Below are 56785 nucleotides of genomic sequence, written 5' to 3' on the forward strand. Positions count from 1 at the left end.
CTCGGGGTTCAGCAGGCGGTACCAGTACAGGTCGTCCCACGCCTTGCGCCGGCACGTCACGTTCACCGACGGAGACTCGTACGGCGACGGCCCCAGCTGCCCGATCGGCAGATGGTCCTCGTTGTAGACCGTGACGTGGCCGTTCGGATCGTTCATCGTCACCGCCGGGTACCTCGCATCCAGCCCCATGACCGCAGTATGGGGCTGGGATCAGGACGCGGCCAGGCCTCGGAGCTTGAGGTCGACGACGGTCGGGGCGTCGGCCTGCGAATGCTTGTCGCCGGCGGCCACCACGGTCGCGACCTCCTCGTCGATCTTGTCGAGGCGCTGGTCGATCTTGTCCAGCCGGCGCTGCATCAGGTCGACGAACTCCGCGTTCTCCACGACCCGGGCGCTGGTGATCCGCGAGTACTCCTGCGCGACCTGCGCGCGCTCGTCGGAGTGTGCCAGCCGCTCGACCAGCAACTGGTGGCGGAACAGGAAGGCAGCAGCGATCGCGACCAGTACAGCCCCACCGGCGGCGGCCCGGAGAATCCAGGCATTCTGCGAGAAGAGCGCGATACTCACGCCCAGGCAGACAACGATCAGCAGACCGTTGGCGACGGTGAGAACTGTGGTCCTGGTTCGACGGCGGCTACCCCTGGAACCCATGGACCGCATGTTAGGGGGTCTTGTCGGGGTCCTCGGGCACACGACACGCACGTTCGAGCAACAATCCGGCCGTGACGACCAGCACTGAGACCACAGCCGCGGCACCGGCCATGATCACACGGTTACGAGGCCCGGAGGAGCCCATCGCCTGCAGGAAGCTTAACGCGAACCCTGCGTAAACACCGGCGCACAACGCGCCGACAAAGGCGCTCGCCTTCCCGATCATCAACAGGAAGACGGCGCGCGACGGTTCGATCCGTTCCCGCCGTACCTGGACCCGCTGGTGGGTGTTGCGGGCCGCGGCGAACAGCAGCGCCGCCAGGAACGCCCAGGCGATCAACGTCAGCCAGGACACGGCCGGCGCGACACCGCCGCCGGCCTCGATCGCCTTGACCATCGTCACGCCGACAGCGACCCCGAGGACGGCGATCGCGACCAGCAGCCGCCGTGAGGTCGGCCGCACCGAGCCCGGTGGCGGCTCCGGTTTGTCGCCGTTGCGAGGCGCCCGATCGGGCTCGGTACCGCCGGACACCACTACTGCAGCTCGATGTCGAGCTTGGTCACACCGTCGGTCCCGACCTTGGCGAGCAGCTCCGCGACCGGGCCGTGGCCCGGCAGTACGGCGTCCCGCTCGATGTCGAGCCACGGCGCCAGCACGAACGCACGCTCGTGCGCCCGCGGATGGGGAATCGTCAGTTCGTCGGTCTCGATCGTCTTCTGCCCGTAGGTGATCAGGTCGACGTCGAGGGTCCGCGGCGCGCCCGGCACGCTGCGCTCCCGGCCGAACGCCTGCTCGACCGCGTGCGCCCGCTCGAGCAACAGGTCGACGCCCAGGGTGGAGTCGGCGAGCAGGACGACGTTCAGGTACGGACCGGACTCGTCGGGGCCGCCGATCGGTTCGGTCTCGTAGACCGGCGAGACATCGACCACCACGACGTCCGGGGTGTCCCGCAGTGCGTCGATCGCGCCCTGCAGGTTCGCCTCACGGTCGCCGAGATTGCTGCCGAGCGACAGGATCACCTGGCGGATCGGCTTCAGGCCGCCGCTCAGGGTGTCCGCGTCGATGACGTGGGGACTAGGGGTCTCAGTCACGAGGATTCTCCGGCTCTGCGCTGCACGGTCAGGACAACGTCGTCGAACGGCACCGAGATCGGCGCCGAGGGTTTGTGGATGGTCACGGCCGTCGCTGTCACCCGCTCGTCGGCGAGACAGAGATCGGCGATGCGCTGGGCGAGGGTCTCGATCAGGTCCACCGGGTCGGTCTCGATCGCCTGGTGCACCTGCTCGGCCACCACCCCGTAGTTCACGGTGTCGGCCAGGTCGTCGGAGGCCGCGGCGGCCCGGGTGTCCAGCTCCAGCCGGACGTCCACGACGAACTCCTGCCCGTCGGCCCGCTCGTGGTCGAACACCCCGTGGCGCCCGAAACCGCGGATGCCCCGGATCTCGATCACGTCAGGCGGAAGCAAGGGACCACTCATTCCGCCTCCTCCTGTTGGCCCCCAGACGACAGTACCGGTGAGGCATGGTGGATCCACAACCGCCAGCCGCCAGAAGTTCGGCGGAAAACGTTCGTGGCGAGCGCTTTTCCGCCCGCGAACCCGTCTTCCGGGGCGCCCTCGCCCGACGACAGGACATTCTCCGTACACGTGACGTAGGCCACGTCTTCATCCACCCGTACCTGCACGTCGGTGAGGAAGAACTGGATGTACGGCGTGTTCGCGAAGATCATCGCCCAGGCCCGCATCATCTCGGCGTACCCGTAGATCGCCGCGTTCCCCGGATGGATGCAGACCGGATCCGGTTCCGGCAGCCAGACCGCCGCCATCAGGTCCAGGTCACCGGCCTCGAACGCGTTGTAGAAGGCAGTGTTGGCATTCAGTACGACGTCCCGCACCGGGGCGCTCGGCGGCCGCTTGGGAGTACCGTCCTGCCGCGGTCCGTCCGTCATACAGTTCCCCATCTCTCAGCCACCCGGACCGCGTCCGCGTTCGGTGCCACCGCGTGCGCCCGGACACACCAGGCACCCGCGGCGGCGGCCAGGGCGGATACGGCCACGCTCGCGTCGTCTCGTCGTACGGCCGGTCTGGGTTCACCGGTCTGCTCGTCGGCGAGCAGCCTACCGAGGAACGTCTTCCGGGACGCACCGACCAGTAACGGTCTTTCCAGTACGGCGAATTCCCGCAACCGGCGCAGAATCTCCCAGTTGTGGTCCGCGGTCTTCGCGAAACCGAGGCCGGGATCGAGGGCGACCCGGTTCAGCGCGATCCCGGCCTTGCTGATCGCCTCGAGGCGTTCGCGCAGCTCGGCGATGACCTCGGCCACCACGTCGCCGTACTCCGCCTTGTTCTGCATGTCGACCGAGTGCCCGCGCCAGTGCATGCACAGGTACGGCGATCCGCGCTCGGCGATCAGCGGGAGCATGTCCGGATCGGCGAGCCCACCGGACACGTCGTTGATCATCGTGGCGCCGGCGTCGAGCACGAGTTCCGCGACCCGGGACCGCATGGTGTCGACGGAGATGATCGCGCCTTCCGCGGCCAGGGCCTCGACGACCGGGAGCACCCGGCGGATCTCCTCGTCCTGGGACGGTCGCACGGCCCGCGGGCGGGTCGATTCACCGCCCACGTCGAGCAGATCGGCACCCTGGGCCAGCAGTTCGCGGCCGTGCTTGATCGCGGCGCTCGGCTCGAACCATTCGCCGCCGTCCGAGAACGAGTCCGGCGTCACGTTCACGACACCCATGACGAGACACCGGTCCAGCACCGGCAACCCGTCCACGTGACCCCACGGCTCAGTTCTCACCCACACACCGTAGTAGCCCCCGCCCCCACCCCAACAACCCGCCGCCGATTTCCGGTGAGCGGGGAAGGGGTGATTGATCAGTTCGCGAGGATCAGGCGGGACTTGGTCGACTGGAGCGCCGGGGCGATGGGTTGGGCGTACGACTCGTTGGTCTGCCCGTACTTCTCCAGGCACTGCCCGTCGATCAGCGCGGCCCCGCTGGTGATGCCCTGGGCGTAGTTCCCGGTCATGCTGGCGCCGCCGGAGTCACCCGCCTCGACGCACGCGGTGTGCTGGAACAGGCCGCGGACCACGCGGTTGTTCCCGTAGTTGACCGTCACGTTGCGGGCGACGATCCGTCCGCAGGTCCACCCGGTGCTCTTGCCCGACTTGCAGAGCGTGGAGCCGACGGTGGCATCCGCGATCCCCTTGACCGCGACGTTCCCGTTGCCCCAGCCCTCGACGTACCCCTGCTGGTCCCAGCCCTCGATCACGCCGACCGACCCGAAGTCGTGCCCGGGGAAGCTCGAGGTCGACGTGTTGCCGAGGATGTACCCGTTACGGGAGAACGACGGCTTGCCGGCCGTGCAGTGCCCCGCGGTCAGGAAGATCCGGTTGCCCTTGCGGGTCCGGGCGTTGAAGCCGAGCGAGCACACGTACCCGGTGTTCTTGGTGACCTGTACGCCGCCGCGCAGGCTGAAATCGTCCGCGGTCGTCCGGACCGTCCCCGACACCTGGCGCAGGGTGACCCGCTCGCCGTTCGCGAGCGCGCGGGACAGGAACCGCTCGGTGATCGAGTCGTGTGCGCCTCGCGGCACCGAGACCACGACGGTCCCCGACACGGGGTCGACGTACCACGACCGCACCTTGCCGGCGCTCGACGTGACGGCCAGCCGGTTCAGTTCGCCCTGTACGGCGTTCAGCTGCTTGGCAGTGAACTTGACCAGCCGCGGGACCGCGCCGATCCGGCGGACGAGGGCGGCCGTCGACAGGTCGGAGACCGCGACGATCAGCTCGCCGGAGTCGTCGTAGTAGCTGCCCACGACACCCGAGTCGGAGCCGAGCTGCGAATCCAAGGTCTCGGCGACCAGGGGGTCCACGCCCGTCTTCGCGGCCTGCTTCTGGTGCGCGGTCTGAGGTCCGGTCTTGTTCCGCGTGTCCGCGGTGGCCCAGTTCGCAGCGGCCAGCCCGCCGGCCGTCAGGACGACGACCCCGGCAAGAGCGGCGCCGACCCGGAAACGCCCCGACATCCTGTCCTCCTCACACCGGCACCTGGTCCCCGTTGGCCAAGCACCACTACGGAAAGTAAACGCTCAGCCACAGAATGTCCATAGTGCCGGACTCTCAAACTTCAACGACCACAGCCTCGCCCGGGCTACGGGGTCCACCCCTAGCCAACGATGAGGCTCATTGCCTCGGCGCGGGTGACCGGGTTGCGGAGCTGGCCGCGGACGGCGGAGGTGATCGTCTTGGCGCCCGGTTTCCGGACGCCGCGCATGGTCATGCAGAGGTGCTCGCACTCGATCACCACGATCACGCCGCGCGGCTGGAGGATCTCCACCAGGGACTCGGCGATCTGGGTGGTCAGCCGTTCCTGGACCTGCAGCCGTTTCGAGTACACGTCGACCAGCCGGGCGAGCTTCGACAACCCGGTCACCCGACCGTCGCGGCTCGGGATGTAGCCGACGTGCGCGACGCCCGTGAACGGCACCAGATGGTGCTCGCACAGGCTCCAGACCTCGATGTCCTTCACCAGGATCATCTCGTCGTGCTCGAGCGCGAACGTGGTCGTCAGCACGTCCTCGGCCTGCTGACCGAGCCCGGCGGTGATCTCGGCGTACGAGCGGGCCACCCGGGCCGGGGTGTCCTGCAGCCCCTCGCGCTCCGGGTCCTCGCCGATCGCGTACAGCAGCTCGCGCACCGCCCGCTCGGCGCGCTCGTGGTCGAAATTCGGTGACGCCATCCCGGCTCTCCTCCTGCCAACGGAACTTCGCACGCTACCCCGCGCAAACGAGAACGCCGCCACCCCGGTCAGGGTGGCGGCGTTCGTCGAGCTGTCAGCTCACTGGTGGCTCGGCGGGGTCGGGCCGCTGCCGTAGTCCGGCGGACGGATCGCCTCGTCCGGGCCGACGGAACCGCCCGGCAGGACGTCGGACAGCGAACCGTTCTGCCCGTTCTGCCCGTTCTGCTCGGCGCGGCTGCCGACCGGCATCACCGGCGGCTGGTCGGACGGGACCCGGGTCGACGACCCGGTCCAGGCCGGCCGGCGCTCCTTCATGACGACCGGCTCGAAGATCCGGGCGATCTGGTGCTTGTCCAGGGTCTCCTTCTCGAGCAGCTCCTCGACCAGGTGGTCCAGGACCGCCCGGTTCTCCACCAGGATGTCGAAGGCCTCCTGGTGCGCGTTCAGGATCAGCTTGCCGACCTCCTCGTCGACCGCGGCCGCGATCTCCTCGGAGTAGTTCCGCTGGCTGCCGATGTCGCGGCCCAGGAACGGCTCGCCGTTGTCCTGGCCGAACTTGATCGCCCCGAGCCGCTCGGTCATGCCGTACTGCGTGACCATTGCGCGGGCCAGCGCCGTCGCCTTCTCGATGTCGTTGCTGGCACCGGTGGTCGGGTCGTGGAAGACCATCTCCTCGGCAGCGCGGCCGCCGAGCATGTAGGCCAGCTTGTCGAGCATCTCGGACCGGGTGGTCGAGTACTTGTCCTCGTCCGGCATCACCATCGTGTAGCCGAGCGCACGGCCACGCGGGAGGATCGTCACCTTCTGCACCGGGTCGGAGTGCGGCAGCGCCGCGGCGACCAGGGCGTGACCACCCTCGTGGTACGCGGTGAGCACCTTCTCCTTGTCCGACATCAGCCGGGTACGGCGCTGCGGGCCGGCGATGACCCGGTCGATGGCCTCGTCCAGCATGCTGTTGTCGATCATCTGCAGGTTGGACCGGGCGGTCAGCAGGGCCGCCTCGTTCAGCACGTTGGCCAGGTCGGCACCGGTCATGCCCGGCGTCCGGCGAGCAACGGCCGTGAGGTCCACGTCCTGGGCCATCGGCTTGCCGCGCGCGTGCACCTTGAGGATCTTTTGCCGGCCGGGCATGTCCGGCGCGTCGACGGCGATCTGCCGGTCGAAGCGGCCGGGCCGCAGCAGGGCCGGGTCGAGCACGTCGGGCCGGTTGGTGGCCGCGATCAGGATCACGCCGCCGCGGACGTCGAAGCCGTCCATCTCGACCAGCAACTGGTTCAGCGTCTGCTCGCGCTCGTCGTGACCGCCGCCGAGGCCCGCGCCGCGGTGCCGGCCGACGGCGTCGATCTCGTCGATGAACACGATCGCCGGCGCGTTCGTCTTGGCCTGCTCGAACAGGTCCCGGACCCGGGAGGCGCCGACACCGACGAACATCTCGACGAAGTCCGAACCGGAGATCGAGTAGAACGGCACCCCGGCCTCACCCGCGACCGCACGGGCCAGCAGGGTCTTGCCGGTACCGGGCTGGCCGTAGAGCAGCACGCCCTTCGGGATCTTGGCGCCGACCGCCTGGAACTTGCCCGGCTCCTGCAGGAACTCCTTGATCTCCTGCAGCTCCTCGATCGCCTCGTCGACCCCGGCGACGTCGGCGAACGTGGTCTTCGGGGTGTCCTTGGTGACCAGTTTGGCCTTCGACTTGGCGAAGCTCATCACCCGGGAGCCGCCGCCCTGCATGGAGTTCATCAAGAAGATGAACACCACGGCGATCAGCAGGAACGGGATCAGCGTGGAGAACACCTGACCGATGAAGCTCGGCTTCGGGTTCTCGACGTCGTACCGCTCGATCTTGCCGTCGGTGAACAGCGACTGCAGGTCGTTGCCGAGGTTCTCGGCCTGACCGTCCACCCAGTGCGCCCGGAGTTTGGTGCCGTCGGTCTTCTCGACCCGGATCTCTTGATCCGGATCGATCAGCGTCACCGTCTTGATCGTCTTGTCGCTCGACGACTTGGCCTGCTGGATCAGCTGGACTACCTGTCCGGTGGGCTCGGTCTTGTACCCGGTCGAGCCGGTCAGGAGCTGCCCGATCACCAGGACGCCCAAAAAGGCGACGACGATCCAGAACAGGGGTCCGCGGAAGATGCGCTTCACGTCCATGATCGAGGCCTAGGCCCCGTCCCTCCTAGCTCGGCAGGCCCGGGTGTGGCGGGCTTGTGACGGTAATACCAGTCCAAGTGTCTCGTGTCGCACAAGACAACACAGCACGAGGGTCACCAATGGACAGTACGACCCGTTGTACAGGCCGTCACCAAGTCTGCCCTGAAGCGCGGATCAGGAGTAGACGTGCGGGGCCAGTGTGGCGACGCAGCGCAGGTTCCGGTACTTCTCGGCGTAGTCCAGCCCGTACCCGACGACGAACTCGTCCGGCAGTTCCAGGCCGACGTACTTCACCGGCACCTGCATCTTGGCGGCGTCCGGCTTCACGAAGGCCGTGCACAGCTCCAGCGAGGCGGGCTTGCGTGACTCCAGGTTGCTGACCAGCCAGCTCAGCGTGAGGCCCGTGTCGATGATGTCCTCGACGATCAGCACGTGCCGGTTGGTGATGTCGGTGTCCAGGTCCTTCTGGATCCGCACCACGCCCGACGACTTGGTCCCGGAGCCGTACGACGAGATGGCCATCCAGTCCATCTCCACGTGCCGGCTGAACGACCTGGCCAGGTCGGCCATCACCATCACCGCGCCGCGCAGGACGCCGACCAGCAGCAGGTCCTTGCCCTCGTAGTCGGCCTCGATCCGCGCTGCCAGCTCCCGCAGCTTCGCGAGGATCTCGTCCTCGGTGTAATGGATCTTGTTCAGGTCCTTCTCGATGTCCGCCGCATCCACGCGACTCAGCCTGTCACATCAGGGCCGAGGATGATGAATCCGCCGGTGCGGACCGCTCGGATGCCCTGCGGGAGATCGATCCAGCGCTGCCCGCGCCAGTCGGTCACCAGCTCGTCGACCGACGCGACGTGGCCGGCAGTGAGGTCGGTGGCCCGGCAACCGGCTTCCAGCGCTGCCTGTCGCAGGACCCGCGTTCGGATCGCTGCAGGCTGCTCGACCAGTACGCCGATGTCGCTGCGGACCTGTCCCTCGGTGCGGCTCAGTGTGGTCTCCGCAACGTCCGCAGCGAGCTGATCGAGCGCGTCCGCGTCCGCTCGGAGAAGTCCCGCCGTACGAGCCAGCGCCTCGACGACACCAGGCCCGAGTGCCTCCTCCAGCACTGGCAGGAGCTCGTGCCGTACGCGGACCCGCGTGTACTGCGGATCCTCGTTGTGCGGGTCGTGCCACGGCCGCAACCCGGACGCGATGCACGCAGCAGCCGTAGTGGCCCGCGGCACCTCCAGGAACGGTCTGCGCAGCCGTCCGACGACCGGAGCCATCCCAGCCAGCGAACGCGCACCAGAGCCACGCCCCAGCCCCAGTAGGACAGTCTCGGCCTGATCATCACGGGTGTGAGCGAGCAGTACGACGTCTGCGCCCAGCTCATCGGCCGCGTCGCGAAGTGCGTCGTACCGCGCTGTGCGCGCAGCGCCCTCCGGACCGCCGTCTGTACCGACCTCGACCACGCGGACCTGGACAGGGTCCAGCCCAAGCGTTCGGCACTGCTCGGCAGCGGTCTCCGCGACGTGTGCCGAGTCCGCCTGGAGACCGTGGTCCACAACGACCGCACCGGCTCGGAGACCGAGCTTCGGCGCCTCGAAGGCGGTAGCGGCCGCCAGCGCGAGCGAGTCGGTTCCGCCGGAGCAGGCGACCAGGACGGTCGTGCCGTGCGGCAGCTCGGCCAATGTCGCGCGGACCGCCTCCCGTGCGCGAGCGACGGCGGGGTGCAGCTTTCCTCGCCGCTCCCCCACCAGGCGCTCAGCCGTGGAGTCGGGCGACCCAGGCATCGGGGTTCGCGATCTCGTTCTTGGTCGGCAACGTGTTCGGACCGGTCCAGACCCGGTTGAAGCCCTCCATACCGACCTGGTCGACCACCCTGCGGACGAACGCGGCACCGTCCTTGTACTGCCGCAGCTTGGCGTCCAGCCCGAGCAGCCGCTTCAGCAGTTGGTCTACCGGGTTGCCGCTCGCCCGCCGCGACGAGAACTTGGAGCGGATGGTGTCCACCGTCGGAATGACCGACGGCCCGACCCCGTCCATCACAAAGTCGGCATGGCCTTCCAGCAACGACATGACCGCGGTCAGGCGGTCCAGCACGGCACGCTGCTCCGGCGACTGCATCAGGTCCACCAGGCTCAGCTCGGACTCACCGCGCAGTGACCGTCCCAGCCGCTGCACGGCCTCCCGGAACATCGCGGCGTACGCCGAAGCATCCAGCTCCGCCTGGTCCAGGAAGAGGGCGATCTCCGACCGCAGGTGGTCCCGCAGCCACGGGACCGCGGTGAACTGCACCCGGTGCGTCTCCTCGTGCAGGCACACCCACAGCCGGAAGTCTCGCGGTACGACGCCCAGCTCGGACTCCACCTGCACGACGTTCGGCGCCACCAGCAGCAGACGGCCGGTCAGACCGGGACGGTCCGGGTCGGGCTGCGCCGGGAAGAACGGGTCGAACTGACCGAGCACCCGTGACGACAGGAAGGCCAGCAGCGCACCCGCCTCGATGCCGGTCACCCGGGAGCCGACCGCAGAGGACAGGCCGTTGGTCCGCTCCGCCTTCTCGCGCAGCTTTTCCGCCAGCGGCTGCAGCACGGTCCGGAAGCCGTCCGCGTTCGCCTGGACCCAGCCGGGCCGGTCCACGATCATCACCGGCGCGGTGGCCGACGTGGCCTTCAGCCCGGTGAACTCGCGCACGTGTCCCTCGGACTCGGCCGCGAACTGACGCAGCTCGGCGACCACCTGGTCCGCCTCCGCGCGACTGACCGCCGGGCCCGGGCGCAGCAGCTTCCGCGCCACACCGGTCGCCAGCTGCCAGTCGACCATCTCGGTCGTGGTCCCACCTTCAGCCGTGCTCATACAACGACCCTAGTGCCATGTCCCAACATTCAGCAGCCGCAGCTGGCGAGGGCGGCGGTCGCGCGGTCCAGCGCAGCGCGGGCGTCGAGCGTCTTCGGGACCGGCACGCTGTCACTGGCGATGGCGAACACGAGCAGCGTGCCGGAGCGGTCCCGCGCATAGCCGGCCAGGCTGTGGACGTTCGTCAGCGTTCCGGTCTTCGCACGCACCAGCCCGGTCCCCGTGCCGGTGCCGGCCGAGGTGAACCGCTCCCTGAGGCTCCCGTTGAAGCCCGCCACCGGCAGACCGCTCAGCAGGTGCCGCAGCTCCGGGTGGTCCTTCGACACTGCCACGCGGACCGCACCGGCGAGCAGGTCGAGCGGGACCTTGTTGGCGCGGGTCAGACCGCTGCCGTCATAGATGCGGGCCTTGCTGACGTCCAGGCCGAGCTTGGTCAGTGTGGCCCGGAGCCCCTTGACGCCGCCGGCGTACGAGCCGCCGTTGCCGGTCGCGATCCCGACATGCCGCAGGAGCACCTCGGCGCCGTCGTTGTCGCTGTGCAGGTTCACGTACTCGACGATCTGGCCGAGCGTCGGCGACTTGACCTGCGCCAGCGACGTGGCACCGGCAGGTGCCACAGCGGCCTTGGCAACGCCCACTTTGACGCCGTACTGCGTCAGGAGCCTCTGGAACGACGTAGCAGCGGCCAGTGCCGGAGAGGTCGCGCGCTTGGCCATGCCCGGCGACACCCGACCCTCGTTGACCCAGAGCGAGGAGGTGGGGGCGGCGATGCCTTCAGGGATGTAGTTCGCTTCCCAGTTCGCGTTGACAGCCGGGCCGCTGAACAGCGAGGCGTCGTACCCGAGGGTCACGGAGGCGACGCCCTGCGCCTTGAGCGCCTTCGCCGTACTCGCGGCCAGAGCCCGGAGCGTGGCCCGGGCCGGGAAGCCGTCTCTCGCGGACGCTTTGGCGGTCAGCAGCGGGTCGCCGCCGCCGACCAGGACGATCGACCCCTTGCCGGTGCTCACGACCTTGGTGGCGAACGTGTGGTCCGGCCCGAGCGTGGCAAGGGCGGAGACGGTGGTGAGCAGCTTCAAGGTGGAGGCAGGCGTGTACGGCGTCGCGGCGCCGAGCGAGAACACCGGCTTGCCGCGTGAGGCGTCGTACACGTAGATCCCGTGGTGCGGGCCGAGCGACGGGTCCTTGAGGATCGCTGCGAGCGCCGTACCGACGCCGGCCGCGGTCGGGGCGGCTCCCTCGGTGGTCGCCGGTGTCAGAACGGGCGGCGCCTGCTGTGTGGCCCGGTCAGCGGTCTGCACTGAACCGGGTACGGCGCGTGCGCTGCTCACCAGGCCGGCGCAGAGAGCCGTGGCGAGGAGCGTGACGAATGCCGCACGGGCAGGTCGGGCCACCGGGCTGCTCCTGTCAATCGGTCGGTCGGAACCGTGACAGTATCTGCCGTATGGAGTTCGACGTCTTCATCGAGATCCCCAAGGGCACTCGCAACAAGTACGAGCTGGACCACAAGACGAACCGTCTGCGGCTGGACCGGACGCTGTTCACGGCGACCCAGTATCCGTCCGACTACGGGTTCATCGAGGACACCCTGGGCCAGGACGGCGACCCGCTGGACGCGCTCGTTCTGCTGCCGGAGCCGACGTTCCCCGGCTGCCTGATCCGCGCTCGCGCGATCGGTATGTTCCGGATGACCGACGAGAAGGGGCCGGACGACAAGGTCCTGTGCGTCCCGGCCGGCGACCCGCGGCAGGAGCACCTGCGCGACATCCACCACGTGCCGGAGTTCGACCGGCTGGAGATCCAGCACTTCTTCGAGGTCTACAAGGACCTCGAGCCCGGCAAGTCCGTCGAGGGCGCCACCTGGGTCGGCCGCGCCGAGGCCGAGACCGAGATCACCGCCTCCTTCGCCCGCCTCAAGGCCGAAGGCCACTAGTCACCTGATACGCGGCGGAGCAGCACCAGCAGTGTCTTGCGCTCCGCCGCGGTCAGCGGCTCCAGCAGCTCCGCCTCCGCGGCGCGGATCAGCTCGTCCATCGCGTCGAGGTGCCGCTCACCCGCGGGGGTGATCGCGACGATCTTCCGTCGCCGGTCGGCGGGATCGACCCGCCGCGCCAGGAACTTCAGGTCCTCGAGCTCGTCCAGCAGCGTGACCAGATCGCTGCGGTCGAACCCGATCCGGTCCGCGAGCGTCGCCTGCACCGCCTCGCCGTCGTCGGACAGACTCGCGAGCACGTGATAGTGCTGCGTCCGGACGCCGCCGTCGGTCATGTGCTGCCGGACCAGCCGCTGGGCGTGCTGACTCGACCGCCCCAGCGCGAACAGCACGTGGTCGGACAGCCGGTGGTTCGGCGACTTCTTCACCGCACCAACTCTATTGGCAACGCCGACGCGTGGAGTTATCGTGGGAATCTCCCATTATTTATACACCCCACGAATATGGAGCAGCCCCATGCGCGCAGTGCGCTTCCACCGCCACGGCGGTCCCGACGTACTCCAGCTCGAAGAGGTCGCCGTCCCCGAACCGGCCGCCGGCCAGGTCCTGATCCAGGCCGAGGCGATCGGCGCGAACGCGATCGACACCGTTCTCCGCCGCGGCGGCTCCCCCTGGGACCGCGAGCTGCCCGGCACCCTGACCGGCGACGTCGTCGGCCGGATCGTCGAGCTCGGTCCCGGCACCCCGCCCGGCGTCGCCGTCGGCCAGCGCGTCTCCGCCCTCACCGTGGACGCCTTCGCCGAGTACACCGTGGCGGACACGGGCTTCCTCGCATCGATCCCGGACGACGCGGACGCGGGCGAGGCCACGATGATGTCGCTGGCCGCCCCGCTCGCCCTCCGCCTGCTCGAGTCCGGCCGGATCCCGGCCGGCGGCACGGTCCTGATCCAGTCCGCCGCCGGCACCATCGGCCACCTCGCCGTCCAGCTGGCCCGCTCCCACGCCCCGAAGACGATCATCGGTACGGCGTCCTCCGCGCACCGGCTCGACTTCATCCGCGAGCTCGGCGCCGAACCCGTCGACCTCACCGCCGCCGACTGGCCGGACCAGGTCCGCGCGATCGCCCCGGACGGTGTCGACACGGTCCTGGACGCGGTCGGCGGCACCGTCTTCACGCAGGGCCTCGACCTGGTCAAGCCACTCGGCACGATGGTCTCGTACGGCGCCATCACAACCGAGGTGCCGACGATCCCGGCGCTCGGCCTGCAGCTGCGAAACGTCACCGGCGTCTCCCTCTACGGCTGGCAGCAGGCCCGTCCCGACGAGGCCCGCGCCGACATCGCCGAGGTCACGCGCCGCTGGCAGTCCGGCGAGCTCCGCCCGATCGTCCACGCCACCTACCCGCTCGCAGAGGTTGCCCGCATCCACGAGACCCTCGACGCCCGCACCAGCCTCGGCCGCCTCGTCGCGACTGTCTGAATAGCCCTGGATAGCTCTGAATAGAATTGCCAGGTGGAGCTTCGGCAGCTGCGGTACTTCGTAGGTGTCGCCGAGGAGCTGCATTTCGGTAAGGCCGCCGAGCGCCTGTACATCTCCACTCCGACGCTCAGCCAGCAGATCAAGCAGCTCGAACGCGAGATCGGCACCGCCCTGCTGATCCGGCACAGCCGCGGCGTCGAGCTCACCCCGGCCGGGCAGGTCCTGCTCGCCCGCGCCCGGGAAACCCTCCAGGCGGCCGGCCTGGCGCTGAAGGACACGCGCCGGGCCGCCGGCCTGGACGAACCGGTGCTCCGCCTCGGCCTGCTGAACGGGATCCCCGGCCACCTCCCCGCCGCCCTCGAACAGCTCGCCACCGAACGCTTCCCGACCAGCACGGTCACCCTCGAAGCAGGCACCACCACCGACCAGCTCCGGATGCTCGACGCCGGCGAGATCGACCTCGGCCTGGTCCGCACCCCGCTGACGTTGCCTCCGACAATCACCTCCGAACAGCTCGCCGACGAGGAGCTCGGCGTACTCCTGACCGCGACTCACCCGCTCGCAGCTCAGCCGGAGCTCACGCTCGACGACCTGACCGGACTCGAGCTCATCTGGATCCCCCGCGCCGCGGCGCCCGAATTCTACGAGGACACGATCCGCCGGATCGGTACCGGCGTACGGCTGAGCGACATCAGCATGAGCCACTCACAACTCCGGTCGGCACTCCTCGTACGACGCTCCGCGTTCAGCCTCGGATCCCGCCGCGCCGCCACACCGGACATCGTCTGGCGACCGCTCGCGGGCCGACCGCTGGTCGCACAGTACGCCGCCGTATGGCGCACCGACTCGCACAACCCGGTGCTCCGGGCGATGACCGTTAGCCCCGGCCTAACGGTCATTAGGCAACAAGTCGTGGTGGACTGAGGCACCCGGTGGTTGGCTCGAAACGTCAACCGCCGAAGGAGAAACTCTTGCAGGAACACGTCGTGATCGTCGGCGGCAGCTCGGGAATGGGTCGCGCCCTCGCCGCCGAACTCGTTGCCCAAGGCAGCGAGGTCACCGTCGCCGGCCGGACCCCGGCCAAGCTCGACGCAGTACGCCGTGAACTCGGCGTACGCACCGTCGCGATGGACCTCGGAAGTGAGCAGGACATCGAACGTCTCTTCGCGACCACGGGCAAGGTCAGCCACATCGTCACCACGGCCGCCGACGTCGGCGGCGCCTACCAGCCGATCACCGAGTACGACGTGGCGGCGGCACGCTCCGCGGTCGACTCCAAGCTGATCGGCCCGTTGCTGCTCGCCAAGCACGGCGCACCGATGCTCGAACCCGGCGGCTCGATCGTGTTCACCTCGGGTATCGCGGCGTACCGGCCGGGACCGCGGGCATCGTTGCTCGCGGCACTCAACGGCGCACTCGCCTCGCTGGCCGCGGCGCTCGCGGTCGAACTGGCGCCACTGCGGGTCAACGTGGTCTCACCGGGCTGGGTCGACACCCCGATCTGGAAGGACGTCGCCGGCGACGCGGCGCCCGAGACGCTGTCCGCGATGGCGGCCCGCCTTCCGGTCGGCCGGATCGGCCGTCCCGAGGACATCGCCGCGGCGATCATCGCCCTGCTCCGCAACGGTTTCATCACCGGCACCGTTCTGCACGCCGACGGCGGACACCGGCTGGCCTAGAAGAGCAATGTCCCCGGCAACAGACCGTTGCCGGGGACAAACGCATCAGGGACGACCGAAGAAGTCCGGGGGCTCCCAGTAATAGACGCTGTCGATCTGCACCGGCTTGCCGGTCCGCGGCGCGTGGATCATCCGGCCGTTGCCGAGGTACATCGCGACGTGGTGGATGGTGCCCGGGTCGTTCGGGTCCAGCGACCAGAAGATCAGGTCGCCGGGCCGCAGCTCGTCCTCGTCGATGTGCTGGATCTGCTCGTACTGCGCGACGCTGTAGTGCGGCAGCTGCACACCGGCCTGCTCCCAGGCACCCTGGGTCAGCCCGGAGCAGTCCCATCGGCTCGGGCCGGTCGCGCCCCACAGGTACATGTCGCCGAGCTGTCGCATCGCGAACTCGATCGCCGCCGACGCGCCCTTCCGCGAGCTGTGGTTGCCGTTGCCGTTGTCGTGATTGTGGCGGCTCGGCGTGGACGGCTTGTGCCGCTTCGGCGGGTTCTTCTTGCCGTTGTTCTGCTCGCGCTCTTCCCTCTCCTCGCGAGCCTTCTCCGCTGCCTCGCGAGCCCGCTCGGCCGCCTCCGCGCGGCGCTCCGCGGCCTCCCGGGCGGCGATCCGGCGCTTCAGCTCGGCGGCCTTCTTCGCGGCGATCGCAGCGGCGCGCTGCCGCGCAAGCTCCTCGAGCCCCTGCTGCCGCTGGGCGGCCACCCGCACCGAGATGTTCTGCAAGGTGGCGAGCTGCGCGATCGACTGCTTGCGCTGGACGCCGATCGCGGTCACGGCGGCCGACTGCGCGGCCTCCGCGTCCTCGGCCGCCTTCTTCGCCTTGGCCGCCTCGTCGGCCGCCTTCTTCACCTTCACGACCGCCTGGTCGGCCTGCACCTTGAACAGGTTCGTCATCACCTGCGTCGCCGTGAACCGCAGGTACGAACCCTGCATCGCGGCCGACACCGAGTGCACCGCACCGGCCGAGTCGAGCAGCTGCTGCGGACCTTCGGCGGTGAACAGCGGCGCGATCTTCGCCACGTCGCCACCACCTTGGTACGACGCGGCAGCGAAGCGACCGATCTGCTGCCGCTGGGCGGTGAGCGTCTTCTGCGCCTCGGCGGCCCGGGCCGCGGCGGCTGCTGCCTCGGCCTTGGCCTGCTGGAGGCGGTAGACGGCGCCGTTGTAGGCCTCGTCGGCGATGCCGGACTGGACGCCGAGCTGCTCGAGCCGTGCGCCGGCGGCGGCGAGCTGACGCTCGATCGCGGCGACCTGCGAGGCCTTCGAGGCGGCGGCCTGCTTGGCGCGCTCGACCGCGGCCTTGGACGGAATCACCGGCGGCTTCGGCTTCGCAGCCTCTGCCGGAAGGGTGGGCACGGCCATCGCGCCGGCCAAGCAGATCGCGAGCACCCCGGAGAGCAAGGCCTTGCCTGCTCTGCCGGTCTTCCCAGCACTCGTGATCCGCCCGCCGGACGTGGCCCTGTGGGGCGTCCGCATCGGGATCGTTCCTTCCGCCGGTCACGAACCCCTTCCCCAGGGTTCGCGAACTTTTGGTCCTCCTGGACCACATACGTGACACTAGTTGCCCACAGCCCCAATGGGAACACCTTTCACACGAGTATCTTTGTTTCACCCGTGTGTCGGCTTGACAAACTACAAGCTTGTGATTCGGCGAATCCGCAGGTGGGCGCACGAAAACGCCCCTCCGGCCGGAGCCGGAGGGGCGTTTTCGCGAGTTCGGTGATTCAGCTGAGGACGAACGAGGCGACCACAGGCAGGTGGTCCGAGGCCGGCGTCACCGGTACGGCGGCCTTCGTCGGGCGCAGGCCCGCACTGTGCAGCTGGAAATCGATGCGCTTGGTCGGGTTGTCCGCCTCGATCGTGTAACCCGGACCCACACCGACCTCGGTCCAGGTGTCGTCGTACACCGCGGTCAGCGTCTTGATCTCCGGCTTCTCCGGCGTCGCGTTCAGGTCGCCGACGAGCAGCGTCGGCGTCCGCGATCCGCTGAGCAACTCGACCACCTTCTGCGCCTGCTCCAGCCGCTCGGCGTTGTTGTTGCTGGTCAGGTGCGTGTTCGCGAAGCGCAGTTCGGCGCCGCGGACCGTGAGGTCCGCCACCGCCAGGCCGCGCTGTTCACCGGTCGGGTACTTCGGCAGCAGCGTGTTGCTGAAGTCCTGGATCGGATACCTGGACAGGATGGCGGTCCCGTACTGCCGGCGCGGCTCTCCCGGGTTGACCGGGGGCAGATCGAGGTTCGCGGCGTACGCGTAGTGCATCTTCAGCCGCTGGGCGAACCAGGCCGGCTGGTCCACCCAGTTGCTCCGTACGTCCCAGTGCCGGTCGACTTCCTGCAGGCCGATCACGTCGGCCCCGGACTGCTCGATCAGGACGGCGATCCGCTCGAGATCGAGCACGCCGTCGATCCCCGCGCCGTGGTGGATGTTGTACGACATGACGGTCAGCGGCCGTCCCGGACGACCCGCGTCGGGCCGAGCCGCGGCAACGGTGGGAACCACCATCAGGCACCCCACGAGGATGGTCAGTAATTTACGCATGCATTCATCTTCCGGAAAACCGGCGACATCCGCACAACGAGCGAGTGTCGCCGGTTCGAACGTCAGTGCACGAGACGTCCGACGGCGCCCTTGGCTCCGGAGGCCCAGCACCCTGCTTGGATGCCGTGGCCGGCACATTCGACGCTGTCGAAACTGCCGTCGTAGAACTGCTTCCAACTGCGTCCGCCGTCGAAGCTGACATCACTCCCGGAGGGACCGACCGCGACGACAGTCGTGGGCGACCACGGGACGAAGTGCGACCCACTCCGGTAGCCCTTCGGCGCCTTGTCGGCCGGCACCAGCTTCCACGTGCGACCACCGTCGTCCGTGACCGACGCGGCGTTCACGGCCTCGTTCGGCTTGAGGAAGTCACCGCCGACCGCGACGCCGAACAACGTGTTCCGGAACGCCAGGCTGAAGATCCCGGCCGCCTCACCACTAGCCATCGGAGAGTCCGAGACCGTCCAGCGCCGTCCGCCGTCGACGGTCCGGAACACCCGCGGCCGATCGCCGCCACCGGTCGCGAACCACGCCGTACGACCGTGGCCGGCGACCAGGCAGGTGCCGCTCGCCGCGAACGCGAACTCGCCGGCGAGGGCGGCCGGCATTCCGTCGGTCGGCTGCACTTTCCAGGACTTTCCGCCGTCGGAGGTCGCCGCGATCCGGAACTTTCCGTCCACCGGATCGCTGAGCGCCAGGCCGTGCTTGTCGTCGTTGAAGGCGATGCAGTCGTAGAACGCGTTCGCGTCCGTGTTCCGGAACGTTTCCGACCAGGTTTTTCCGCCGTCGGCAGTTCGGTAGACCCGGGAGTCCTCGCCGTTCCCGATCGTCAGCGCGACCGCACGCCGCGCGTCGAAGGCCTCGACATCGCGGAACTGCAGCGCCTCCGCACCGGCCGGACTGACGTTCTCCCAGTGCTTCCCGCCGTCGGCGGTCCGCAGCACGGTCCCTCCGGTCCCGCCCACCCAGGCGACGTCCTTACTGACCGCCGCGAGCCCACGGAACTGCGCCGTCGTACCGGTCGGCGTCAGCTCCCACCGGTACGACGATCCGCCGTGAGCCTGGGCGGGCACGACCTGACCCATCAACAACAGACCTCCTGCCGCCAAAGCGGCCACACGCAGGATTCTCATGCGCCGCAATCTAACCTGCCGTCAGCTTGAAAGACTGTGCTGCGCTGCCGTTGCAGGTGAGTTGCACAAGTTGAGTGCTGTCAGCGATCGAGCCGTTCGGGACGGTCAGGCATTTGTTGCTGAGACGGCTGACGAAGTGGAAGTAGCCGCTGCCTTCGGAAACGGCCTGCCACTGCTGGTTGTTTCCGTTGCTGTACGTCCACAACTGGAGGCCGGCGTTGTCCGCGACGGACACACCGGTCACGTCGATCACCTTGGTGGCGTCGTTCCGGTTGTTGACCCGGGTGAACCCGCCGGACGTCGGCTGGAACTGGAACTGCTGCGCCTGCGTGCCGTTGCAGCTGTACTGCTCGATCACGGTCCCGTTGGCGGTCCCGGCCGCGCGGGCGTCGACGCACTTCCCGTTGGCCTTGTTCGCGATCGAATACCACGTCGTCGGCGACGGCTGGTCGACCGGCGGCGTCGTACCGGCGCCGCCGAGCCACTTCAGCGCGTCCATCATGAACTGGTTCTGCGCCGGGCTGTCGAAGGTCGACGAGAGCCGTGTGTTGGTCTCGTAGTTCATCGCGTTGTGGCCGAAGTTCGCGTAGATCATCTTGTAGTTCTTGTTGGTCCAGATGAGCGGGTAGTAGCCGCCGTACCAGGTCTGGTTCGGGTCTGTGCCGACCGGGAAGCTGGAGTTGTCGATCGATGCCAGGATCTGGATGTCGGGGTTGTTCCGCAGGTCGTTCTGCCAGCTGTACCACTCGCTGACCGACGACCGGAACGTCGCACCGGTATTCACCAAGGCCGGGTGCGAACGGTTCTCGGTCCGCAGGGTCACCGCGGTCGGACCCCAGGTGTTGGACTGGAACCGCCCCGTGCCGAGCAGCGTGTTGTTGAACCACGGCCAGCCACCACTGGCGTCGTTGTACGCCGCGACGTGAAAGCCGAAGAATGCGCCGCCGTTGTCCATGTAGTTCTTGAACCCGTTGCGCTGCGCGTCGGTATGCGGCGAGTCGTCGAGGAACATCACCACCTGGTACTGCGAGGCGCTCAGATTGTTGAGCTGGTCCCAGTTGTTCGTGGCCGTGTAGGTGAACCCGTTCTGCGCACCGAACTCCGGAAAGCGCTGGTTCGCCTCTTTCTCGAAGTCGATGTGGGCGGCGTCCCAGGTTCCGCTGTAGAACGCAAGGACCTTGAAGGTGGCTTGGACCTGGGCCGTCGCCGTGCTGGTCAGGCAACTGAGCAGAAGGGCAACGGCTAGCAGGAATGCGGGCAGGCGGAATCGATCGGAAAGCATGGGGGCGGACCTTTCCGTAAGAACGCTCTGTAAATTTCAGGGCTTAAATTAACTCCCGATCAAAGCCCTGTCCAGGGTTCATCGCCTGGCTGCCCAGAACGCTCAGCAACCGCAACTTCTCCGCACTCTCACTGCCCGGCTCCGCGGTGAAGACGATCAGGGTCTGCTGCTGATCGCGGTTGTCGATCAGCTCGCAGTACAGCTCCAGCTCGCCGACCACCGGATGCCGGTACCTCTTGGTCCGGCTGTGCGCGACCACCACCTCGTGCGCGTCCCAGACCTCGGCGAACTCAGGGCTCAGCTTCTGCAGTGCCCGCACGATCGAGGCGGCGTACGACTTCGGGCCGTCGACGGTCGCGGCCGTGCGCAGCATCGAGACGAGCAGCCGGCTGTGCGTCGACAGCTCCGGCTCCTGGTAGAGCGCCCGCTCCTCCGGATGCGCGAACCAGCGGTAGACCTCGCTGCGTTCCATCCCCTCGAAGTTGGTCAGCTCGCCGGCGAACGCGACGTGCGCCGGCGTCTGCGCGAGCACCTCGCCGCACCGGTTGAGCAGCATCGCGGGAGTGTCCTGCAGCCGGTCCAGGATGCGCAGCATGCCGGGGTCGACGTGGCAGGCCCGCGTCGTGCGCGGCGGCGTACCGTGACCGGCCAGCAGGAACAGGTGGTCGCGCTCCTCGAGCGTCAGCCGGAGTGCGCGGGCGATCGCACCGAGCATCTCGACCGATGGTTGCGGGCCGCGTCCACCCTCGAGCCGGCTGTAGTAGTCGGCCGACATCGACGCGAGCGCAGCCACCTCCTCACGGCGCAGTCCCGGCGTACGGCGTCGGCGGCCGCGGGGCATCCCGACGTCCTCGGGTTGCAGGGCCTCACGGCGTTTGCGCAGGAAGTCGGACAGGTCGGCGTACTCCATGACTCCAGTGTCCACGCGTCGCGCCGGTTAACCACTGCTTGCCGAGCAGTGGTTAAGTGCAGCCTGGTTGCCCGGAGCATCCGGTTCCACTCTGGAGCCATGAGAACAACAGGCAACACGATCTTCATGACCGGCGGTACGTCGGGTATCGGCCTCGAGCTCGCCCGGCGGTTCCGCGACCTCGGCAACACCGTGATCATCAGCGGCCGCCGCAAGGACCTGCTCGACATGATCGCCGCCGAGGACGGTATCGAAGGCATCCTCCTCGACGTCGCCGACCCGGCCTCGATCACTGCGGCGTTCGAGCAGGTGACCGGCACCCACGACGTCAACGTGCTGATCACGATGGCCGGCATCATGCAGGTCGAGGATCTCCGCGACCCCGCTCACCTGGACTCCGCCGAGCAGACCATCGACATCAACCTGCTCGGCACGATCCGCACCATCGCCACCTTCACGCCGTACCTGCTGAAGCAGACCGACCCGGTGATCCTGACGGTCTCGTCCGGCCTCGCCTCGGTGCCGCTGACGATCACGCCGACGTACAGCGCCACGAAGGCCGCGATCCACAGCTACACGCAGAGCCTGCGGATCCAGTTGGCGGACACCGGGATCCAGGTGATCGAGGTCGTCCCGCCCAAGGTCCGGACCGACCTGATGGACGGGGACGACGGCGCGGGGGCGATGCCGCTGGACGAGTACGCCGACGAGACCATCAGCCTGCTGCAGCAACAGCCGGATGCCGACGAGATCCTCGTCGACCGCGTCCGCTTCCTCCGCCACGCCGAACGCGAGAACCGCTACGACCAGGTCATCGGCGCCCTGAACTCACTCGCCTAACGCCTGTTCGATGCGCTCGACCTTCGCGGTCAGCTGGCCGGTGTACCCCGGCCGGATGTCTGCCTTGAGCACGAGGCTGACCCGCGGCGACGCCGCGGCAACCGCATCCACGGCCTGCTTCACCACCGCCATCACCTCGTCCCACTCGCCCTCGATGTTGGTGAACATCGCGTTGGTCTCGTTGGGAAGACCGGAGGCGCGGACGACGCGGACGGCCTCGGCCACCGCTTCGCTCACGCCCCCGGTCTCGTCACCGGCCGACGGGCTGATACTGAATGCGACGATCATGCATCTAGCGTCCCACTGGCGACGTCGTTTGCACGATGGCGGTGTCAGCGTGTAAAGGACGTTGCTAGTGGGGCGCTGAATTGTCAGGTCCCTCTTCGTTGGCGCGGCGTTCGGCGCCGGAGGTGGTGAGGAGGGCCTTCTCCTTGATGAAGAGGACGGCGACCAGGGCGAGGACCGCGAACGGGACCGACATCATGAACAGGTCCGCGGTCGCCGCGCCGTACGCGTTCTCGACGATCGTGCGTACCTCCGGAGACAGCTCCGCGATGTTCGGCACCGCGTTGCCGCTGCCGGACGACGCGCCGCCCGGGTTCAGCGTCTCGGCGACGTTGTTCGCCAGGATCGCGCCCAGCACACTGACGCCGATCGTGCCGCCCATGCTCCGGAAGAAGCTGACCGCGGACGTCGCCGCCCCCAGCTCCCGGGCCGGTACGTCGTTCTGCGCGGCGAGGACCAGGTTCTGCATGACCAGGCCGATGCCGACGCCGAGGACGATCATGAAGCTCCACAGCATGTACTTCGAGGTGTGCGCGTCGATCGTGCCGAACAGCGCCAGCCCGATCGGCAGCAGGACGCTGCCGACGACCAGGTAGATCTTCCAGCGGCCGTACTTCGTGATCAGCCCACCGGCGATCGTGGACGCGACCATCATGCCGAGGATCAGCGGCAGGCTCATCAGGCCGGCCTTGGTCGGCGTGTAGCCCTGCGCGATCTGGAAGTACTGCGCCAGGAACACCGAGCCACCGAACATCGCAACACCGACCAGTGCGCTGGCGATGACGGACAGCGTCACCGTGCGGTTGCGGAACAGGTCCATCGGAATGATCGGCTCGGGGTGCCGACGCTCGACCAGTACCGCGGCGATCAGCGCGACCACGGCGACCGCGACCAGTCCGAAGCTCCAGCCGGAGACCCACTCGAACTTGTTGCCGGCGAACGAGGACCAGACCAGCAGGGTGCTCACGCCGCCCATGATCAGGACCGCGCCCCACCAGTCGATCTTCACCTCGCGACGGACGGTCGGCAGCTTCAGCGTGCGCTGCAGCAGGACGATCGCCGCCAGCACGAACGGCACGCCGACCAGGAAGCAGGCGCGCCAGCCGAGCGGCGAGTCGACGAGGAAGCCGCCGAGCAGCGGTCCGCCGACGGTCGCCGACGCGAAGATCGCACCGAAAATGCCGGAGTACCGGCCGAGCTCGCGCGGCGGGATGATGGCCGCCATCACGATCTGCACGAGCGCGGTCAGACCGCCGGCGCCGAGGCCCTGCAGGACGCGGCTGCCCAGCAGCACCTCGATGTTCGGCGCGAAACCGGCGACCAGCGAGCCGATCACGAAGAAGCCCAGCGACAACTGGACCAGCAGTTTGTTGTTGTAGAGGTCGGCGAGCTTGCCCCACAGCGGCACGGTGGCCGTCATCGTCAGCAGCTCGAGGGTGACGACCCAGGTGTACGACGACTGACTCGCCCCCAGGTCGTGAATGATCCGCGGCAGCGCGGTGCTCACCACGGTGCCGGCGAGGATCGCCACGAACATGCCCATCATCAGGCCGGAGATGGCCTGGATGGTCTGCCGCGGCGTGAGTGTCGCCGTTTCGGTGGCGGTGACCTCACCCACGGGTTCCGGAGTGGGTGACGAGGTCGTCGTCATCAGGTGCCTCTCTTCTGGTGGTTCGGCCCGAAGGCGGCATCAATGCCTTGGGCAAGTAAATGGAAGGCTTCGTCGAGCAGGTCGCGGATCGGCCGGTCGGGAGCCGACTTGTGCAGCTCCATCACGACCCGGCAGGCGGCGCCGGCCGTGCTGACGATCAGGGCGGGACGGACCGATCCGGCCGGTTCGCCCATTCGCTCGGCGAGGGCGGCGGTCAGCTGCCGCTCGTCGTCGAGACTCGACAGCATCAGCTGGTACAGCAGGCTCGGGGAACTCATGATCAGCTCACCGCGGCGCGACAGCTGACCGTCGCTCTCCAGCTCCCGCAGTACGTCGTTGACGATGAGCCACATCGTGGTCAGCGGCGACTCCTCGGCCGGCGCCGTCCGCATCCGCTCCAGGGCCCGCTCGAGGTGCTCGGGGTTGCGCGCGAGGATCGCGTGCTCCTTGTGCGGGAAGTAGTTGAAGAAGGTCCGCACCGAGACGTCGGCCGCCTCGGCGATCTCCTCGACCGTGACCTGGTCGGGCCCCTTCTCCAGCGCCAGCCGCAACGCCGCATCAGCCAACGCCGCCCGCGTCTGCAGCTTCTTGCGCTCCCGCAACCCACCCTCTCCGTGACTCACACAGACCAGGGTACGGACAAACTTGCACCCACTGCAAACTATTAAACACTGCAACTTTGCAGCCGTGCAGCTTGACGCCTCGCAGCAGGACACGCTGACCCTGGGGCCGGTAGAATGTAGAGGCAGCCTCCGGCACGGTTCTCGTGTTCGGAGGCTTTTGTGTATGACGACTCTTCTCTACAAAGCCGCCGGTGACATCCGCGGTGACGACGTCCTGCCGCTCAACCAGCTCCGGGTGCGCTACCCGGACCTCTACGCGCGTGAGCTCGCGAAGTACGGCACCCGCCTGGAGACCCTGGACAACCCGGTCTACCCCCTCGACTGCTGCTGGGCCGACGTCGTGTTCCTCTCCCCCGTCCACCCGGCCCCGATCTTCGAGGCCATGCAAGAGTCCGGCCGGATCGGCCCGGTCGTGATCGACTACTGGACCCTCGACGCCGACCTCCTCGACCCGGCCCGCACCTGCATCCTCCTGAAGCGCCACGATCCCGAACTCCGCCCGCAACCGGCCGAGGACTTCATCCCCTACACCCCCGAGGCGGCCGCCGCACTGTCCACGCCCTCCGAGCGCGCCCTCCAACGGCTCCGCAACCTCAACGCCACCGAACCCCTCTACCCCTGGGCCGATATCCCCCACATCCTGCACCGCGGCCCGATCCCCCTCAGCGCGTTCCGCACGGCCGCCGGGAAGGTGGTCGGCCAGGGCGGGACCCTCCGTGGTGGTATCGATGCGCCATGAGTTTGTCGAGGCGTCGGATCGCCCTCCTGGCCGCGATCGTGGTCGCGATGGCGACAGCTTCGCTCGGTGGGGTCAACGGCTGGAACCGCTGGAAGTCGCGCTGCGCCGCGCAGGTGGCGGAGACGCCGGCGAAGGTCCTCCGGTCGATCCAGGCCGACCCGGCGGACCAGGTCGACCTCGGCCCGGTGGACAAGAGCCACCTGACCAACCCGAACGCCGCCCGCGGTGTCCTGGCCTCGGCCCGTACACCCGGTGGCGGGTTCCGGCCGGCGACCCACGTCCTCGTCGCCGGCGCCGACGGCCGGAGCCAGGACTCGGTGCAGCCGATCGGATCCGTCAACGGCGACCCGATCCTCGCGGCCGGTCCACCCGCATGGCTCGGCTCTGCTCTGCGGGGATCGGTCGTCGTACTCGACCGGAACACGGGTCAGGCCAAGTGGGGTCGCCAGTACTTCGGGGACGAGGTCCACGGGCAGCAGCGTCCCGGCCGGATGATGGTGCTGCAGTTGACCTCCCGCCCGATGGCAGCCTCCTTCGCCGACGCCGACGGGAGGCTCGAGTGGTGTACGTGGGTCGGCAAGGACCCGATCACGACGTACCGGGCGACTTTCACCTCCGACGTTTCCGAGGACGGTCAGCTGTACGTCGTCCACGAGCCGGCCGAGGAGGTCGGCGAAAGAAGTGTGCTGCTGTCCCGCATCGACTCCACATCCGGGAAGGTCGCCTGGGAGCAACCGGTCGGAGGCGTCGATCGGGTGAGCTCGCTGGACACCTTCGGCGATCAGGTCCTGCTCAGCCGCTGGGACCCGAAGATGTACGTCGACGATCGATGGAGGATCCTCAACGAGTCAAAGGATCCGGCGGCCGGCGCCCTTGTCGCCCGATCGGCAACGACCGGTGAGTCGACCTGGACGTACGCCGGACCGGACAGCTCCGGTTGGATCGTCAACGTCGTCGGGACCCAGGGTGACACCGCCGTCGTGGTTGCCCGCCGGTTGAAGGCGGACCCGAAGGGCGGCGGTCCGAGCGGCGACGCACTCAACCAGAGCTGGCTGATCGGACTCGACCGCTCCGGGAAGGAACGCTGGCGCCAGGACCTGGGCAGTGCTCTCGTCTACGACCTGGCCGCCGACTCCAAGCTCGCCGGTGACGTAGTCATCACCAAGGAGAGCAAGACGAGCGACCCGCAGCGTCTCGTGGCCCACGACCTCGCGACCGGCAAGGTCCGCTGGACCCGCGAGGCCAGCCGCTCGGTGCCCGAGATCAAACTCGACGTCTCCACCGTCGTCGGTGACCGCTTGGTGGCTGCCGGGACACGGCCCAGGGGCGGGCTGCGGAGCATCGACCTGGTCACGGGCAAGGAACAGGTCGTCCTCACCGATGGCGACGTACGGAACCTCGTCGGCGACGACACGTCGGTCACTTTCGTTGCGGACGGTCTCGTGTTCACCCTCGACCACGCCTAGACGCGACGAAGCCCAGGACACCGTGGCGTCCTGGGCTTCGTCGAACAACTGACGGCTGTTACTCGCCGACCAGCTGGTCGTAGTGCGTGGTGACCGATACGTGGCTCACACCGCCGTACACCTCGGGGATCTTGCCGTACGACGTGATCGCGGTCGCGGCCCCGTTCGCCTTGCTCATCGCGTACTGGTACCCGGACTGCGTGTCGTGGTCGACCGCCACGATCAGCGAACCGCCACGGGTACCGCAGCCCTGGACGACCAGGGACTCGTAGGCCGACCAGCCCGAGGAGCGGATCAGCTTCATCACCGGCTTGGCCCCGGCCGCGACCGGGATGTGGGCAGTCCACAGCGCACCGGCGTTGGTGGTCATCAGCAGGGTGTCGTACGTCGCGGTCTCGCTGATCACCGTCATCGTCTTGAAGCCACGGAAGCCCGGGATCGGGCCGAGCCCCCGGAAGCCGGTGCCGACCATCTGGTACCGGTACAGACTGCCGTTGGTGTTCAGGCCGTACAGGTACGCGTGCCGCGGGGTACCGACGCTGTAGTTGGACGTCGCGATCGACTTGAAGCTGGTCCAGCCCGGTCCGACCTTCTTGAAGGTCGGCACCCAGGCGCCGCTGTCACGCAGGTACGTCGTGTGCCGGTAGAGGTTCGCGCCCTGCAACAGCAGACCGTAGTAGTACACCTGAGTGCCGGTGGAGTTCACGGCGCCGTACCAGGTCGAGTCCGCGCGGGTGCCGACGAACTTGAACGGCGTGTCCGAGGCGGACTGGATGGGCCGCCCGGGCATGCTCAGGATCTCCTGCGCGGTGCCCGCGGCGGCCGGCGCCATCACGTCGCTGACACACGGCGCGTCGGCGGCGGCAGACTTGATCGTGTTCGGCGTGACGTTCTTGGCAAACGGGTGCTTCGGGTCGGTCTGCCCGGCGGCGACGGCCGGGACGGAACTGGCGGCCGCGGCGATCAGCCCGGCTCCGGCCAGTGCAAGCGCAAAGCGCTGCAGTTTCATACAGGTTCTCCTCTGGAAGCGCGTCGAAGAGTTCGAGCGCGCGTTGAACTGCGCCGAGCCCACCGATCAGGCGGCCGAGCCGGGCAGCAATGTGCACATCGTCGATGCCGCCCCTGCCGTTACAGGCTCGGTGATCTGCTTCACTTTCGGGCAACATGCATAGCTTTGCTATGTATATTGGTGGGTGTGATGGCAACTGATCTGACCGGCCTCGGAGTGGACATGGTCGTCGCGTCGACGCGGTTGGCGCGGCTGGCGACGCGGAACGTGAACACGCTGCCGCACGCCGCGATGCGCGTGCTGGGGCGACTGGACGAGCTCGGGCAGGCCCGGATCAGCGAGCTGGCCAAGGCCGACCGGTGTTCGCAGCCGACCATGTCCAACCTGGTCCAGCGCCTCGAGGAGCAGGGTTCGGTACGCCGCGTCCAGGACCCCGCGGACTCCCGCGCCAGTCTGATCAGCCTCACCGACGCAGGCCTCGCCGAGCTGCACAGCGCCCGCCACCAGGCCGGCGCCGCCTTGGCCGCGCACCTGAGTCAGCTCCCGGCGACCGACCTCACCACCCTCGAGGCCGCCGTCGCCATCGTCCACAAACTCCTCACCCTTGAACCCGTGGAGGACACAGCCCGGTGAGCACGTCGTCGTTCCTGAAGCAACCCAAGTCCGTCTGGGCGGTCGCGTTCGCCTGCGTGATCGCGTTCATGGGCATCGGCCTGGTGGATCCGATCCTCAAGCCGATCGCCGAACAACTGCACGCGAGCCCGTCCCAGGTCTCGCTGCTGTTCACCAGCTACATGGCGGTCATCGGTGTCGCGATGCTGATCACCGGCGCGGTCTCCAGCCGGATCGGCGCCAAGCGCACCCTGCTCATCGGCCTGGCCGTCATCGTCGTCTTCAGCGCGCTGGCCGGTTTGTCCAACAGCATCGGCATGATCGTCGCCTTCCGGGCCGGTTGGGGCCTGGGGAACGCACTGTTCATCGCGACCGCGCTCGCCACGATCGTGAACTCGGCCGCCGGTTCGGTCGCGGAGGCGATCATCCTCTACGAGGCCGCCCTCGGTGTCGGGATCGCGGCCGGCCCGCTGGTCGGCGGCGAACTCGGCACGATCTCCTGGCGCGGCCCGTTCTTCGGCGTCGCCGTCCTGATGACGATCGCCCTCGCCGCCACCGCGTTCCTGCTGCCCGCATCGCCGCCGGCAGGACGCCGTACGTCGGTCCTCGAGCCGTTGAAGGCACTACGGCACCGGTCGCTCGCGACCGTGGCGGTCACCGCGTTGCTGTACAACTTCGGGTTCTTCACGCTGCTCGCGTTCACCCCGTTCCCGCTGGCGATGTCGGCGCGGCAGATCGGGCTGATCTTCTTCGGCTGGGGCATCTGTCTCGCGTTCACCTCGGTGTTCGTGGCGCCGCGACTGCAGCGCCGGTTCGGCACCCTCCCGGTGGCGATGACCGTGCTGCTGCTGTTCGGCGCGGACCTCGCGGTGATGGGTGTCTACGCGCACCACAAGCCGGTGCTCGCGGCCGGTGTCATCGTGGCCGGCCTGTTCCTGGGCATCAACAACACGCTGATCACCGAGGCTGTGATGGCAGCCGCTCCGGTCGAACGCGGTACGGCGTCCGCGGCGTACTCCTTCGTCCGCTTCTCCGGCGGCGCGGTCGCACCGTGGCTGGCCGGCAAGCTCGGCGAAGAGTTCAACATCCAGCTCCCCTTCTACGTCGGCGCCTTCGCGGTCCTCCTCGCGGTCGGCGTCCTCGCCAGCGGCTGGCGGCCCCTCGCTCACCTCCGGGTCCCCACCGCCCACTCCGAGTCGGAAGCCGAAGCCCTCACCGCCGCCGACGCCTGACCCCTCACCCCACCCGATCCCTAGACGTTCAGCACACCGGAGTCCGAGGAGCGCGGTCAGGCGAGCCGGGGTTATCCCCAATGCCGTTCAGTCAACGCGTGGAGAGGCCGCTAATCCCTTAGTGGGAAAGAAATCGTCGGCATGTGCACATTTGTTTCCCAAGAGGCAGCCTCCACGATTCGGATATGAGACTCGCCCCACCCGATCCCGACCCGCCGGCCCCCTCTCCGGCGGGTCGTTCGCGTCTACGGACCGCCGACCATACCAAACGGTATGGTATGGTTTGGCCGTGGTCAGTCGGACGGAGTGGTTGGACGCAGGGCTCGAGTTGCTCGCGGCGGAAGGCGCGCCGGCGGTGACGATCGAGCGGTTGACCGGCGCCCTGGGGGTGACGAAGGGGTCGTACTACCACCACTTCAACGGGGCTTCGGGCTACAAGGCGGCCTTGCTGGAGTACTTCGAGGCGCGCAACACGACCCGGCTGATCGACGCCGTTGAGGACGGTCGTGACGCGAACGTGAAGCTCCAGCATCTGTTGCGGTTGGTGCTGGCCGACCCGGACAGCGCGGCCTTGGAGATCGCCGTACGCGCTTGGGCCTTGCAGGACAGCGAGGTGCGGGCAGCGCAGGAGCGGGTGGACAAGGCGCGAACGGCGTACCTGAAGAAGCTGTGCCGCGGCCTGGGTGCGGACGTGGACCCGGATCGGTTCGCGCAGTTGCTGTACCTGATTCTGATCGGCGCCGAGCAGGTGGTGCCGCCGATCGGCAAGCGGGACGTGCGGGAGATCTACGACCTGGTTCTCCGGCTGATCGACCAGAGGCTGATCGACCAGAGCTGATCGACTAGAGGAGCGCACATGCCGACCACATTGCACGAGCTCGACGATCTGGTGCCGGTTGTGGACGAGATCGATGTGAAGACGGGCCGGGGCGACGTCACGCTGCGCGAGTTCGTGGCGGGGGCGCTGGGGCACAGTCCGTTGTGGGTCAAGGGATTGTTCGCGGTGCGGATGGCGGTGGCCGCGGTCCTTCGCCTCGAGACCGCCGGCGTACCGGACTCGCGGCGCCTGCGGCCCGAGACGGTGAGCTTCACGCCGGGCGAGAAGAACGCGTTCTTCACCGTCGTGCGCGGCGAGGAGGACCATTACCTGCTGCTGAAGGTCTCCGACAACCACCTCGACGCGTGGCTGGCGTTCATCACGGACAACGAGCGGCCGGCGACGTTCAAGGTCGTGACGCTGGTGCAGTTCCTGCGGCCCGCCGGGAGGTTCTACTACAACCTGATCCGGCCGTTCCATCACGTCATTCTGCTCGGTATGTGCCGAGCCGGTGAGACGTGGCGCGACCGGCAGTGAGCGCCGCGGCGACCCCGACGACCACCAGCGCCGACGCGAAGATCAGTCCGAGGAGCCGCCACGGAATCGCCAACGCGGCCAGGCCGTAAGGCCCCGCCGCGATGCCCGCGAGCGCGGCCGCGGCGACCAACGATCCCAGCAGTACGCCGACCACCACAACGGTCCCGGACTCCACCAGCGCGACCATCACGACCTGCGCCCGCGTCAGACCGGCCAACCGTGACAGGTGGAACTCCTGCCGCCGGTCTGCGGTCGACATCACGACCGCGTTGACAACCGCGACCGCGGTGAAGATCCCGGCCAATCCCAGGAGCGCTGCGAACAGTCCCGAATTGCTGCGCTGCTGCGCCTCACCACGCGCCTCCGCCCACTGCTCGACCGACTGACCGTCCAGCGTCGCACCAGGCGCCAGCTTCACCAGCGTCTCGGTCCGGCCACCAGCCGGGAGCAGACTCCTCGGAACGAAGAAGTTCTCGCTCACATCGAGCGTCTCCGGCATGATCGCGACCACCATCACGGCGATCGATCTGTTGCCTAATGCAACCTTGAGGGTCGATCCGAGCCTGTAACCCTCGGCCGCCATCCCCGGCCCGATCGCGATCGTCCGCCCGGTCAGCCGATCCAGCGAACCTTTCCGCGGCCGCAGCTTGTGGGTCTGCTGGTACGCGGCCGGATCGATCCCGATCGCCTCCGAGTACAGCGTTTTCCGTCCGCGCGTCACCGCGATCGGTACGGCGGTCTGCGCCGAGGCCGCCAGGATCCCCGGTCCCGGACGAACGACGTGATCGACCACGACATCTGCCGTGATCAACTGTTCCTGCTCGACCCCGACCGCCTTCGCCAGCGATCCGAACGTGCCCCACAGCCCGATGACCAGCCCGACGAGCACGATCAACGGCGCCGCGGTCGCCGCGCTCCGGCGTACCGCGTGCAGCACGCCGGCCCGCGCGAGGTCCGCGATCAAGTTGCCACGGACAACGATCGCGAGCAGCCGGCCGACCAGTGGTACGACGACAGGGCTCAGCTGGCTCAACGCCACGGACCCGCTGATCATCACGACCAGCCCGATCATCAACCCGGCCACGAGATCCCGCGCCGCCTGTGCCACGATCACCAGCAGCACCGTGCCGAACGCGGCCGACAGTCCCCAGAACCACCGCCATCCCGTCATCACCCGCCGCGCTGCCTGTCCCTCGACGATCGCCTCGAGCGCATTGACCCGTGACGCCCGCCAGGCAGCAGCGAGTACGCCGGCCAACGCCGTACTCACGCCGACGATCATCGCCGCCCACACCGCGCCCTGGTCCCACGGCGCGTCGAACCACTCCGGCAGCATTCCCAACCGAACGAGCAACCACGACTGCGCCCAGGTCGCCAGCACCCCCAACGGCAGCCCGACCACACTGCCGGCCACCCCGAGCAGACCGGCCTCCGTCACGACCATCAAGCACAGGTAACCCCGCTGCGCTCCGACCAGCCGAAGCAGCCCGAACTCGCGCCGCCGTTGCACAGTCATGAAGCCGAACGTCGTGCTGACGATGAACACGCTCAGGAAAACAGCCAGCATTACTGACATTCCGAGCAATGTCGCGGCCCCGACGTACCCCTCGCGGATCTTGGCCCGCTCGTACGCCGACAGTCCAGCGGACAACACCAGCCTGTCGGTCGCGGCCAGCATCTGCAACCCGGACTGAACCAGCCCGACCCCGAGCGCAACAGCCACCACCGCACCGGCGAACAGCTGCCACCTGGTCCGCAGCGCCCCGGCAGATAACCTCAACATGCACTCAGCCAACAGCCCGCGACTGGAACAGGCGCTGGCCTCAGCGCCCGACCTCAGGTAGCTCAGGCGCTACCGGGCAGACAGCAACAGGCTGACGGTGCTGTGATTGGCCAGACCCCCGAGCGCGCCGAGCGCCCGGAAGGTCAACGTCACATCGACAACGGTGGGCTCGTCGAGCCGGACCCGGAACGCAGCCTCCTGACGATGCTCACCGGTCAGTTCGTGCACCGGCAGGTCCAACTGGAGCCCGGTGACCGGCTCGGCCTCGACGGCCAACGGCCCGGTGACGAAGCCGTCGTTGACGACCGTCACGGCGAGCGTGTGCCACTCGCCTGGCGTCAACGTCCCGATCGGCGCGCCGCTGCGGGCCACGTTCACCCGCGCCTCCGGGTTGATCGTCACCGCGAGCGGCGCATCGGTGTCGACCGGTCCGCAGCAGCCGATGGCAGGTGCCTGGTGCGTCATCAGTCGGTCTCGCATTCTTCTCGCCGCGACCGGTAGATCGCCTGCGCCTCGTCGTACGCCTGCCGCGCGGCAGCCCGCTCGTCGTCCCGGATGAACCCCGACTTCACCTTCCACAGCTGGTCGACAGAGTCGTGCAACCACTGGGCGCTGCGGCGGGAGGCCCGGATCGGCCGGCCGCCGACCTCGAGGAAGATCGGCTGGGTGTGCACACTGCGCAGGATCCGCAGCGCGAGCCAGGACGATGCTTCCACCGGTACGTCGAACGTGACCTCCTGCTCGGTGCCATCGGCAACCACTTCCTGCGAGGCCACCACGACGCCGTTCAGCACGACCTCCACCAGCACGGACCGCGACGTACCGATCCGGGCCCGTTCGAGATGCCAGCCGACCGGCGCGCTGTACACGGGACGCCCCGCCGGCGGTGGCGGCGGGACCTCGGGGAGCCATGCGGCCACAGTCGCGCTGACCCGCACCGGGCCGGGGGTGTCCAACGGGTGCTCACGAGAGACGTCGCCGTCAACCGCGAGGTCGAAGACATGGCTCCGACCGTCACCGAAGTACGACGCACTCTCCCGCAGACCGGTGATCCACGCCTCGATCGCCTGCGGGCCCGACGGCGGCTCGGCCAGTCGCACGTACGTACGCCCCACGCCCGGTCCCTCGTCGTACATGCAGGGATAGTCGGTCTCGCCGAGCATCAGGGTGCGGAAGCCGACGCTGAGCAGGTGATACCAGATGTTCAGCTCGGCCGCCGGTGCGAACTGGCCTCCGCACTGGAAGTCCGCGGCACCGAGGGGTACGTCGACCACGATCTCGTTCGAGCCGATGCCTTGGAAGGACGGCACGATGTAGTTGGGCAACTCCTCGGTGCCGACCCCGAGACCGACTCCGCAGTGCGCGTACCCGACCAGTGCGTTCTGCTCCTTCGCCCAGCGCAGTACGGGCAGGTTCCATGACGGCCAGTCCTCGATCAGGCTCGTCCCTGGGTAGTCCTGGTCGGTGAGCCCGAGCAGGATCAGGTGGCCGGAGTGGCTGGAGGGGAACCCGGACACCTCGACGTCGTACCGCAAAGCGCTCTCGGCATCGCGGTCCGTCGGCTGCGGAGTCCAGGTCATGCCCTGAGCGGCCTGCATCAACGGGTCCTCCAGGTCGGCCGGTGGGCTGATCGACTCACCGCTGAAGAACTGTTTCTGGTGGTAGTAGCACGGCGCCCAGGTGAGCACACTGCCCAGCCACAGACCTTCCCCGCGGACATGCCGGATCATGGTCTCGGGCGTGACGCCTTCGCTCGGGACGTTGTAGTGCGAGCAGCCGCCGGCGTGGATGTGCGGGTCGCCCGAGTAGTAGCCGCGGCCCGCCGGATCGACCCAGCGGTCGAGGGTGATCGCAATCGCCTCGGTCCCCGCGTCGACCTCGGCCTCCAGCAGCACCGGACGGTACTCGGGTCCGCGGATCGCGGTGACCTGGTACCGGCCCTCGGGCAGCCGGATCATCTCGCCGGTCGCGCGATACACGTGCTCGTGGAAGAACATGTCCGGAGCCAGTCGCATCGCCTTGGACGGGTACGAGCGTCCCTGCCCGTCCTGCACCGTGATCGCGGCCATGCAGCTGCGTCCGTCTGGCTCCCGGATGTCGAGGCGGATCTCTCGGGCCGGGGCACAGTCGAAGTCGAACGAAGCGGCGTACTCACGCAACTCGAAGTTCGTCCGGAAGCCCGCGACACCGAGCGGTGACCGGCTGAGGCTGTGATGGTTGTGCTCGTCCGCGGCGAAGACCGACAGTCCGCCCCGCTGGAGGCCGTCGTCGCGGGCGTAGAGGCTGATGACCTTGTACTCGACCTCGAAGCCGGAAAGCTCAGTGGGTACGGCGATCTTCGCGTCGAGCCATGCGTCCTTGATTCGCGGAACGACGGTCAGCGTGTCGTGCAACGCGATCCGCGCGGAGTGGCTCAGGTAGTCGATCACGCCGTACACACCGCTGTTCCCCGCGGACAGGTTGGCTTCGATCCGGTGCGGATTTGCCACTCGCAGGAGGAAGCTGCGCCAGCCGTGCTGCACCAGTCGCGGCGGCGCGGCGCCCGGAGCACACAACGCGATCCCCTGCTCGTCGATCGACACGTCCAGTAGGACGAACGGCCGCAGCAGGGTCTCGAGCTGGGTACGGCGCTCCGCGTCGCTCAGGGTGCTGCTCTCCAGCTTGGACAGCTGAGTGACCGCCTCGGCGGGCAGCGGATCGCCGAGGTCCTGCAGTTTCCGGACGGCGCGCGCTGCGGATGCGAACAGTGGCTGCACTGGGGGCTCTGACACCGAGGACCTCCCTGTTGGCGAGTTCCTTCGCGACACTACTCGGCGCGGTCTACCTCAGCACCTCCAATAACGCGGCGACGTCGGACTGGTCGAGGTCGCGGGCACCGATCAGCGCCTGCATCAGGAGGCCGTCCAGGGCGGCTACCAACAGCCTCGCCTTCTGGGGATCCGCGGTGAACGCCCTGGCGATCTCGGTCAGCGGCTCCAACCATGCACCGGCCGTCTCCCGCAGGTCCGGCCGCCGAGCCGCGTACAGGTACAACTCGTAGAGCGCCAGCGTCCGGCCACGTCGCCGTACGACGCTGTGCTCGATCAGCCGCGCCAACTCGTCGGCCGGTCGCGCGCCCAGCTCGCTCCCGCGGCCGTGCAGCTCGACGGCGAGGTCCTCCGCGGCCGACTGGAGGGCCGCGACCAGAAGGTCGTCCAGCGTCGGGAAGTGGTAGGTGATCGAGGCGACCGAGACATCGGCCACCGCAGCCACCGCGCGATGGCTCACACCTGCGACTCCGTCGCGTTCGATCACGGTCAGGGTCGCCGCGAGCAACTCGCTCCGGCGCTGCTCACCGCGCACCCGGCGCCCGTCCACACCCCGCCTGACCTGCACGAACAGCAAACTATCAGGACGTCTGTACGGATTGATTTTGCTGTCCGGAATCGCGGGATCCAGCGTTTTCCGCGATTTAGGCTCGGATTTCGTGGCCCCTGATCTGACGACAGCGATGCGGCGCGCCCTGAAGCGCGCGGACGACGGCAAGACCCTCGACCCGGCGGAGGTGGAGGTGCTGCTCGGCGCGAGCGGCGACGCGCTGACCGCACTGATGACCACCGCGGCGAGGGTTCGCGACCAAGGGCTGGCCGACGCCGGCCGGTCGGGGATCATCACGTACTCGAAGAAGGTCTTCATCCCGCTGACGCGGTTGTGCCGGGACCGCTGCCACTACTGCACCTTCGCGACCACGCCGGGCCGGGTGCACGCGCCGTACCTGTCGCCCGACGAGGTGCTGGAGATCGCGCGGCAAGGAGCGGCGCTGGGTTGCAAGGAGGCGCTGTTCACGCTGGGCGATGCGCCCGAGGAGCGGTGGGACGCAGCGCGGCAGTGGCTCGACGAGGCCGGGTACGACAGCACCCTGGACTACGTCCGGGCGATGGCGATCCGGGTGCTCGAGGAGACCGGTCTGCTGCCGCACCTGAACCCCGGCGTGATGTCGTGGCAGGACCTGCAGCGGCTGAAGCCGGTCGCACCGAGCATGGGGATGATGCTCGAGACCACGTCGCGGCGGCTGTTCGAGGAGAAGGGTCAGCCGCACTTCGGGTCGCCGGACAAGGACCCGGCGGTCCGGCTCCGGGTGCTCGAGGACGCCGGGCGGTCGAACGTGCCGTTCACGACCGGGCTGCTGATCGGCATCGGGGAAACGCTGCCGGAACGTTCCGACTCGATCTTCGCGTTGCGGAAAATCGCCCGGCAGTACAACGGCATCCAGGAAGTCATCATCCAGGGTTTCCGGGTGAAGCCGGACACCGCGATGCGCAACGACGCCGACGTACCGCTGGACGAGTGGCTGGCCGCGATCGCCGTGACGCGGATCGTGCTCGGGCCGCGGGTCCGGGTCCAGGCGCCGCCGAACCTGGTCGATCTCGCCGAGTGCCGTGCGCTGCTCGACGCGGGGGTGGACGACTTCGGCGGGGTCTCGCCGCTCACCCCGGACCACGTGAACCCCGAACGCCCGTGGCCGCAGATCGACGACCTCGCGAAGGTGACCGCCGACGCCGGATTCGAGTTGCGCGAGCGGCTCACCGCGCACCCGGAGTACCTGCGGGAGCCGTGGCTCGATCCGCGGCTGATCTCGCACGTCGAGGCGCTCGTCGACCCCGCCACCGGTCTGGCCAACGAGGCCGCGAAGCCCGTCGGCCTCCCGTGGCAGGAGCCGGACGGCGGCTGGGACAGCGTCGGCCGCACCGACCTGCACACCGCGATCGACACCGAAGGGCGTCGTACCGAGACCCGCTCCGACTTCGACGCGGCGTACGGCGACTGGGACGTCCTGCGAGAGGACGTCGCGGCACGGCGCGCGGCCGAAGCCTCGATCGCGGCCGGCGCACCGGAGCGGATTGACGCCGAGGTGAAGGCGGCTCTCGCCGCCGCCGAGCGCGATCCCGCCGGGCTTTCCGACGCTCAGGCGTTGACGTTGATGACCGTCACCGGTCCCGCGCTGGACGAGCTCGCGCGGATCGCGGACAACTTGCGGAAGGCAACAGTCGGTGACGACGTGACGTACGTCGTGAACCGGAACATCAACTTCACCAACGTCTGCTACACCGGCTGCCGGTTCTGCGCGTTCGCCCAGCGCCGCACCGACGCCGACGCCTACTCCTTGTCGATGGACGAGGTCGGCCAGCGCGCCGAGGAGGCGTGGGTGATCGGCGCGACAGAGGTCTGCATGCAGGGCGGCATCCACCCCGACCTGCCCGGTACGGCGTACGCCGACCTGGTCCGCGCGGTCAAGGACCGGGTCCCGGAGATGCACGTCCACGCGTACTCGCCGATGGAGATCGTCAACGGCTCGGTGCGCACCGGCCTGTCGATCGAGGAGTTCCTGATCTCGGTGAAGGAGGCCGGGCTGGACAGCATCCCCGGCACCGCGGCCGAGATCCTCGACGACGACGTCCGCTGGATCCTCACCAAGGGGAAGCTTCCGACGGCTTCGTGGATCGAGGTCATCTCGACGGCCCACAAGGTCGGGCTCCCGTCGTCGTCGACGATGATGTACGGCCACGTCGACGCGCCGCACCACTGGGTCCAGCACCTGCGCACGATCGCCGCCGTACAGGACGAGACCGGCGGCTTCACCGAGTTCGTGCTGCTGCCGTTCATCCACCAGAACTCGCCGATCTACCTCGCCGGCGTCGCTCGGCCGGGTCCGACGTACGACGAGAACCGGGCGGTGCACGCGATGGCGCGGATCATGCTGCACGGCCGGATCGACAACATCCAGTGCTCGTGGGTGAAGCTCGGCGTGGACGGCTGCGTCGCGGTCCTGAACGGCGGCGTCAACGACATCGGCGGCACGCTGATGGAGGAGACCATCAGCCGGATGGCCGGCTCCAAGCACGGCAGCCGCAAGTCGATCGCCGAACTCACCGCGATGGCCACCGCCGCCGGCCGCCCGGCCCGCCAGCGCACCACGACGTACGGCGACGTCCCGGCCCGCCCGTCGCTGGAACTCGCCTGACGCTCCTCCCTCCGGGAGCGCCAGACGGATTCTCACTTGACCGGGTCGAGGTCGACGGCCCGGTTACGGCGCTTGCTGCCGACGCGGTGCCCGAGCGCGACCAGCAGGTTGCCGACGATGTAGATGCCGGCGGTCACGAAGAGGTACCCGAACGGCCAGGCGTTCGGGTCCGCCGGGAACGCCTGCGAGTGGTCGCCGACCCAGCTGCGCATCAGGTACACCAACTGGAACGTGAAGCAGTAGCCGAAGATCGCGACGTACGCGACGTAGGCGGACAGGCGGTTCCGCAGGAAGAAACCGAGCGGAAAGGCGAACAGGACGGTGGCGATGGCGATCACGGGAATCCCCTCCTCGAGTAGCTGATCCCCTCACGATCGCTTCGCCGCACCGCCTTCGGCATCGGTGCTGTCGCCGGACTTGGGTCGTGGCCGGCCACTAAGTGCTGGCACGGGTGCGCGAGCGGCTGTCCGCGGTCATCATGTGGTTGTGCTCCGGCCTCGGCGTCTAGTCGTTGCCGCGACGGTGGTGTTCATCGCGGCCGCCGCCGTACGCGCGGTGCTCGCGTACGGCCCGGCGGCGGTCGGGTCCCCGGCAGACTGGCCCGTCACCACTGTCCTGCTGTTGCCGGCGCTGCTCCTCAGCTGGTTGGTTGTCGTTCGCGTTCCGACCAGTCCGATCGGGCCGGCACTGGCGCTGACCGCGACGATGCCGGCGCTGGTCTTCACCGTCGAGGACTGGGGCGCGACGGCGCGAACCTCTCGGCCGTGGCCGTCGGCATCCGCTCTGGACGCGATCGCGGACGGCACCTGGCCGTGGATCTTCCTCGGGTTCGTCACGTTGGTCCTGCTGTTCCCGGACGGCCTGCTGCCAGGTCGGCTCTGGCGGTGGGTCTGGGCGGCGACGCCGGTCGCGGCGGCGCTGGTGACTCTCGTCGTGTCCCGGGAAGGGGCAGCGCGGACCAGCCCGACGCCGTCGCGCGTGGCGCTGATCGTCGTTGCCTTCGGAGCGTTTCTCGCCACGTTGCTCGCGGCCGCCTCCAGCCTGGTGGTGCGGTACCGGCGGGGCGATGAGCTGACTCGGCAACGGCTGCGCTGGCTGATGGCCGCGGCCGTCGCGGTGCCGATCCTGCTCGCCGCGAGCTGGCTGGCGAGCGCACTCGGCGTCCCCGGGACGTTGGCCTACACCTGGTTCCTGGTCGCCATGCTGTTCCTCGTCCCGGGCGCGATCACCGTCGCGATCCTGCGGCACGACCTGTTCGACATCGACCGGCTGCTCGGTGCGACCGTCAGCTGGCTCGTCACCACGCTGATCTCGGCGAGCGTGTTCGCGGTCGTGGTCCTCGTGGTCGGCGGATACTTCCCCGACCGGGTCGGCATCACGACCGCTGCCTTCGTCACCGCGCTCGTCCTGCTTCCACTGTACCACTGGATCCACCGGGCAATCGGCAGGCTGGTCGACCCGGACCGGACCGTCGCGCTGGCCCGGATCCGCGCCTTCGTGCGGCGGGTCCGTGACGGGGAGGCCGAGCCGGAGGAGATCGAGTCCGTCCTGCGCTCCGCGCTCGACGACTCCGGGCTGCGGGTGCTCCTGCGTCGCCCCGGAGCGGAACTCGCCGTACCCGACGACGCGATCCCGTTGCAGACCGGCGACTCCGTGGTCGGCGCGCTGGTCCTCGGTACGACGTCGGCACGCCGGGTCCGGCGGGCCCGCGAAGCCGCGGTGGAGGCTCGGCTGCCGATCGAGGTCAGCCGGTTGCGGCTGGAGCTCCGCGAAGCGCTGGCCGAGGTGCGGTCGAGTCGGGCCCGCCTGATGGACGAGGTCAACGCGGAACGACAGCGGCTGGAGCGGGACCTGCACGACGGCGCCCAGCAGCGGCTGATCGCGATCGGGATGCGGCTGCGGTCGGTGCAGTACCAGTTGTCTCCCGGCGTACCGGCGTACCGGGAGCTCGACGAGGTCGTGGAGACGCTCGAGCACACCGTCGCGGAGCTCCGGCGGATCGCGCACGGGGTGCGGCCGAGTCGGCTCGACGACGGCCTTGCCGTGGCGCTGCGGGACCTGGTCGCGGACAGCACGCTGCCGGTCGATCTCGTCGTACCCGAACTGGAGGTCGGCGAGAGTGCGGCGACGACGGTCTACTTCACGGTCGGCGAGGCGATCGCGAACGCGCTCAAGCACGCCCGGGCGACCCGGATCTCGATCTCGGTCGGCGTGACCGATCAGGTACTGCGGGCCGTGGTGCGCGACGACGGTGTCGGCGGAGCCCGGGAGGGGTTCGGGCTGACGTCACTGCGGGACCGGATCGCGTCGGTGGGCGGGGAGTTCACGGTCGACAGCCCACCCGGGGCCGGGACCTCGATCACCGTGGAGATCCCGTGCGCATCGTGATCGGCGAGGACTCCGCCTTGTTCCGTGAGGGTCTGAGCCGGCTGCTGACCGAGAACGGTCACGACGTCGCCGGTACGGCGGAGACCGCGGACGCACTCATCGACGTGGTGCGCGCGGTGGATCCCGACCTGACGATCATCGACGTACGGATGCCGCCGACGATGACGGACGACGGTGCACGGGCCGCCGTGACGCTGCGCGCGGAGCGGCCGGACCGCCCGATCCTGATGCTGTCGCAGCACATCGAGACCCGGAACGTCGTCGGGCTCGTCGGTACCGGCGGGTTCGGCTACCTGCTCAAGGACCGGGTGCTGCGCGTCGGCGACTTCCTGGACGCGATGCGCCGGGTCGTGGACGGCGGATCGGCGCTCGATCCGGCGATCGTCGCCGCCCTCGTGACGCCGACGCGGGCCGGCGATCCGCTGGCCGGGTTGTCCGCGCGGGAACGCGAGGTGCTGGCGCTGGTGGCGGAGGGGCGCTCGAACGGCGCGATCGCCGCGCAACTGGTGCTCGCCGAGCGGACGGTCGAGAGTCACATGCGGAGCATCTTCCAGAAGCTGCGCATCGACGAGGCTCCGGACACCCACCGCCGTGTGCTCGCCGTTCTCACCCAGCTTCGCCAATGAGCACAGGAAAACTTGACGAGTGGTTAGTTGTTGCAGAAGGCAACATCTACACGCAAAGTGAGGGAATTTTCACTGAGCGTTGCTTACTTCAAAGGCAATGCAAATGTTTGAACCGGAGGATTCCCGGTAGGGCAGGCCGCGTGACAACGTTCAGTTGTCGGCGGCGGACGGGTCGCCGGCACAAGGTCCAGGTGGATCCCGCAATACTCCCGTCCGCGACCGGACTTTACCTCCCCTGCCGGTCACGGAATGAGACGCGGGACCGCCCTCCTTCGGGCCACTGCCCTCTCGGGGCAACAGCAGGGCGCCGGCCGTGTCGGTGGGGTGTTGGTCGCCAGTGAGGTGGCGACCAACACCCGGCACGGTCGGCGTTTCTTACTGAAAAACCGCCTCGCTGTACTGGTGCTGCTGGGGACCAGTACAGCGAGGCGGTTCTGTTTCGGCGCTGGTTTTCCGGGCTGGTTTTTCCGGCCTAGTACGGATAGGTGTCGTCGCGCCGGGTGGGGTCCAGGTCCCACAGGGAGAACTGGACGATCTTGTGGGACTCCTCGCCGCCGCCGGGGACCAGTCCGAACGACTCGTACTCCTTCGAGCCCAGCCCGTCGAGGTAGCAGAGCAGCTCGAACGCCGACTGCGCGTCCTCGATGTCGTCGATCACCTCGTCGTTCTGCGCCTCGTCCGCGCGGCTCCGCACGTACTGCACGAAGGCGTCCGGGTCCGTCACGACGTAGTCGTACCGCGCCTGGTAGCTGAGCCGGACCCCGTTCTCCGGCAGCAGCGGCTCCAGCTCCTCGAGGTCGTCCAGGGACCCGCCCTCGACGATCTCCCGGTAGTCCGCGGGGTCGTCGAAGTCGTCCGGTCCCAGCGGCAGGTCGTCCAGCTCGTCGGGGTCGTACGAGTCGATCCCGAGGAAGATGTCACCCCAGCCTCGTTCGTGCACGGCGTCCGCGAGCGCCCGGGCCTGGACCCGGACGTTCTCGATCGCGCCGGTGGCCCGCAGATCGTGCAGGTCCAGCGCGTCAGCCTGCTCCAGCAGCACCCGGGCGAGTTCACGGGCGGCCTCGGCAGCCGACGCGGGTTCGGTCGACTCACTCATGCTGTGACGGTACAACCATGGGCACCTCCGTTGCCGAGCCCGGTACTCCGAAAGCGTCGACGAGCTCCAGCGCGGCCGGACGAACGACCGCGCACAGCTCGTTGACGAGCGCGGTGATCGCCTTCGACCGCCCCGGTGACAGCCGCCCGTGCTCGAGGTACCAAGCGCGTTCCGCCTCGATCGTCGCCAGCGCGTGCAGGTCGTACACATCCTGCAGCCGCGGCCGGATCTCCTCCGGCGCGTTCCGCACCGCGGTCTGGAACGCCTCGAGGACGATCCGGTCCACATGCGCCCGCCCGGCCGCGATCACGTGGTCCTGACACCGGTTGAACACGTCGAACGGATCGTCCCCGGCGTCGATCCCGCCCTTCAGCCGCCGCGCCACCCCGGCCAGCATGTGCTGCTCCCGGAACCGCAGCAGCCCCGAGTGGTACGCGTCGTCCCGGAGCCCGGCATCGGGATCCGCCGCGTCACTCCGATTCGGTACGACGTCCCGCAACCGTTCGATCAGCGGACGCAGCGCGGCCTTCTCGACCGCGATCTCCACCGCCTGCGCCGCGACGAACCTCGCCGTACCCAACGGATCGAGCTTGCCGAACGACTCGCGGTAGTCCGTCAGCAGACCCTTGGCCACCAGCTGCAACAGGACCGTGTTGTCGCCCTCGAAGGTCGTGAACACATCGGTGTCCGCCTTCAGCGCCGCCAGCCGGTTCTCGGCCAGGTACCCCGCGCCGCCGCAGGCCTCGCGGCACATCTGGATCGCCTCGGTCGCGTGCCACGTCCCGAGCGCCTTCGTCCCGGCCGCCTGCGCCTCCAGCGCGCGCCGGTCGTGCTCGCCCTCGTCGTCGTCGAACACCCGGGCGAACTCTTCCACCAACTCGGCCTGCGCGAAGTGCAGTGCGTAGGTCCGCGCGAGCAACGGCAGCAGCCTGCGCTGGTGCATCCGGTAGTCGAGCAGGAGCGCCTCCTCGCTACTTCCCGGAGCACCGAACTGGCGCCGCTGAGCGCCGTACCTGATCGCGATCGTCAGCGCCACCTTGCTCGCGTTGATCGCCGCGCCGCCGACTGACACCCGGCCCTGCACCAGCGTGCCGAGCATGGTGAAGAACCGGCGGTCCGGGTTCTCGATCGCGCTGCTGTAGTTGCCGTCCGCATCGACCTGGGCGTAGCGGTCGAGCAACGCGTCCCGCGGCACCCGGACCTGGTCGAAGACGATCCGCCCGTTGTCGACCCCGTTCAGCCCGAGCTTCGGCCCGCAGTCCGACAACGTCACGCCCGGGAGCGCCGCACCGTCCGCGCCCCGGATCGGCACCAGCAGGCAGTGCACACCATGACTCTCGCCGCCGACGATCAGCTGCGCGAACACCGCGGCCATCCGCCCGTGCCGTGCCGCGTTGCCGATGTAGTCCTTGCGCGCCGCGACCGACGGCGTGTGGACGACGAACTCTCCCGTCGCCTCGTCGTACGTCGCCGTCGTGCCGAGGGCCTGCACGTTCGACCCGTGACCGGTCTCGGTCATCGCGAAGCAGCCGAGCAGCCGCCCGCTGATCGCATCCGCCAGATACCGCTCGTGATGCTTCTCGGTCCCCAGGTGCTGGATCGCGCCGGCGAACAGGCCGAACTGCACACCGGCCTTCACCATCAGTGACAGGTCGCCGAACGCCAGCGTCTCGAACGCCGCGATGAACCCGCCCAGGTCCGCCTCGCCGCCGTACTCCTTCGGATAGCCCCGCGCGGGCAGCCCGTCCGCGGCCGACTGCAGCAGCAGGTCGAGGATCCGGTCCCGGTACTCGTCGCGCGGCAGCCGGACCGCCAGGTCACCCAAGTCAGCGTGCGCGGCCAGCCCTGCCCGCACGACGTCCCGCGCCGCCTTGTGCGGCCCGTCCAAGTAGTCCCGCATCGCCGATGTGCTCATGTCCTCTAACTTACGAGGAAACGCCACTACTTTCCGTCACCGCTTCGCGACTGTGGAAAACCCGGCATCAATCCGCATCTGCGGCGGTAGGCTGTCTTCCGTGCCGAACTTGCGGATCAGTGAGGCGGCCACGCTCCTCGGGGTCAGCGACGACACGGTGCGTCGCTGGATCGATCAGGGCCGGCTGCGGTCGAAGCAGGAGAACGGCCGGATGGCCGTCGACGGGCAAGTGCTCGCCGCGTTCGCCCAGGAGCTGGCGGACTCACCGGAGCCGGGTCACACCGCCGCGGCGTCCGCGCGCAACCGAATGCGGGGGATCGTCACCCGGGTGCTCAAGGACGGCGTGATGGCCCAGGTCGAGATGCAGGCCGGGCCGTTCCGCGTCGTGTCGCTGATGAGCCGTGAGGCCGCCGACGAGCTCGGCCTGGAGCCAGGGGTGGTGGCCGTCGCCTCCATCAAGTCCACCCATGTCGTCGTCGAGATCCCGGAGGCTTGATGTTCCGCCGTACCGCGTTCGCCGCCCTTGCCACGGTCGCCGCGCTCGCCGTGGCCGGGTGTGGCGACGACACCCCGGCGGCATCGTCTCCGTCGAACAGCTCGTCGGCGTTGTCGGGCACGGTGAACGTCTTCGCCGCCGCCTCGCTGACCGGCACGTTCACCCAGCTGGGCAAGGACTTCGAGGCCGCCCACCCGGGCGTGAAGGTGACCTTCAACTTCGCCGGCAGCTCTGCACTCGCACAGCAGATCAACTCCGGCGCGCCGGCGGACGTCTTCGCGTCCGCGGCGGCGAAGAACATGGACGACGTGAAGGACAAGGGCACGCCGACGAACTTCGCGAAGAACACGTTGGAGATCGCCGTACCGAAGGGCAACCCGGGCAAGATCACCGGGATCAAGGACTTCGCGGACAAGAACAAGAAGATCGCGATCTGCGCGGCGCAGGTGCCGTGCGGCGCGGCGGCCGCGAAGGTGTTCGCGGCGGCCGGCATCACCGCGCAGCCGGACAGCCTGGAGCAGGACGTGAAGGCGGCGCTCACCAAGGTCAGCCTCGGTGAGGTCGACGCGGCGCTCGTGTACAAGACCGACGTACTGTCCGCCAAGGACAAGGTCGACGGCATCGAGTTCCCGGAGTCGCGCAAGGCCGTCAACGAGTACCCGATCGCCACGCTGACCAAGGCCCCGAACCCGGACGGCGCCAAGGCGTTCGTCGACTACGTCTTGTCCGACAAGGGCAAGGCGGTCCTGACCGCCGCGGGCTTCGACGCGCCGTGAGCCGTCGTGGCAGGAGCACCAGCGGGCGGTTGCCTCTAGTTCTTCTGCTGCCTGCTCTGCTCGGTCTGGCGTTCCTGCTCGTGCCCTTGGTCGGTCTGCTGATCAAGGCGCCTTGGTCGACGCTGCCGGGCCGCCTGTTCAGTGCCGACGTGTGGCAGGCGCTGCGGCTGTCGCTGGTGTGCGCGACGCTTGCCACTGCCTTGTGCTTGCTACTGGGTGTTCCTCTGGCCTGGTTGCTCGCCCGCGGCGGGCTGCCGGGGCGGAGTGTGATCCGGGCGTTCGTGACGGTTCCTCTAGTGCTTCCACCGGTGGTTGGTGGCGTTGCGTTGTTGCTGGTGCTCGGACGGCGCGGTCTGGTCGGGCAGCACCTCGACACATGGTTTGGCGTCTCACTGCCGTTCACCACTGCCGGTGTGGTTGTTGCAGAGGCCTTTGTGGCTATGCCGTTCCTGGTGATCTCTGTGGAGGGCGCACTGCGTGCTGCTGACCCGCGGTACGAGGAGGCGGCCGCAACACTCGGTGCCGGACGCTGGCTGACTTTCCGGCGCGTGACCCTGCCCTCGATCGCACCTGGTGTTGTTGCGGGCACAGTGCTCTGCTGGGCGCGTGCACTGGGTGAGTTCGGCGCCACCATCACCTTCGCGGGCAACTTCCCGGGCCGTACGACGACCATGCCGCTGGCCGTGTACTTGGCGTTGGAGACTGATCCCGAGGTGGCCGTCGTACTGAGTCTGGTGCTTCTACTGGTGTCTGTCGTCGTACTGGCGTCTCTCCGCGAACGCTGGATCGGCGGGCTCCGTTGACTCTGTACGCCGATGTGCAGGTGAGCCGTGGCTCCTTCGAGCTCGCACTGGACATGACTGTCGAGCCAGGTGAGGTTGTCGCGCTTCTCGGGCCTAACGGTGCCGGCAAGACCACAGCGCTCCGTGCCATCGCCGGACTACTCGCGTTGGACCGCGGACGCATAGCCCTCGGCGACACGGTGTGGGACGAGCCGCCACGCACGTTTCGCACGCCGGACCGCCGGCCGATCGGCGTGGTGTTCCAGGACTACCTGCTGTTCAACCACCTGAGCTGCTTGGAGAACGTGGCGTTCGGACTTCGCGCCCGCGGTGTAGAGAAGCAGACCGCACGACTGGAGGCCTCGCGCTGGCTCGAAACGGTCGGCTTGTCGGACTACGCCCGTACTCGCCCCCGCGCTCTGTCAGGCGGGCAAGCCCAACGCGTGGCCCTGGCCCGGGCGCTGGCCACCGACCCCGAACTCCTGCTGCTCGACGAACCACTGGCCGCACTGGATGCCGGTACGACGCTTCACGTCCGAGCCGAACTGGGCCAGCACCTCAACCGCTTCGAAGGCCGCACCCTGCTGGTCACCCACGACCCGTTGGACGCCATGGTTCTGGCCGACCGCCTGGTCATCATCGAGAACGGCCAAGTAGTCCAGGAAGGCAAACCCACCGAGGTGGCCCGCCGCCCCCGCACCGACTACGTTGCTCAACTGGTAGGCCTGAACCTCTACCGCGGCGACGCTTCAGGCACCGCAGTCAGACTGCCCGAGGGCGGCACGATCACCCTCGCCGAGCCAGCCACCGGCCCAGTCCACGTCGCTTTCCCGCCCACTGCCGTCAGCCTCTACGTAGAGCCCCCGTCCGGCAGCCCGCGCAACACCTGGCCCGCGGTAGTCACCGGCATAGAACAGCACGCCCACACAGTCCGAGTCCGCCTGGACGCCTCCCCCACGGGTCCCGCCGACCTCCTCGCCGACATCACCCCAGCCGCAGTAGCCGACCTCCACCTCACCCCCGGCCAACCCCTCCACACCACCCTCAAAGCCACCGAGGTCCACACCTACCCGGTGTAACCGCGCCACAGTGGGGCGGCCTGTGGATATCGACCTCGCCGGTCAGCGACCGAGTATTCTGCTGGTATGGCGGCGCAGCCTGTGGACCGGTCAGCGGAGGACCCGGAGCAGATTCTTGCTCTCCTGCCGCAGAAGTGGCACGAGCAGTTCCTCCACGACTACCACCAGGCTCTCGATGCGGCCCACGAGATCTGGCGCTTTCAGCACCTGCGAGATGTGCTTCATCTGTGGTACCTCCGCGCTGTCGCATACTCCAGTCCCGGATTCGACGAGGCACTCCAGGCAGTTCGTGAGAACAGGGCAGGGGAGTTCACACCTGCCGAGCAGGTCATTCCAGGTTGGCCAGATCGACCGTGACCTACCGCGTGGAGTTCCACGCAGCCGCACTTGCTCAGCTTGACGGACTACCTGCACCAGCGTTCGACGCCCTGGTCGAACGTGTCACCAAGCTCGTCAGCTCGCCGTGGGACGCTCATCCTCTCGACCCGGACAGACCGGCCTTTCGGCAATCCGTCTTCGGGTCCCTCGGCCTGGTGTCCTTCCACGTCGACGAAGCACACGAACTCATCCGGATCTTCGACGTGACCTGGGTCGGCTGACGAACTCCGCCTCCGGCGGACGCCGGCGGCTCACGAGGCACACCGGGCGAAGTTACGGACTGTGATGTTGTTGCCGTGGATTGACATGTGATTGCGGGGCGATTCACGCTCAGGATTCGCGGTTCGGTAACGAAGAGTGTCTACTTACTCACTCGTAGTGTGTGTGTTCTTCACGCGAGAGTGATGACATCGTGCACTACGCCGACCCCTCCCGGGGCGCCCAAGATGTGGCGGGACCGCGAAAGGGGGGTCGGACAGCCATGCACGAGAGTTACGAGTTCTACTGCCTTGCGGATCGGCGGTTCTACGAGACGCCGACCAACCGCGGTGCTCAGCATCCGGATTTCGCGATCACGCAGCGACCGGTGCCGGCCGGGTGGCAGCACGCGCCGGGCGAGCAGTGGATGCACTACGCGCCCGACGGTCTCCGGCTTCCCCCACAGGGCTGGAAGATCCACGTCTCGGCCCGGCTTCAGGACGTCGAGCGGACGCTCGAGGCCGTGTGGGAGTACTGCGTCCCGCGCGGCATCGCGTTCAAGTTCCTGCGCAACGAGGCCGTCCTGGTGATGACGAACTCGAAGGCCGCTCCCCGCGGGTCGAGCGGCAAGCTGGTGACGATCTACCCGACCGACGACACGCAGCTCGAGCTCGTGCTCAAGGAGCTCGACGAAGTCCTCCACGGCGTCGAAGGCCCTTATATCCTGAGCGATCTGCGCTACGCCGAGGGTCCGCTGTTCGTGCGGTACGGCGCCTTCGTCAGCAGGTACTGCCTCTCCCCGACCGGAGAACGCGTCCTGGCGATCGAAGACGCGCAGGGCAATCTCGTCCCGGACCACCGCGGCCCGACCTTCGTCCTGCCGCCCTGGGTCGAGCTCCCGGACTTCCTGAAGCCGCACCTCGACGCGCGCAACGCCGTCACCACCAACGACCTCGCGTACACGATCGACGGCGTCATCCAGTTCTCCAACGGCGGCGGCGTGTACCTCGGCCACCACAACGAGACCGGCGACCGCGTCGTACTCAAGGAGGGTCGCCCGCACGCGGGTCTCGACATGGCCGGGCGGGACGCGGTCGCGCGGATCGCCCACGAGCGCGACATCCTCGAGCAGCTCGACGGCCTCGACGCCGTACCGAAGACGCACGACTACCTGCAGCTGGGTGACCATCACTTCCTCGTGCAGGAGCACATCGACTCGGTGTCGCTGCAACGCGAGCTGGTACGGCGGTATCCGCTGACACATCCGGACGCGACGGAGGCCGACAAGGCGGCCTACGCCGAATGGGCGACCGCGATGATCGCCAAGGTCGGCGAGGCCGTCGGCCAACTGCACGAGCGCGGTGTGGTCTTCTGCGACCTGCATCCGGACAACCTGCTGCTCGATGTGAACGGCAAGCTGACGCTGATCGACTTCGAGGTCGCGACCAAGGCTGAGGACCATGCCCGCTCGACGCTCGCCCATCCCGGGTACGCCGCTCCGCAGGACCGGCAGGGTGTCGACGTCGACCGGTATGCGCTCGCCTGTATCGCGCTCGGCGTTTATGCGCCGCAGGCAACGATCTTGCTGAATCTCCATCCCGGCAAGGCGTTCCAGCTCGCCGACATGATCGCCGACACGTTTCCGGTGCCGCGTGCCACGCTCGACGCGGCCGTCGGGACGATCGTCGGCGCCAACACCACCAACGAGCTCGAAGACCTGGCCCTGCCCGGCAAGGCCGAGTGGACCGACGTACGCGCGGCGCTCACGAAGGCGATCGTCGCCGCAGCGACTCCGGAGCGCACCGACCGCCTGTTCCCCGGCGACATCGCGCAGTTCCGCGACGGCGGCGGCATCGACCTGGCCACCGGTGCGGCCGGCGTCCTCTACGCGCTCGCCAGGACAGGCGCCGGACGCTTCCCGGAGTACGAAGACTGGCTGCGCAAGCAAGCCCTCACCACCGCGGCGGGCCCCGGCCTGTACGACGGTCTGCACGGCGTCGCGCACGTCCTCGACGAGCTCGGGCACCGGCAGGACGCGCTCGACCTGGTCGAACGCACTCTCGCCGACGACTGGAGCTCCCGCGAGCTCGGGCTGCACTCCGGCCTGTCCGGCATCGGCCTGAACCTCCTGCACTTCGACACCGAGCCGGCGTTGCGGGCCAAGGCCGTCCGAGTCCTCGACCTGGTCGCAGACCGGCTCGACCACGACGTACCAGAGATCAGTGGCGGTCAGCACGCCCGCGCCGGCCTCATGTACGGCGCTTCCGGTCCGGCGCTGCTGTTCCTCAACGCGTTCGAGCAGCTCGGCGACACCGGCCTGCTCGACCTTGCGGAGATCGCGATCCGGCAGGATCTCAAGCGCACCGTGCTCACCGAGGACGGGATGCGTCAGGTCAACCAGGGCTGGCGGACGTTGCCGTACCTCGAAGAGGGCTCGGCCGGCATCGCGCTCGTCCTCGAGCGCTACCTGCGCCACCGCCCTTCCGAAGAGCTGGCTGCCACGCTCCAAGAGCTCAAGCGGGTCACTCACTGTTCTTACTACGTCCAGCCCGGCCTGTTCATGGGTCGAGCCGGCGTTCTCCTCGCCGCTGCCTCACTCCATGATCAGGTCGACGACCTGATACGTGGCCTCGGCTGGCATGCGATGCCGTTCGAGGGCGGCCTCGCGTACCCGGGCAACCAGTTGCTCCGTCTCTCGATGGACCTGGCCACCGGATCGGCCGGCGTCCTGCTGGCTCTGGGTACGGCGCTGCACCATGCGGATCCTGCGCCGGTGTCCCTCCCGTTCCTCGGACCTCCCCAGTGGTCCGAGTCCTCATCCCGACGACTTGCACCGAAGGAGGTGTAAACACATGGCACTTCTCGACCTTCAGGGTCTGGAGACCCCGGGTTACGGCCACGGCGGCCACCACCACGGCGGCTCCACGCTGACCGTGCTGGGCTGCGCTTCGCAGACCCCGAGCAACCTGAGCCTGCTGCTCTGCCACTGATACGGCACCTGTATGTCAGGTAGCTAGAGGTCGCGCGGATAGGTGGTGCCGGCGGCGCGTAGCAGGCGCCACCTATTCGCGGGACCTCTCGGGCCCTGGGCGGGCGTGCCTGCCCAGGGCCGACCTGTCTCCGAACCGGTAGCCCCGAGCCCGCGGGCTCGTTGTGTTGGTGGACGAGGAGAGTGAGGTGATCGACTCCGTGCAGGCTTATCCATGCGCCGAGCGTCTGACGCTCGTGGAGCAGGTGCACGGTTGTACCGTCGCGGACCCGTACCGCTGGCTCGAGGATGCTTCGGCGTCCGAGCACTGGCTGCGGGACCAGGACGACCTGTGGCTGACGTACGCCGCGTCGCTGACCAGCCGGTTCCGCTGGAAGAACCGCGTCCGGCAGCTGTCCGACGCCAGCAGCGTGTCCACGCCCGTCTGGCGCGGTGGCTGCTGCTTCACGCTGCGCCGCGAGACCGGGCAGCAGTACGCCGTGCTGTACGCCGACGAGACGCCGCTCATCGACCCGAAGCAACTCGACCCGGGCGGCCTGACCACGCTCGACGCCTGGCAGCCCTCCCCGGACGGCACCAAGCTGGCATACCAACTCTCCCGCGGCGGCGACGAACGCTCCTCGCTCCACGTCCTCGACGTACTGACGGGCGAGCTGATCGACGGCCCGATCGACGGCTGCCGCTACTCCCCCGTGGCCTGGCTCCCGGACAACGAGACCTTCTACTACGTGCGCTTCCGTCAGGTACGCCGCCACCACCTGGGCGACCCCGACGACGCCACGATCCTCGCCGGCGAGGCGTCGTACGGGCTGGAGATCAGCGCGGACGGCCGCTGGCTGACAATCTGTACGACGACCGACGTGTGGCTCGCCGACCTGATAACGGACGCGCCACCGCGGCACATCCCGCTGGAGGCGACCACAATCATGTCGGTCGGTCCGGACGGTCGTCTGTACGTCGTCACCACGCAGGACGCGCCCACCGGCCGGATCTGCGTCGGCGACCCGACCGAGCCAACGACCTGGCACGACTACATCCAACCGGACGCACCGCTGACCGGTCTCGCCGTCCTCGACGACGTTGTCCTGGTCAGCACAGCAACCGAGATCACCGTCCACGATCGTTTGACGGGCGAAGGGCAAGGCAGGGTCGAGCTGCCCGGTGCAGGATCGGTTGGTTCTTTGACGGCGCACGGGAGCCGCGCTTGGTTCAGCTACACAGACAGCGTCACGCCGCCGAGGGTCTACTGCTACAACGCGAGCACCCACAACACAACGGACTGGGGTAGGGCGGAAGGCGGTGGACACGACGCCGAGACGCATCGGCTGACGACCAACTCCAGCGTCGAGTTGCGGGTCATCGGCAAACCAGGACTGCGTCCCACGATTCTCTACGGGTACGGCGGGTTCGGGCAGGCGCTCACCCCGACGTACTCGGCCTTCGCGCTGGCCTGGGTCGAAGCAGGCGGCTCGTTCGTCACCGCGACCCTCCGTGGCGACGGTGCATCGAACACCCGCCACAACAAGCAGGACACCATCGACGACTTCATCGCCGCCGCCGAGCATCTGATCGCCGAAGGCTGGACAACTGCCGACCAACTCGCCATCTGCGGTGAGTCGAACGGTGGCCTCCTCACCGCAGCCGCACTCACCCAACGCCCGGAGCTGTTCGCCGCCGCGGTCTGCTCGGCACCGCTGACCGACATGATCCGCTACGAGTTGTCGGGTCTCGGCGAGCGCTGGACCGCGGAGTACGGCTCGGTCGAGAACCCCGACGACTTCAAGAGCCTGGCGAGCTACTCGCCGTACCACCGTGTCGCCGAGGGTGTGAAGTACCCGGCCGTGCTGCTGACGGCCTTCGGGAACGACACCCGCGTCGATCCGCTGCACGCGAGGAAGCTGTGCGCGGCGCTGCAGCACGCGACGGCAAGCAGCCGGCCGGTGCTGCTGAGGTTCGAGCCGAACGCCGGACATACCACCGGCGGCATCAACCTCGCCGCCGACATCCTCGCCTTCATCGCCAACGAGACCGGCCTGGGTCGATGATCAGCTTCGGAGAGGTAGCGAAGCACGGTCGGGGGTGGTTGCCGGTGATCGGGGTCAACGCGCTCATCGGCAGCGCCGTCACGCTGGCACTTCCGACCATCCTCGGTCGTTCGGTCGACTCGATCGTGGCCGGCACCGGGTATACGCGCTGGCTGATTGTCGCGGCAGCGCTGATCGGGCTCGGGATCGCCGCGAGCATCGTCGACGCGTTCGCCGGGGCGGCCTGTGTCGCCGAGACCACGGCCTGGCTCCGCCATCGGCTGGTCCGGCACGTCGTCCGCGGCGGCCCCGGCGGTACGCGCGACTTCGAGACCGGCGACCTCGTCACCCGCGTCTCCGCCAACGCCACCGACGCCGCCCAGGCCGGACCGGCCGCGGTGACCGCGATCGCCGCCATCGCGCCCCCGCTCGGCAGCCTCGTCCTGCTGGCAGTGATCGACCCCTGGCTGGCCGCCGCGTTCTTCGGTGGCGTCCTGCTCGTGGTCCTCGTCCTCTGGACCTTCGCCAAGCGGACTGCCGACGTCAGCCTCGCCTACCAGGAGACCCAGGGCCGCATAGCCGCCCTCCTGTCCGAGTCGCTCACCGGCATCCGCACCATCACAGCCGCCGGTACGACGGAACGCGAGGAGCGCCGCATCCTCGGCCTGCTCCCCGAACTGCACCGCAACGGCGTCGTCACCTGGCGGATCCTGGCTCGCTCGGGCGCGCAGGCCGCGGTCGTCGGCCCGCTCGTCCTCGTCGCCGTCCTGGCCGTCGGCGGGCTGCAGCTCGTGGCCGGCAACATCACCGCGGGCGAGCTGTTCGCTGCCTCGCAGTACGCCGTGCTCGGCGCAGGCCTCGGCAACCTGACCGGCGTGCTCGGCGAACTTGCCCGGGCCAAGGCCGGCGTCCAGCGGTCCGCTGAGGTGATCGCGATCGAGCCGGTCGCCCACGGCACCTTGGCACTGCCGGCCGGTCCCGGACAGCTGACGTTCGACGGCGTCAGCGTGGTCGCCGACGGGAACGTCCTGCTGGACAACGTGAATCTCGATCTCCCGGGTGGGATCACGATCGCTGTCGTCGGCCCGAGCGGCGCCGGCAAGTCGGTCTTCGCGGCGGTCGCGGCGCGGCTGCGGGACCCGTCGACCGGACAGGTCTCGCTGGACGGCGTACCGCTGCAGGCCGTCAGCCGGCGCGCGCTGCGCAGCGCGGTCGGGTGTGCGTTCGAGCGCCCGCAGTTGGTCGGCCGGACCGTCGGCGAGGCGATCGACCCGCACGCGGTCAGCCCGGTCCGTACGCTCGCCGCCGCCCGCGCCACCCACGCCCACGACTTCGTCAGCCGCCTGCCCGACGGGTACTTCACTTCGTTGCGCAAGGCACCGATGTCGGGCGGCGAACGGCAACGCCTCGGCCTGGCCCGCGCCTGGTCGGCCGGTCGCCTGCTGGTCCTCGACGACGCGACGTCGAGCCTGGACACCGCGACCGAACGCCAGATCAGCCGCACCCTCACCGAGGACCGGCACCACCGCACCCGGCTGATCGTCACCCACCGCCCCGCCACCGCCGCGCGCGCGGACCTGGTCATCTGGCTCGACCACGGCCAGGTCCAAGCCATCGCCCCACACGCCGACCTCTGGCACAACGGGTCGTACAGAGCTGTCTTCGGATGAGACGAGAGCTGTCGTACGGCGCTGCTGCGCTGCGGAAGCGAGCCACGGTCAGGTTGATCGGGTGGTCGGTTCCGGAGATCCTGCCGACGACGGTCTACGGGATCGCGGTGGCGCGGGCGACGGACAGCTTTCTCGACGGGCATGCGTGGCAAGGAATCGCCTGGCTGGGCGGGCTGGTCGCAACGGCTTGTTTGGGAGCGGCCGGAGCGCGGCAGGTGTACGGGCGGCTCGGTGAGCTTGTCGAGCCGTTGCGAGACGATCTGGTACGGCGGGTTGTCGGCGGCGCGCTCCGCTCCGGCGACGACGGGGCGGTCGCGCGACTCAACAGGCAGGTGGAGATCGTCCGTGACACGTTCGCGGGGCTGGTCCTCGTGCTGCGCAGTTTCGCGGTCACGCTGTTCGGCGTACTGACCGGGTTGTTGTCACTCGCTCCGCTCGTCGCCGCATTCGTCGTACCGCCGTTCTTGCTGGGATTCGTGCTGTCGCTCGCGGTGCTCGGGATGGCAGCGGACCGGGTGCGCGCCTCGCTGACCGCGGACGAGGAGCTCGCCGCGTCGGCCGGGATGGTGTTCGGCGGAGTACGCGACATCTCGGCCGCCGGGACCGAGGAGCACGCCGAGTGGTTGGCCGGCCGGCCGATCGAGGCCCACGCGGCGGCGGAGCGCGCGCTGGCAAAAGTGTCGGCGCTCCGGACGTTGTGCTTCGCGGTCGGCGGTTGGCTTCCGTTGCTGATCCTGCTCGCGGCCGGGCCGTGGCTGGTGGGGCGTGGAGTCAGCACGGGCACGTTGCTCGGCGGGCTCACCTACGTCCTGATCGGCTTGCAACCGGCGCTGAACACGGTGATGAACGCTCTGGGCGACAGCGGCCTGCGGTACGTGATCACGCTCGGCCGGATCCTCGACGCCTCGACACCGGCCGAGGATCCGCGACCGGTCGAGGAGCTGAACGGCTACGAGGTCCGCCTGCGTGCGCTCACGTTCGCGTACGGACCCAAGGCCGAGCCGGTGCTCGACCAACTCGAGCTGACGATCCCCGAAGGTGAACACCTCGCCGTCGTCGGCCCCAGCGGCATCGGCAAGTCGACGCTGGCCGGCCTCGTCTGCGGCATGCTCACGCCGACGGGCGGTCAGGTGCTGGTCGGTGGCGCCCAGCCTGCCGAGGTGACTCCGCATCGACTCGCCGAGACCCGCGTACTGATCCCGCAGGAGGCCTACGTCTTCAGCGGCACCGTTCGCGACAACCTCGCCTACTTGTTGCCTGACGCAACAGATCACCAGCTCGAACTCGCCGCGAAGGCTATCGGCGCAGAGCAACTCGTCGAACGCATCGGCGGCCTGCACGCCACCGTCCGGCCGAACGAGCTCTCCACCGGCGAGAAGCAACTGCTCGCGCTGGTGCGCGCCTATCTGTCACCCGCACCGCTCGTAGTGCTCGACGAGGCGACC

General features: G+C 68.6%; 56 protein-coding genes (2 of these 56 running past the window's edge). 25 read left to right on the forward strand and 31 right to left on the reverse strand.

The window, feature by feature from the left end; translation table 11 throughout:
- From EV651_RS14870 to dacB, 14 genes are all read right to left on the reverse strand, one after another.
- Positions 1-189, reverse strand: partial view of a hypothetical protein gene (locus tag EV651_RS14870; RefSeq protein WP_133785776.1) — the 5' portion only. 207 nt of this gene lie to the left of the window's left edge; 189 of the gene's 396 nt are visible here — the first part of the coding sequence; it begins with the start codon at positions 187-189; the stop codon falls past the left edge of the window.
- A gap of 21 nt (positions 190-210) precedes the next feature.
- On the reverse strand, positions 211-651 hold the full coding sequence (locus tag EV651_RS14875) for a hypothetical protein (RefSeq protein ID WP_133785777.1): 441 nt from the start codon (positions 649-651) through the stop codon (positions 211-213).
- Positions 652-661: 10 nt separating this feature from the next.
- The gene (locus EV651_RS14880) at positions 662-1183 is read right to left on the reverse strand and encodes a DUF3180 domain-containing protein (protein WP_238156893.1); all 522 of its coding nucleotides are present in this window, start codon (positions 1181-1183) and stop codon (positions 662-664) included.
- A gap of 2 nt (positions 1184-1185) precedes the next feature.
- Positions 1186-1743 carry a 2-amino-4-hydroxy-6-hydroxymethyldihydropteridine diphosphokinase gene (gene folK / locus EV651_RS14885; protein ID WP_133785779.1) on the reverse strand — a complete coding sequence of 186 codons (558 nt, stop codon included), beginning with the start codon at positions 1741-1743 and terminating at the stop codon, positions 1186-1188.
- Positions 1740-2129, reverse strand: coding sequence for a dihydroneopterin aldolase (gene folB / locus EV651_RS14890; protein WP_133785780.1), 390 nt, complete (start codon positions 2127-2129; stop codon positions 1740-1742). The genes folK and folB overlap by 4 nt, the downstream gene beginning before the upstream one ends.
- On the reverse strand, positions 2126-2599 hold the full coding sequence (locus EV651_RS14895) for a nuclear transport factor 2 family protein (protein WP_238156894.1): 474 nt from the start codon (positions 2597-2599) through the stop codon (positions 2126-2128). The genes folB and EV651_RS14895 overlap by 4 nt, the downstream gene beginning before the upstream one ends.
- Positions 2596-3393 (reverse strand): dihydropteroate synthase, encoded by a 798-nt coding sequence (folP, locus tag EV651_RS14900; protein ID WP_133786092.1) that lies wholly within the window; start codon positions 3391-3393, stop codon positions 2596-2598. The genes EV651_RS14895 and folP overlap by 4 nt, the downstream gene beginning before the upstream one ends.
- Positions 3394-3530: 137 nt before the next feature.
- Positions 3531-4682, reverse strand: a complete 1152-nt coding sequence (locus tag EV651_RS14905) for a S1 family peptidase (RefSeq protein WP_133785781.1) — start codon at positions 4680-4682, stop codon at positions 3531-3533.
- 140 nt (positions 4683-4822) lie between these two features.
- The gene (gene folE, locus EV651_RS14910; protein ID WP_133785782.1) at positions 4823-5395 is read right to left on the reverse strand and encodes a GTP cyclohydrolase I FolE; all 573 of its coding nucleotides are present in this window, start codon (positions 5393-5395) and stop codon (positions 4823-4825) included.
- 99 nt (positions 5396-5494) lie between these two features.
- Positions 5495-7546, reverse strand: coding sequence for an ATP-dependent zinc metalloprotease FtsH (gene ftsH, locus EV651_RS14915; RefSeq protein WP_133785783.1), 2052 nt, complete (start codon positions 7544-7546; stop codon positions 5495-5497).
- Between the two features lie 174 nt (positions 7547-7720).
- Entirely contained in the window at positions 7721-8272 is a 552-nt protein-coding gene (hpt, locus tag EV651_RS14920; protein WP_133785784.1) for a hypoxanthine phosphoribosyltransferase, read from the reverse strand.
- A gap of 5 nt (positions 8273-8277) precedes the next feature.
- Complete coding sequence (gene tilS, locus EV651_RS14925; protein ID WP_370352699.1) at positions 8278-9282, reverse strand: tRNA lysidine(34) synthetase TilS; 1005 nt, start codon at positions 9280-9282, stop codon at positions 8278-8280.
- Between the two features lie 7 nt (positions 9283-9289).
- Positions 9290-10384 (reverse strand): zinc-dependent metalloprotease, encoded by a 1095-nt coding sequence (locus tag EV651_RS14930; protein ID WP_133785786.1) that lies wholly within the window; start codon positions 10382-10384, stop codon positions 9290-9292.
- A gap of 29 nt (positions 10385-10413) precedes the next feature.
- A complete protein-coding gene (gene dacB / locus EV651_RS14935; RefSeq protein WP_133785787.1) occupies positions 10414-11775 on the reverse strand; it encodes a D-alanyl-D-alanine carboxypeptidase/D-alanyl-D-alanine-endopeptidase in 1362 nt (453 codons plus the stop codon).
- A 50-nt stretch (positions 11776-11825) separates the two neighbouring features.
- Between dacB and EV651_RS14940 the strand changes: the two genes are divergently transcribed.
- A complete protein-coding gene (locus tag EV651_RS14940; RefSeq protein WP_133785788.1) occupies positions 11826-12314 on the forward strand; it encodes an inorganic diphosphatase in 489 nt (162 codons plus the stop codon).
- Here EV651_RS14940 and EV651_RS14945 read toward each other — a convergent pair.
- Positions 12311-12742, reverse strand: a complete 432-nt coding sequence (locus EV651_RS14945) for a MarR family winged helix-turn-helix transcriptional regulator (protein ID WP_133785789.1) — start codon at positions 12740-12742, stop codon at positions 12311-12313. The genes EV651_RS14940 and EV651_RS14945 overlap by 4 nt on opposite strands.
- Positions 12743-12830: 88 nt before the next feature.
- Between EV651_RS14945 and EV651_RS14950 the strand changes: the two genes are divergently transcribed.
- The 3 genes from EV651_RS14950 to EV651_RS14960 are packed head-to-tail and all read left to right on the forward strand — an operon-like array spanning position 12831 to position 15472.
- Positions 12831-13793: a zinc-binding dehydrogenase gene (locus tag EV651_RS14950; protein ID WP_133785790.1), complete on the forward strand. Its 963-nt coding sequence runs from the start codon at positions 12831-12833 to the stop codon at positions 13791-13793.
- A 33-nt stretch (positions 13794-13826) separates the two neighbouring features.
- Positions 13827-14717 carry a LysR family transcriptional regulator gene (locus tag EV651_RS14955; protein ID WP_133785791.1) on the forward strand — a complete coding sequence of 297 codons (891 nt, stop codon included), beginning with the start codon at positions 13827-13829 and terminating at the stop codon, positions 14715-14717.
- Between the two features lie 47 nt (positions 14718-14764).
- A complete protein-coding gene (locus EV651_RS14960; RefSeq protein WP_202870337.1) occupies positions 14765-15472 on the forward strand; it encodes an SDR family oxidoreductase in 708 nt (235 codons plus the stop codon).
- A gap of 45 nt (positions 15473-15517) precedes the next feature.
- Here the strand turns inward: EV651_RS14960 and EV651_RS14965 are convergent, their stop codons facing one another.
- The 5 genes from EV651_RS14965 to EV651_RS14985 all read right to left on the reverse strand — a co-directional run bounded on the left by EV651_RS14965 (position 15518) and on the right by EV651_RS14985 (position 21328).
- On the reverse strand, positions 15518-16942 hold the full coding sequence (locus EV651_RS14965; RefSeq protein ID WP_133785792.1) for a C40 family peptidase: 1425 nt from the start codon (positions 16940-16942) through the stop codon (positions 15518-15520).
- 248 nt (positions 16943-17190) lie between these two features.
- Positions 17191-18003 (reverse strand): endonuclease/exonuclease/phosphatase family protein, encoded by an 813-nt coding sequence (locus EV651_RS14970; protein WP_133785793.1) that lies wholly within the window; start codon positions 18001-18003, stop codon positions 17191-17193.
- Positions 18004-18065: 62 nt separating this feature from the next.
- Complete coding sequence (locus tag EV651_RS14975) at positions 18066-19136, reverse strand: oxidoreductase (protein ID WP_133785794.1); 1071 nt, start codon at positions 19134-19136, stop codon at positions 18066-18068.
- Between the two features lie 10 nt (positions 19137-19146).
- A complete protein-coding gene (locus EV651_RS14980) occupies positions 19147-20418 on the reverse strand; it encodes a ThuA domain-containing protein (protein WP_133785795.1) in 1272 nt (423 codons plus the stop codon).
- 43 nt (positions 20419-20461) lie between these two features.
- Entirely contained in the window at positions 20462-21328 is an 867-nt protein-coding gene (locus EV651_RS14985; RefSeq protein ID WP_133785796.1) for a helix-turn-helix transcriptional regulator, read from the reverse strand.
- A 99-nt stretch (positions 21329-21427) separates the two neighbouring features.
- On the opposite strand from EV651_RS14985, the gene EV651_RS14990 reads away from it, so the two are divergent.
- Positions 21428-22168 (forward strand): SDR family oxidoreductase, encoded by a 741-nt coding sequence (locus EV651_RS14990; RefSeq protein WP_133785797.1) that lies wholly within the window; start codon positions 21428-21430, stop codon positions 22166-22168.
- Here EV651_RS14990 and EV651_RS14995 read toward each other — a convergent pair.
- The 3 genes from EV651_RS14995 to EV651_RS15005 all read right to left on the reverse strand — a co-directional run bounded on the left by EV651_RS14995 (position 22157) and on the right by EV651_RS15005 (position 24727).
- The gene (locus EV651_RS14995; RefSeq protein WP_133785798.1) at positions 22157-22456 is read right to left on the reverse strand and encodes a thiamine-binding protein; all 300 of its coding nucleotides are present in this window, start codon (positions 22454-22456) and stop codon (positions 22157-22159) included. The two genes, EV651_RS14990 and EV651_RS14995, sit on opposite strands and share 12 nt — an antisense overlap.
- Before the next feature lie 64 nt (positions 22457-22520).
- A complete protein-coding gene (locus tag EV651_RS15000) occupies positions 22521-24104 on the reverse strand; it encodes an MDR family MFS transporter (RefSeq protein ID WP_133785799.1) in 1584 nt (527 codons plus the stop codon).
- Positions 24104-24727: a TetR family transcriptional regulator gene (locus EV651_RS15005; RefSeq protein ID WP_238156895.1), complete on the reverse strand. Its 624-nt coding sequence runs from the start codon at positions 24725-24727 to the stop codon at positions 24104-24106. The genes EV651_RS15000 and EV651_RS15005 overlap by 1 nt, the downstream gene beginning before the upstream one ends.
- A 163-nt stretch (positions 24728-24890) precedes the next feature.
- Between EV651_RS15005 and EV651_RS15010 the strand changes: the two genes are divergently transcribed.
- Positions 24891-25466, forward strand: a complete 576-nt coding sequence (locus tag EV651_RS15010; RefSeq protein WP_133785800.1) for a hypothetical protein — start codon at positions 24891-24893, stop codon at positions 25464-25466.
- Entirely contained in the window at positions 25463-26932 is a 1470-nt protein-coding gene (locus EV651_RS15015; RefSeq protein WP_133785801.1) for a PQQ-binding-like beta-propeller repeat protein, read from the forward strand. Before EV651_RS15010 ends, EV651_RS15015 begins: the two co-directional genes overlap by 4 nt.
- Positions 26933-26990: 58 nt before the next feature.
- Here the strand turns inward: EV651_RS15015 and EV651_RS15020 are convergent, their stop codons facing one another.
- Entirely contained in the window at positions 26991-27941 is a 951-nt protein-coding gene (locus tag EV651_RS15020; RefSeq protein ID WP_133785802.1) for a hypothetical protein, read from the reverse strand.
- A 189-nt stretch (positions 27942-28130) separates the two neighbouring features.
- On the opposite strand from EV651_RS15020, the gene EV651_RS15025 reads away from it, so the two are divergent.
- The 4 genes from EV651_RS15025 to EV651_RS15040 all read left to right on the forward strand — a co-directional run bounded on the left by EV651_RS15025 (position 28131) and on the right by EV651_RS15040 (position 31139).
- Positions 28131-28574 carry a MarR family winged helix-turn-helix transcriptional regulator gene (locus tag EV651_RS15025; protein ID WP_133785803.1) on the forward strand — a complete coding sequence of 148 codons (444 nt, stop codon included), beginning with the start codon at positions 28131-28133 and terminating at the stop codon, positions 28572-28574.
- A complete protein-coding gene (locus tag EV651_RS15030) occupies positions 28571-29785 on the forward strand; it encodes an MFS transporter (RefSeq protein ID WP_238156896.1) in 1215 nt (404 codons plus the stop codon). Before EV651_RS15025 ends, EV651_RS15030 begins: the two co-directional genes overlap by 4 nt.
- 289 nt (positions 29786-30074) lie before the next feature.
- Complete coding sequence (locus EV651_RS15035) at positions 30075-30623, forward strand: TetR/AcrR family transcriptional regulator (protein ID WP_133785804.1); 549 nt, start codon at positions 30075-30077, stop codon at positions 30621-30623.
- A gap of 18 nt (positions 30624-30641) precedes the next feature.
- Positions 30642-31139: a DUF2867 domain-containing protein gene (locus tag EV651_RS15040; protein ID WP_133785805.1), complete on the forward strand. Its 498-nt coding sequence runs from the start codon at positions 30642-30644 to the stop codon at positions 31137-31139.
- Here EV651_RS15040 and EV651_RS15045 read toward each other — a convergent pair.
- The 4 genes from EV651_RS15045 to EV651_RS15060 form a co-directional block, all read right to left on the reverse strand.
- Complete coding sequence (locus EV651_RS15045) at positions 31087-32922, reverse strand: ABC transporter permease (protein ID WP_133785806.1); 1836 nt, start codon at positions 32920-32922, stop codon at positions 31087-31089. The two genes, EV651_RS15040 and EV651_RS15045, sit on opposite strands and share 53 nt — an antisense overlap.
- A gap of 69 nt (positions 32923-32991) precedes the next feature.
- Positions 32992-33402, reverse strand: coding sequence for a hypothetical protein (locus EV651_RS15050; RefSeq protein ID WP_133785807.1), 411 nt, complete (start codon positions 33400-33402; stop codon positions 32992-32994).
- Positions 33387-35693, reverse strand: a complete 2307-nt coding sequence (locus EV651_RS15055) for a CehA/McbA family metallohydrolase (protein WP_133785808.1) — start codon at positions 35691-35693, stop codon at positions 33387-33389. The genes EV651_RS15050 and EV651_RS15055 overlap by 16 nt, the downstream gene beginning before the upstream one ends.
- A gap of 49 nt (positions 35694-35742) precedes the next feature.
- Complete coding sequence (locus tag EV651_RS15060) at positions 35743-36297, reverse strand: TetR/AcrR family transcriptional regulator (protein WP_238156897.1); 555 nt, start codon at positions 36295-36297, stop codon at positions 35743-35745.
- 115 nt (positions 36298-36412) lie between these two features.
- Between EV651_RS15060 and EV651_RS15065 the strand changes: the two genes are divergently transcribed.
- Positions 36413-38923 carry a bifunctional FO biosynthesis protein CofGH gene (locus EV651_RS15065; protein ID WP_133786096.1) on the forward strand — a complete coding sequence of 837 codons (2511 nt, stop codon included), beginning with the start codon at positions 36413-36415 and terminating at the stop codon, positions 38921-38923.
- A gap of 32 nt (positions 38924-38955) precedes the next feature.
- On the opposite strand, the gene EV651_RS15070 is transcribed toward EV651_RS15065, so the two are convergent.
- Positions 38956-39261 carry a hypothetical protein gene (locus EV651_RS15070; protein ID WP_133785810.1) on the reverse strand — a complete coding sequence of 102 codons (306 nt, stop codon included), beginning with the start codon at positions 39259-39261 and terminating at the stop codon, positions 38956-38958.
- Between the two features lie 148 nt (positions 39262-39409).
- On the opposite strand from EV651_RS15070, the gene EV651_RS15075 reads away from it, so the two are divergent.
- Positions 39410-41311 carry a sensor histidine kinase gene (locus tag EV651_RS15075; RefSeq protein WP_133785811.1) on the forward strand — a complete coding sequence of 634 codons (1902 nt, stop codon included), beginning with the start codon at positions 39410-39412 and terminating at the stop codon, positions 41309-41311.
- Positions 41299-41937, forward strand: coding sequence for a response regulator transcription factor (locus EV651_RS15080; RefSeq protein ID WP_133785812.1), 639 nt, complete (start codon positions 41299-41301; stop codon positions 41935-41937). The genes EV651_RS15075 and EV651_RS15080 overlap by 13 nt, the downstream gene beginning before the upstream one ends.
- 472 nt (positions 41938-42409) lie before the next feature.
- Here the strand turns inward: EV651_RS15080 and EV651_RS15085 are convergent, their stop codons facing one another.
- Positions 42410-43033, reverse strand: a complete 624-nt coding sequence (locus EV651_RS15085) for a hypothetical protein (RefSeq protein ID WP_133785813.1) — start codon at positions 43031-43033, stop codon at positions 42410-42412.
- On the reverse strand, positions 43026-44948 hold the full coding sequence (locus EV651_RS15090) for an acyl-CoA dehydrogenase (RefSeq protein ID WP_133785814.1): 1923 nt from the start codon (positions 44946-44948) through the stop codon (positions 43026-43028). Before EV651_RS15090 ends, EV651_RS15085 begins: the two co-directional genes overlap by 8 nt.
- Before the next feature lie 100 nt (positions 44949-45048).
- On the opposite strand from EV651_RS15090, the gene EV651_RS15095 reads away from it, so the two are divergent.
- From EV651_RS15095 to EV651_RS15145, 11 genes are all read left to right on the forward strand, one after another.
- The gene (locus tag EV651_RS15095) at positions 45049-45444 is read left to right on the forward strand and encodes a molybdopterin-binding protein (protein ID WP_133785815.1); all 396 of its coding nucleotides are present in this window, start codon (positions 45049-45051) and stop codon (positions 45442-45444) included.
- A complete protein-coding gene (gene modA / locus EV651_RS15100) occupies positions 45444-46220 on the forward strand; it encodes a molybdate ABC transporter substrate-binding protein (RefSeq protein ID WP_133785816.1) in 777 nt (258 codons plus the stop codon). The genes EV651_RS15095 and modA overlap by 1 nt, the downstream gene beginning before the upstream one ends.
- A 29-nt stretch (positions 46221-46249) precedes the next feature.
- A complete protein-coding gene (modB, locus tag EV651_RS15105) occupies positions 46250-47023 on the forward strand; it encodes a molybdate ABC transporter permease subunit (protein ID WP_238156898.1) in 774 nt (257 codons plus the stop codon).
- Positions 47024-47043: 20 nt separating this feature from the next.
- The gene (locus tag EV651_RS15110; protein ID WP_238156899.1) at positions 47044-48081 is read left to right on the forward strand and encodes an ABC transporter ATP-binding protein; all 1038 of its coding nucleotides are present in this window, start codon (positions 47044-47046) and stop codon (positions 48079-48081) included.
- Positions 48082-48147: 66 nt separating this feature from the next.
- A complete protein-coding gene (locus tag EV651_RS42370; protein WP_133785819.1) occupies positions 48148-48438 on the forward strand; it encodes a DUF6247 family protein in 291 nt (96 codons plus the stop codon).
- Positions 48435-48680 carry a type II toxin-antitoxin system RelE/ParE family toxin gene (locus tag EV651_RS15120; RefSeq protein ID WP_133785820.1) on the forward strand — a complete coding sequence of 82 codons (246 nt, stop codon included), beginning with the start codon at positions 48435-48437 and terminating at the stop codon, positions 48678-48680. Before EV651_RS42370 ends, EV651_RS15120 begins: the two co-directional genes overlap by 4 nt.
- A 260-nt stretch (positions 48681-48940) precedes the next feature.
- Positions 48941-51505, forward strand: coding sequence for a class III lanthionine synthetase LanKC (lanKC, locus tag EV651_RS15125; protein WP_133785821.1), 2565 nt, complete (start codon positions 48941-48943; stop codon positions 51503-51505).
- 4 nt (positions 51506-51509) lie between these two features.
- Complete coding sequence (locus EV651_RS15130; protein ID WP_130387812.1) at positions 51510-51647, forward strand: SapB/AmfS family lanthipeptide; 138 nt, start codon at positions 51510-51512, stop codon at positions 51645-51647.
- A gap of 187 nt (positions 51648-51834) precedes the next feature.
- Entirely contained in the window at positions 51835-53691 is a 1857-nt protein-coding gene (locus tag EV651_RS15135; protein WP_202870338.1) for a prolyl oligopeptidase family serine peptidase, read from the forward strand.
- Positions 53688-55340: an ABC transporter ATP-binding protein gene (locus tag EV651_RS15140; protein ID WP_133785822.1), complete on the forward strand. Its 1653-nt coding sequence runs from the start codon at positions 53688-53690 to the stop codon at positions 55338-55340. The genes EV651_RS15135 and EV651_RS15140 overlap by 4 nt, the downstream gene beginning before the upstream one ends.
- On the forward strand, positions 55337-56785 hold the 5' portion of the coding sequence (locus EV651_RS15145) for an ABC transporter ATP-binding protein (protein WP_133785823.1). It continues 249 nt past the right edge of the window; only the first 1449 of its 1698 coding nucleotides appear in the window; it begins with the start codon at positions 55337-55339; its stop codon lies beyond the right edge, outside the window. Before EV651_RS15140 ends, EV651_RS15145 begins: the two co-directional genes overlap by 4 nt.

Origin of the sequence: Kribbella sp. VKM Ac-2571 (assembly GCF_004362255.1) — a bacterium.
GTDB classification, from domain to species: domain Bacteria; phylum Actinomycetota; class Actinomycetes; order Propionibacteriales; family Kribbellaceae; genus Kribbella; species Kribbella pratensis.

What these genes read in the sequence shown, in the direction of transcription:
- EV651_RS15020 (WP_133785802.1), bottom strand. Translation starts at nt 27,941, where the DNA reads ATGAAACTGCAGCGCTTTGCGCTTGCACTGGCCGGAGCCGGGCTGATC.
- modA (WP_133785816.1), top strand. Translation starts at nt 45,444, where the DNA reads ATGTTCCGCCGTACCGCGTTCGCCGCCCTTGCCACGGTCGCCGCGCTC.
- folP (WP_133786092.1), bottom strand. Translation starts at nt 3,393, where the DNA reads ATGGGTGTCGTGAACGTGACGCCGGACTCGTTCTCGGACGGCGGCGAA.
- EV651_RS15015 (WP_133785801.1), top strand. Translation starts at nt 25,463, where the DNA reads ATGAGTTTGTCGAGGCGTCGGATCGCCCTCCTGGCCGCGATCGTGGTC.
- EV651_RS15140 (WP_133785822.1), top strand. Translation starts at nt 53,688, where the DNA reads ATGATCAGCTTCGGAGAGGTAGCGAAGCACGGTCGGGGGTGGTTGCCG.
- EV651_RS15085 (WP_133785813.1), bottom strand. Translation starts at nt 43,033, where the DNA reads ATGAGTGAGTCGACCGAACCCGCGTCGGCTGCCGAGGCCGCCCGTGAA.
- lanKC (WP_133785821.1), top strand. Translation starts at nt 48,941, where the DNA reads ATGCACGAGAGTTACGAGTTCTACTGCCTTGCGGATCGGCGGTTCTAC.
- EV651_RS14970 (WP_133785793.1), bottom strand. Translation starts at nt 18,003, where the DNA reads ATGCGTAAATTACTGACCATCCTCGTGGGGTGCCTGATGGTGGTTCCC.
- EV651_RS14875 (WP_133785777.1), bottom strand. Translation starts at nt 651, where the DNA reads ATGGGTTCCAGGGGTAGCCGCCGTCGAACCAGGACCACAGTTCTCACC.
- EV651_RS15010 (WP_133785800.1), top strand. Translation starts at nt 24,891, where the DNA reads ATGACGACTCTTCTCTACAAAGCCGCCGGTGACATCCGCGGTGACGAC.
- EV651_RS14965 (WP_133785792.1), bottom strand. Translation starts at nt 16,942, where the DNA reads ATGCGGACGCCCCACAGGGCCACGTCCGGCGGGCGGATCACGAGTGCT.
- EV651_RS15090 (WP_133785814.1), bottom strand. Translation starts at nt 44,948, where the DNA reads ATGAGCACATCGGCGATGCGGGACTACTTGGACGGGCCGCACAAGGCG.
- EV651_RS14940 (WP_133785788.1), top strand. Translation starts at nt 11,826, where the DNA reads ATGGAGTTCGACGTCTTCATCGAGATCCCCAAGGGCACTCGCAACAAG.
- EV651_RS14985 (WP_133785796.1), bottom strand. Translation starts at nt 21,328, where the DNA reads ATGGAGTACGCCGACCTGTCCGACTTCCTGCGCAAACGCCGTGAGGCC.
- EV651_RS15045 (WP_133785806.1), bottom strand. Translation starts at nt 32,922, where the DNA reads ATGTTGAGGTTATCTGCCGGGGCGCTGCGGACCAGGTGGCAGCTGTTC.
- ftsH (WP_133785783.1), bottom strand. Translation starts at nt 7,546, where the DNA reads ATGGACGTGAAGCGCATCTTCCGCGGACCCCTGTTCTGGATCGTCGTC.
- folB (WP_133785780.1), bottom strand. Translation starts at nt 2,129, where the DNA reads ATGAGTGGTCCCTTGCTTCCGCCTGACGTGATCGAGATCCGGGGCATC.
- EV651_RS15040 (WP_133785805.1), top strand. Translation starts at nt 30,642, where the DNA reads ATGCCGACCACATTGCACGAGCTCGACGATCTGGTGCCGGTTGTGGAC.
- EV651_RS14905 (WP_133785781.1), bottom strand. Translation starts at nt 4,682, where the DNA reads ATGTCGGGGCGTTTCCGGGTCGGCGCCGCTCTTGCCGGGGTCGTCGTC.
- EV651_RS14895 (WP_238156894.1), bottom strand. Translation starts at nt 2,599, where the DNA reads ATGACGGACGGACCGCGGCAGGACGGTACTCCCAAGCGGCCGCCGAGC.
- EV651_RS14995 (WP_133785798.1), bottom strand. Translation starts at nt 22,456, where the DNA reads ATGATCGTCGCATTCAGTATCAGCCCGTCGGCCGGTGACGAGACCGGG.
- EV651_RS15065 (WP_133786096.1), top strand. Translation starts at nt 36,413, where the DNA reads ATGCGGCGCGCCCTGAAGCGCGCGGACGACGGCAAGACCCTCGACCCG.
- EV651_RS14975 (WP_133785794.1), bottom strand. Translation starts at nt 19,136, where the DNA reads ATGAGAATCCTGCGTGTGGCCGCTTTGGCGGCAGGAGGTCTGTTGTTG.
- EV651_RS15025 (WP_133785803.1), top strand. Translation starts at nt 28,131, where the DNA reads ATGGCAACTGATCTGACCGGCCTCGGAGTGGACATGGTCGTCGCGTCG.
- EV651_RS15050 (WP_133785807.1), bottom strand. Translation starts at nt 33,402, where the DNA reads ATGCGAGACCGACTGATGACGCACCAGGCACCTGCCATCGGCTGCTGC.
- EV651_RS42370 (WP_133785819.1), top strand. Translation starts at nt 48,148, where the DNA reads ATGGCGGCGCAGCCTGTGGACCGGTCAGCGGAGGACCCGGAGCAGATT.
- EV651_RS15130 (WP_130387812.1), top strand. Translation starts at nt 51,510, where the DNA reads ATGGCACTTCTCGACCTTCAGGGTCTGGAGACCCCGGGTTACGGCCAC.
- EV651_RS14950 (WP_133785790.1), top strand. Translation starts at nt 12,831, where the DNA reads ATGCGCGCAGTGCGCTTCCACCGCCACGGCGGTCCCGACGTACTCCAG.
- folE (WP_133785782.1), bottom strand. Translation starts at nt 5,395, where the DNA reads ATGGCGTCACCGAATTTCGACCACGAGCGCGCCGAGCGGGCGGTGCGC.
- EV651_RS14930 (WP_133785786.1), bottom strand. Translation starts at nt 10,384, where the DNA reads ATGAGCACGGCTGAAGGTGGGACCACGACCGAGATGGTCGACTGGCAG.
- EV651_RS14980 (WP_133785795.1), bottom strand. Translation starts at nt 20,418, where the DNA reads ATGCTTTCCGATCGATTCCGCCTGCCCGCATTCCTGCTAGCCGTTGCC.
- EV651_RS15000 (WP_133785799.1), bottom strand. Translation starts at nt 24,104, where the DNA reads ATGACGACGACCTCGTCACCCACTCCGGAACCCGTGGGTGAGGTCACC.
- EV651_RS14990 (WP_133785797.1), top strand. Translation starts at nt 21,428, where the DNA reads ATGAGAACAACAGGCAACACGATCTTCATGACCGGCGGTACGTCGGGT.